This window comes from Mesorhizobium sp. M0239 (genome assembly GCF_040321815.1).
Lineage (GTDB): Bacteria > Pseudomonadota > Alphaproteobacteria > Rhizobiales > Rhizobiaceae > Mesorhizobium.
Genome location: NZ_JAMYSG010000019.1, coordinates 1 through 53,805, shown reverse-complemented (window position 1 = coordinate 53,805; position 53,805 = coordinate 1). Strand labels below are relative to the sequence as shown.

Here is a 53,805-nt window from a genome sequence, read left to right as displayed (position 1 = left end):
ATAGGGCTCGAAGCGCGGTGCTTCGCGGAATTCGACGCCCTTCTCCAGCATCGCCGCGTGGTCGCGGGCGAAGTCGTCGGTTTCCAGGAACAGGAAGACACGCCCGCCGGTCTGGTTGCCGATGCTTTTGCTCTGTGCCTCGTCGGAAGCCTCGGCCAGAAGCAGCCTGGCGCCCTGCCCGTTGGCCGGCGCCACTGTGACCCAGCGCTTGCCGCCGCCGAGATCGACATTTTCGACGAGCAGGAACCCCAGCCTCTCGACATACCAGGCGATCGCCTCGTCATAGTTGGCGACGACCAGGGCGACCGTGGCGACGCGACGATGCTCGGCGAACCCGCTCATCCCTGAGGCTTGCTCATTGGCCTGCTGCCGTTCATCGTTGCGGCTCGGTCACTTGTTGCGGATCGCAAAGCGGCCGATCAGGCGTCGCTCGGTGATGTCGTAGACGAAGATCGTGCGGCTGCCGTCGGCAAGCTCGGCATCGATCGAGACACGATTGCCGGACAGCGACTGGCTGACCACCTTGGCCCCGACCGGCAGCACGATGTCGCCGCTGACCGGTTCGCCGGCGGGTGTCTGGATATCGCCGGCCAGCGGCGGGTTCGCCGGCGGTGCATTGCGCGCTTTGTAGACAAGGGCGCCGATCACCACCATAAGGGCGAGGAACAGCAGGCCGAGATTGATCCCGACGAAGCGGACGAGTTTCCTGCGCACCTTTTCGACCTCGGGGTCGAGCGGCTTATCCTGGTCTTCTTCGGCGATCGGGCTGGCCATGGCAAAACAGTTCCGGAACGGTTTTTCAATGAGCGCTCATAGCGAAGAGGCCCCCGAATTGATAGAGGCGGTACCGACCGTGCTGGTGGCGGGCGCGGATGCGGCCGGCCTGCGCCTCGACCAGTGGCTGGCCGCAAGCCTTGGACCGGACATGTCACGCAGCCGCGTGCAGATGCTGATCAGGCAGGGCGCGGTCTCGGTCGACGGCAAGCCTGTCGACGAGACCAAGCGCAAGATGGCGCCGGGCGAAAGCGTGTCGGTTACCATGCCGGAGCCGGAGCCGGCGGAGCCGCAGGGCGAGAACATCGCGCTAGACGTGCTCTATGAGGACGACGAGCTGATCGTCATCAACAAACCGGCCGGGCTTGTCGTGCACCCCGGCGCCGGCAACTGGACCGGTACGCTGGTCAACGCGCTGATCCATCATTGCGGCGACAGCCTTTCCGGCATCGGCGGCGTCCGGCGGCCAGGCATCGTCCACCGCCTCGACAAGGAGACCAGCGGCGTCATGGTGGTCGCCAAGACCGACCGCGCCCACAAGTCACTGTCCGAGGCTTTCGCCGATCACGGCCTGACCGGCGATCTCGAACGTGCCTATCTGGCGCTGGTCTGGGGGATACCGCAGAGGCCGGCCGGAAGGGTCGACGCGCCGCTCGGCCGCGCCGCCGACCGGGTGCGCCGTGCCGTGGTGCCGGAAGGACGCGACGACGCCCGCCATGCGGTCACCCACTTCGCCGTGCAGGAGCGCTTCGGCGAGAACCAACAGGAGTTCGCCACGGCCAGCCTGGTCGAATGCCGGCTGGAAACTGGCCGCACCCACCAGATCCGTGTCCACATGGCGCATATTGGTCATCCCGTGGTCGGCGACCCCGACTACGGCCAGGCCTTCCGCACCAAGGCCAACCGGCTGCCCGAACCGCTGAAAAGTCAGGTCAAGGCATTTCCCCGGCAGGCTTTGCATGCCTGGCTCCTTGCATTTCGCCACCCCACTACCCATCTAACGATGAGGTTCGAGGCGCCGTTACCGGGGGACATGGAGGAACTCGTCGGCGGCTTCCGCAAACTCTGAACCCTCACCAACAAGCCTTAAAAAACCTGACAGAGATTGTTCACTTCACCGTGACACACTGTTTCGTGTTGAACAAATGCCTGTCTTTTCTGGTTTTGTTCCTGTATAAGATCTGATGTCGCGGGCGAGCCTTTTGGTGCTCGCGTCACATGCCCGCCGCGTTTCGGGGGCATCACTCCAATAGAGAGGGGGCGCTATCATGGCCCAGTCACTACCCAGTATCGTTTCCGGCGAAGGCGGCCTCAGCCGCTACCTGGAAGAAATCCGCCGCTTTCCCATGCTGCAGCCGCAGGAAGAGTACATGCTCGCCAAGCGTTACGCCGAGCATGAAGACACCTCCGCTGCGCACAAGCTCGTCACCAGCCACCTCAGACTCGTCGCCAAGATCGCCATGGGCTATCGCGGCTATGGCCTGCCGATTGGTGAAGTGATCTCGGAAGGCAATGTCGGCCTGATGCAGGCCGTCAAGAAATTCGAACCCGAGCGTGGCTTCCGCCTCGCGACCTATGCCATGTGGTGGATCAAGGCCTCGATCCAGGAGTACATCCTGCGCTCGTGGAGCCTGGTCAAGATGGGCACGACCGCCAATCAGAAGCGCCTGTTCTTCAACCTGCGCAAGGTGAAGGGCAAGATCCAGGCGCTGGACGACGGCGACTTGAAGCCCGACCAGATCGCCGAGATCGCCACCAGGCTGAACGTTTCCGAAGCCGAGGTGGTGTCGATGAACCGCCGCCTGTCGGGCGACGCCTCGCTCAATGCCCCGATCCGGGCGAGCGAAGGTGAGTCCGGCGAGTGGCAGGACTGGCTGGTCGACGACCACGAAAGCCAGGAAGAGATGCTGATCGAGCAGGACGAGCTGGAAAACCGGCGCGGCATGCTGTCGGGCGCTCTTGCCGTGCTTAACGAGCGCGAGCGGCGCATCTTCGAGGCCCGTCGCCTCGCCGAGGAGCCGCTGACGCTGGAAGAGCTGTCGTCCGAGTTCGACATCAGCCGCGAGCGCGTGCGCCAGATCGAGGTGCGCGCCTTCGAGAAGGTGCAGGATGCGGTCAAGGCCGCCGCCAAGCGCCAGATCCAGGCGCTGCGCACGATTGAGGCGCAGCCCGCGGCGTAAGGTTAGCTTCGGTTACAAAAATCAAAGCGGCGTCAGGAAACTGGCGCCGCCTTTTTTGTAGCGGACTGCAATGGTGGTTGGCGAAAGCGAAGGCGACATCCGATCTCCCCCTTGCGGGGGAGATGTCCGGCAGGACAGAGGCGGGTGTGAAGGATCGCTACTTTTCGGCGTCAGTCACCCAACCGAAAGACTGAAGGCACAACCACAATTAGCTGACAGGTTGGCGGGACAGCACCCCCCTCTGCCCTGCCGGGCATCTCCCCCGCAAGGGGGAGATTGGCAACTTCGCCAACAGCCCCTCAAAGCCCATCCAGCGGAAACTTCAGGTACCGCCGGCCATTGGCTTCCGGTTCCGGCAGCCGTCCGCCATTCATGTTGACCTGCAGCGCATGCAGGATCAGCCTTGGCATCGGCAGCGTCCTGTCGCGCGCCTCGCGCAAGGCGACGAACTCGGCCTCGCTGCGCGCGGCGACGAGATGGATGTTGGTTGCCTTCTGTATGGCGACCGTGCTTTCCCACGAGGGCTCGCGGCCGCCGGCCTGATAGTCATGGCCGACGAAGACGCGCGTCTCGTTCGGCAACGCCAGAATGTCCTGGATCGAGCGCCAGAGCCGCGCGGCACTGCCGCCGGGAAAGTCCGTCCTCGCCGTGCCGCTGTCGGGCATGAACAGCGTATCGTGGACGAAGGCGGCATCACCGACCATATAGGTGATCGAGGCCAGCGTGTGCCCGGGCGAGAACAGCACCTTGACCGGAAGCGTGCCCACCTGGAAGGTTTCGCCTTCACCAAATAGCCTGTCCCACTGCGAGCCGTCCGCGGGGAAATCCGGCCAGTTGTAGATCGCCTTCCACAGTTTCTGGACCTCGACGACCCTGTCGCCGATTGCTGTCGGCGCGCCCGTCTTCTCTCTCAGGTAATGCGCCGCCGAAAAATGGTCGGCATGCGGATGGGTATCGAGGATCCATTCGACGCTCAGCCCCTGCTCGCTGACGAAGTCGAGCAAGGCGTCGGCATTCGTCGTTGCCGTGGCGCCGGATTTCTCATCGAAATCGAGGATCGGATCGATGATGGCGCAGCGTTTCGTCGCCCGGTCGGCGACGACATACTGAATGGCCCCGGTCGGCTTGTCATAGAAGCCGCTGACCTGCGGCCTGGCCAAAGCTACGTCCAATTCCGGCTTCCCCAACTCTCGGTCGTCAGGAATGATTTTCTCTGGCGACACCCGAGAGGAGCATGGTTGTCCGCTCGGGTGCGGCAGTCAAGTATCACTTGGCTCGCAAGGGCGAGAAGGCCAAAGATCGTTCCGAAGCGCCTGGGATCAGGCCGATGGCTGCTTGGTCTTCCGCAGATAGGGCAAAATGGTCTCGTAGGCGCCGAAGCGCTTGATCGCGTCTTCGTTGGAGACAGCAGCGGTGATGATAACGTCCTCGCCCTGCTTCCAATTCGCCGGTGTCGCCACCTGGTGCTTGGCGGTGAGCTGCATGGAATCGACCGCGCGCAGGATCTCATCGAAATTGCGCCCCGTGGTCATCGGGTAAGTCAGCACCAGCTTGATCTTCTTGTCAGGTCCGATGACGTAGACCGAGCGCACCGTGGCATTGTCGGCCGGCGTACGGCCCTCCGACGTCTCGCCGGCACCGCCCGGCAGCATGTCGTAGAGCTTGGCGACCTTGAGGTCCTTGTCGCCGATCAGCGGGTAGTTCACCGAATGACCGGTCGCCGTCTTGATGTCGTCCTGCCACTTGCCGTGACTTTCGACCGGATCGACCGAAATGCCGATGATCTTGACATTACGCTTCTTGAACTCGCCTTCGAGCCCCGCCATCGTGCCAAGCTCGGTCGTGCAGACCGGCGTGAAATTCTTCGGGTGACTGAACAGGATCGCCCAACCGTCACCGATCCAGTCATGGAATTTGATCGTCCCTTGCGTGGTCTCGGCGGTAAAATCCGGCGCAATGTCGTTGATACGAAGGCTCATGGTACATCTCCCCTGTAAACGGAACCGTCGGCAGCGAGGAACAGCACGCGGCAATCACGCCGACATCAAGCTGTCCCGCCCGGCATCGTTGCATCTTAGCGCAAAAATCGTGGCTGCAAGATAATATGAAACTCTTGTCGGCGGCAGGCGAGCATTTTTATGCTGCCGAATACGCTGCGCGCGTATGAGAGCCTGTTGGGCTGGACAGGAAAGGTTCCTGCCTCAGGTTTTGTTGACCGCCAGCGTCACAGCCAGGTCTTCCATGCGCTGTGCCAGCGCGCCGAGCGCGTTGGTCAGCACGCTATCGCTTTTGTCGGCCTTGGTCAGAGCCTCGTCGCGGGTCTTGCGCAGGGTCAGCACTTCGCTTTCCATGCCCTTGACGCGTTTCTGCAACTCCGAGAGTTCATCCATCACCATGATGCCGGCCATCACGGTCAGTCGCTGATCGCCGATCTCGCCGAACGAGTCCTTCAGGTGTGAAACATAGCGGTCGAAGCGTTCGGCAAGGTCGATCAGATGCTCTTCCTGGCCCTCGTCGCAGGCCATGCGATACTGCTTGCCGTCGATTGAAACCGTGACCTGTGCCATCGGGGCCAGCTCCTATCTGTCCAACACGGCGCGGATGGTTTCCATGGCGGTCACCAGCCGTCGCGACACTTCCTTGTTGGCGTCTTCCAGCCGTTCGGCGCGCACTTCGGAATTGTCGAGTTCCTGTGCCAGCCGGGAGCGGTCGGCATTCATCCGCTGCACTTCGGCCTCGGCTTCCGAGTAATCGCGTTCATGCTCGAGCTTGGCCGCGACAGCGTTTTCCAGCCCCTCGATGGCCTTGCCCAGCCTCGCGATGACTTCCTTGAGTGTGGCTTCCCCGGTCATGGCCTTCGTCCTGTGCCCTGCCCATCACCGAATCGTTCACGTTCAGAACGCGTTATCCCTGAAACATTAGGCACCGGGTGAAGGCAACGTCAACAAAGCTCTCGCGACTGTCCCCTGCTAACGCTAATGCAGACCCGCCGCCGGCATCACAAGGCCGGCAAATGTGCACCCGATTTGTTGACTAAAAGCGCGCGCCTGCTATGTGTCGCGCACCCTTTTCAAGGGCTCTCCCAAGCCCCCAAACCCCCACTTCTGGAGGAACCATGACGTCGCGTGAACAACATGACCGGATGGCCAATGCGATCCGCTTTCTCTCCATGGACGCCGTCGAGAAGGCAAATTCCGGCCATCCGGGCCTGCCCATGGGCTGCGCCGATATCGCCACGGTGCTGTTCACGCGCTTCCTGAAATATGACCCCAAGGCCCCGCACTGGGCCGACCGCGACCGTTTCATCCTGTCGGCCGGCCATGGCTCGATGCTGCTCTATTCACTGCTGCATCTGACCGGCTACGAAGACATGACAATCGACCAGATCAAGCACTTCCGCCAGTTGGGCTCGAAGACTGCCGGTCACCCTGAATATGGTCACGCCACCGGCATCGAGACGACAACCGGCCCGCTTGGCCAGGGTCTCGCCAATTCGGTCGGCTTCGCGCTCGGCGAGCGCATCATGAACGCCGCCTTCGGCAACGACCTCGTCGATCACTACACCTATGTGCTGGCCGGCGACGGCTGCCTGATGGAAGGTGTGTCCCAGGAAGCCATCGCGCTTGCCGGCCATCTCAAGCTCAACAAGCTGATCGTCTTCTGGGACAACAACGACATTTCGATCGACGGTCCGGTCTCGCTGTCCGACAACACCGATCAGGTCGCCCGCTTCCAGGCCTCCGGCTGGAATGCCAGCCACATCGACGGCACCGATCCGGAAGCCATCGCCTATGCCATCGAAGCCGCCCGCCATTCCGACAAGCCGACCATGATCGCCTGCAAGACGACCATCGGCTTCGGCGCGCCGACCAAAGCCGGCACCAACAAGGCGCACGGTTCGCCGCTCGGAGCCGACGAGATCGCCGGCGCCCGGAAGTTCTTCAACTGGGATTCGCCGCCCTTCGAGATTCCGGCCGACATCCTCGACGCCTGGCGCACCGCCGGCAAGGCCGGCGTCAAGGCACGCACCGACTGGGAAGGCCGCCTGGCCAAGGCCGATGCCAAACTGAAGGCTGAGTTCGAGCGCCGCCTCAGCGGCAAGCTGCCGTCCAATTTCGACGCCGTCATCGCCGATTACAAGAAGAAGCTCTCGGCCGACAAGCCGAAGGTCGCCACCCGCAAATCGTCCGAGATGGCGCTGGAAGTCATCAACGGCGCCGTGCCCGAGACCATCGGCGGCTCCGCCGACCTGACCGGCTCCAACAACACCAAGACCAGCCAGACCAAGAACATCACGTCGGACGACTATGGCCAGCGCTATGTCCACTACGGCATCCGCGAGCACGGCATGGCCGCCGCGATCAACGGCCTGACGCTGCATGGCGGCCTCATCGCCTATGGCGGCACCTTCATGTGCTTCTCCGACTATGCCCGTCCGTCGATGCGGCTCGCCTCGCTGATGGGCATCCGCTCGATCTTCGTCATGACCCATGATTCCATCGGTCTGGGCGAAGACGGCCCGACCCACCAGCCGGTCGAGCATCTGGCCGCATTGCGCGCCATTCCCAACCACAATGTCTTCCGCCCGGCCGACGCCGTGGAAACCGCTGAATGCTGGCAGATCGCCCTGGAGTCGGAAAAGACGCCGTCGACGTTGGCGCTTACCCGCCAGAACCTGCCGACGGTACGCAACGAATTCGTTGCCAACAACTTGAGCAGCCAGGGTGCCTATGAGCTGGCTGCCGCCAGCGGCGAGGCAACGGTGACGATCTTCGCCACCGGCTCCGAGGTCGAGATCGCACTCGGCGCCCGCGACCTGCTGGAAAAGCACGGCCATCCCACCCGCGTCGTCTCGGTGCCCTGCTTCGAACTGTTCGACCAGCAGAGCGACGACTACCGCAAGAAAACGATCGGCAACGCGCCAATCAAGATGGCGATCGAAGCCGGCATACGCCAGGGCTGGGATCATCTGATCGGCTCCGACGGCATCTTCGTCGGCATGACAGGCTTCGGCGCCTCGGGCACTATCGAGCAACTCTATCCGCATTTCGGCATCACCGCCGAAGCCGCGGCCAAGGCGGCGGAAGCCCGCCTGCATAACAAATAGGTTCAAGGTTCGGCGAAATCGCGTAAGGCGGTCTCGCCGGGCCGGCCCAACTTAATCGATTTAAATCCACGCCACTGCGGCTGGATTCTTTCTGCTTCCACAGCTATGAAACTGCGGACCCCTCATCCGCCCTCCAACTCCCAGGGAGAGAATAATGACCGTCAGAGTTGCCATCAACGGATTCGGCCGCATCGGCCGCAACATCCTTCGCGCCATCCATGAATCTGGCCGCAAGGACATCGACGTCGTCGCCGTCAACGACCTCGGCCCGGTCGAGACCAACGCGCACCTTTTGCGCTACGACAGCGTGCACGGCCGCTTCCCGCATGAAGTCTCGGTGTCCGGCGACCAGATCACCGTCGGCAAGGAGACGTTCAAGGTCACCGCGATCAAGGATCCGACGCAGCTTCCGTGGAAGGAACTCGGCATCGACATCGCGCTCGAATGCACCGGCATCTTCACCGCCCGCGACAAGGCAGCCTCCCACCTGACCGCCGGCGCCAAGCGCGTCATCGTCTCGGCTCCGGCCGAAGGCGCCGACCTTACCGTTGTCTACGGCATCAACCACGACCAGCTGACCAAGGACCACATCGTCATCTCGAATGCCTCCTGCACCACCAACTGCCTGGCCCCGCTGGCAGCCGTGCTGCACGAGACGGTCGGCATCGAAAAAGGCATGATGACGACGATCCATTCCTACACCGGCGACCAGCCGACGCTGGATACCATGCACAAGGATCTCTACCGCGCCCGCGCCGCTGCCCTGTCGCAAATCCCGACCTCGACCGGCGCGGCCAAGGCGATCGGGCTGGTGCTGCCCGACCTGAAGGGCAAGCTCGACGGCATCTCGATCCGCGTGCCGACCCCGAACGTCTCGGTCGTCGACTTCAAGTTCATCGCCAAGCGTTCGACCACGGTGCAGGAGATCAACGACGCGGTGATCGCCGCCTCCAACGGCAAGCTGAAGGGCATTCTCGGCGTCACCCATCACCCGAACGTGTCGATCGACTTCAATCACGATCCGCGCTCCTCGATCGTTGCGCTCGACCAGACCAAGGTGATGGACGGCAACTTCGTTTCGGTGCTGTCCTGGTACGACAATGAATGGGGGTTCTCCAACCGCATGGGCGACACCGCGGTCGCTTTCGGCAAGACCATCGCCTGATCGCAAAGCTTTCTTTTCGAGACCTGAAACGCCCGGCTTTGTCCGGGCGTTTTTCATGAGGGCGGCTTGCGCCTTTCCAAATTGTGTCCTGGACGCCAAAACATCCAAAAATCAGCGGCATAGGCCAAAAAGCCACCCTGCCGCCTTGCACTGGTCACGTCTTCGCCCCACTCTCTCGCAAAGCAGGAGACAGACGAATTTGAGGGGCTGATTTCAGGATGGAGCATGCGATCTATCTCGTCACGCTGGTCGGCACAGCGCTTGTCGTCGCCGCCGCGTTTTCGAGCCTGATCGCCTTCCGCTTCGGCGCCCCTCTTCTGCTCCTGTTTCTCTGCATTGGCCTCGCCACCGGCACCGACGGACTCGGTATCCAGTTCGACAACGCCCGCATCGCTTATTTTGCCGGCTCACTGGCGCTGGCCGTCATCCTGTTCGATTCCGGTTTCGGCACGCCGCTCAACGCCTTGCGGCAGGCTGCAGGCCCGGCTTTGTCGCTGGCGACCTTCGGCGTGCTTGTCACCACCGGCCTGTTCGGCGTCGCCGCCCATTATCTGCTCGATCTCACCTGGCTGGAATCCTTCCTGCTCGGGGCTGCCGTCGCCTCCACAGATGCGGCGGCCGTGTTCTTCCTGTTGCGAGCCGGCGAGATCAATCTGCGCGAACGCGTGCGCTCGACGCTGGAGGTGGAATCCGGCACCAACGACCCGATCGCCATCTTCCTGACCATCACGCTGGTAGAGATCATCGCCGCCCACGCCAACCCCGAGACCAATGTTCTGGTCACCAGCCTGTTCCTCGGCTTCCTCCTCAATATGGGCCTCGGTGCAATCGTAGGCGTGCTGGGCGGTCTCGCCATCGTGCGCCTCGTCGACCGACTCAATCTCGACCACGGCCTGCTGCCGATCTTCGTGCTGACCTTGTCGCTGATGGTGTTTGCAGCAGCCGGCGCCATTGGCGGCTCAGGCTTCCTGGCGGTGTATATTGCCGGCCTTATCGCCGGCAATTCCGACATCCGAGCCGTCACCATCCTCAAGCGTTTCCAGGACGGCATGTCGTGGCTGGCGCAGATCATCATGTTCCTCATCCTCGGCCTGTTCGCGACGCCGTCGCAGTTTCCGGCGATCATGGTGCCGGCGGTGCTGCTCGGCCTGTTCCTGATGTTCGTGGCGCGGCCAGTCGCCGTCTGGCTCTGCCTGATCCCGTTCCGTCTGCCGCGCCCCGAAGTCGCCTTCATCTCGTGGGTCGGCCTGCGCGGCGCGGTGTCGATCCTGCTCGCCATCACCCCGCTGCTCGGCGGCCTGGAAAACGGCCGTGTCATCTTCAACACCGCCTTCATCATCGTGCTCGTGTCGCTGGTCATCCAGGGCTGGACGGTCGGACCGCTGGCGCGCCGCCTCGGCCTGATCGTACCGGCACGGCTCGGACCGCTGGACAAGGTCGAGCTGGAACTGCCGGGCTCGGCCCATCACGAGCTTCTCGCCTATCGCGTCGCACACGGCAGCCCGGTGGCGCGCGGCGAGCGCATCCCGCGCTGGGCACGGCCCTCGCTGGTGCTGCGCGACGGCCGCTCGATGCGCTTCCAGGACATGGGCCGGCTCGCCGCCGGCGACCAGGTCTATATTTTCGTGCCGGACCGCTATCCGCGCCTGCTCGACAAGCTGTTCGCCAGCCGTGCCGTGGTCGATCCCCAGGATGCCGATTTCTTCGGTGCCTTCGCGGTCGACCCCGCGCGCTCCGCCGCTGAACTGGAAGCGGCCTATACGCCAGGCCTGACCGAAGCGGAGCAAAAGCTCACCGTTGGCGCGCTGGTCACGGCGCGGCTCGGCGGCCATGCCGAATATGCCGACCGCGTCCTGCTCGGCCCGATAGAACTGATCGTCCGCGACGTCGACGACAAGGGCAAGATCATAGGCCTCGGTCTGTCTTTCGAGCCGACCGCGCCGGTGGCGCGGGTGCCGGTCTTCCTCAGCGCCGGCGAAATCGGCGACCGTCTTTCCGCCTTCATCCGCAACTGGCGCAAGCCGACCGAGACGCAGGAGACCGAGGCGCGGGCGGACGAAAAGCCGGCCCCGGAGCCAGCGCCTGAAAAGGCAGCAACCGAAAGCTGACAAAACCGCTATTGAGCGCTGCCATTCATCCGCCCCGCCGGCGCAAGATCGTACCCACTTCAAAATTTCGGTTCGAGCGCGCCCTAAGCCTTGCATCGTCACCGATGCGGGGTATGGTCCCCCGGTTTTTCGCGAAAGGAACCCGCATGGCCGCCTTCAAGACACTCGACGATATCGGCAACATCAGCGGCAAGCGCGTGCTGGTGCGCGTCGACCTCAACGTGCCTGTCGCCGACGGCAAGGTCACCGATGCCACCCGCATCGAACGCATCGCACCGACTATCGCCGAGCTATCGGCCAAGGGCGCCAAGGTCATCCTGCTCGCCCATTTCGGCCGGCCCAAGGATGGCCCCTCGCCCGAATTCTCGCTGGAGCCTATCGCCAGGGCGACAGCCGACGTGCTCGGCCGTCCCGTCGGTTTCGCCTCGGATTGCGTCGGCGACACGGCCGGAAGCGCCGTCGCCGCCATGAACAAGGGCGATGTGCTGCTGCTTGAAAACACCCGCTTCTACAAGGCCGAGGAAAAGAACGATCCGGCCTTCACCGAAAAGCTTGCCGCCAATGGCGACATCTTCGTCAACGACGCCTTTTCCGCCGCGCACCGCGCCCATTCGTCGACCGAGGGGCTGGCGCATCTGTTGCCGGCTTTTGCCGGCCGCACCATGCAAGCCGAGCTTGAGGCGCTGGAGAAGGGCTTGGGAAAACCGGTTCGTCCGGTCGTCGCCATTGTCGGCGGCGCCAAGGTCTCGACCAAGATCGATCTGTTGATGAACCTGGTGAAGAAGGTTGATGCCCTCGTCATCGGTGGCGGGATGGCCAACACCTTTCTTGCCGCGCGTGGCACCAATGTCGGCAAATCGCTGTGCGAGCATGATCTCGCCGCGACCGCCAAGCAGATCATGATCGAGGCGGCCGAGGCCGGCTGCGCCATCATCCTGCCGGTCGACGGCGTCGTCGCCAGGGAGTTCAAGGCGGGCGCGGCCTGCGGGACCGTCGCTATATCGGATGTGCCGGCCGACGGCATGATCCTCGATGTCGGCGCCAAAACCGTGACGGCCATCGGCGAATGGATCGACCGCGCCGCGACACTGGTCTGGAACGGCCCGCTCGGCGCCTTCGAGATCGCGCCCTTCGATCATGCGACGGTGGCAGCTGCCAAGCACGCGGCGTCGCGCACCAAGGCCGGCAAGCTGGTCTCGGTCGCCGGCGGTGGCGATACGGTGGCGGCGCTCAACCATGCCGGCGTCGCCGACGACTTCACCTATGTCTCGACCGCCGGCGGCGCTTTCCTGGAATGGATGGAAGGCAAGCCGCTGCCCGGCGTCGACGTCTTGAAGCGCTGAGGCTCCGAGGCGATCAACACTCGGAGAGCGAACAAGGCCGCCCGAGGCTTTCAATCGATTCGAGCTTTCCGATGCCATTCCTTTGGCGGTAGACTTCCGTTAAGCGCGGAACAACCGTTTCAGGAGAAGCCACAATGAGCGAACGTCTCGAAGACATTGCCGCTGCGATCGTCGCCGATGGCAAGGGCCTGCTGGCCGCCGACGAAAGTTCGGGCACCATCAAGAAGCGCTTCGACGTCATTGGCGTCGAATCGACAGCCGACAGCCGCCGCGATTACCGCGAGATGATGTTCCGCACCAGGGAGGCAATGACCCGCTACATCTCCGGCGTCATCCTCTATGACGAGACGATCCGCCAGAAGGCCGCCGACGGCACGCCGCTGGTCGACATCATCAAGGCGGCCGGCGCCATCCCCGGCATCAAGGTCGATGCAGGCGCCAAGCCGCTGGCCAGGTTTCCCGGCGACACCATCACCGAAGGCCTCGATGGCCTGCGCGAGCGCCTTGCCGACTACTACAAGCTCGGCGCCCGCTTCGCCAAATGGCGCGCGGTGATCGACATCGATGTCGCCAAAGGCGTGCCTTCGGGGACCTCGATCGGCTCCAACGCCCATGCGCTCGCCCGCTATGCCGCTCTTTGCCAGGAAGCCGGCATCGTGCCGATCGTCGAACCGGAGGTGCTGATGGATGGCGCCCACGACATCGACACATGCTACGAGATCAGCAAGGTGATTTTGCTCAAGCTCTATAGCGAACTCTACGCGGCGCGCGTCGTGCTGGAAGGTACTATCCTGAAACCGAACATGGTGCTGGCCGGCAGGAAATCAGGCAAGGTGAGTGGCCCTGAAGAAGTCGCGGAAAAGACTATAAAGCTGTTCCGCGAAACCGTACCGGCAGCCGTGCCGGGCATCGCCTTCCTGTCCGGCGGCCAGGAGGACGAGGAAGCGACCGCCAACCTCAACGCCATCAACGCCATTGGGCCGCACCCGTGGAAGCTGACCTTCTCCTATGGTCGCGCGCTGCAGGCCGCGCCACAGAAAGCCTGGAGCGGCAAGGCCTCGAACGTCGCCGCCGGTCAGGCTGCCTTCACCCATCGCGCCCACATGAACCATCTGGCAGCGCTCGGAAAATGGAAGGCGAGCCTGGAACAGGCCGCCTGACCACAGTCCTTTCTTCCTCCTTCGAACCCGGGCCGATGCGCCCGGGTTTTTTGTTTGTGACTTGCCGGGCTTGGGGCGGAGCCTCTCCGTCCTTATTTCCTCTCGGGCGATGTCGGGTTGTGCTCATCCCGAACGTCCTTGGAATGACACTTCAGGGAGAGGTTCATGCATCGCAACAAGGTCGTTTCGCGCGAAGACCGGTTCCAGGCGCACAAGGCGCATCTGGCGCGCGAGAAGGAACTGACGCGGCTCCGCGAGCGGATCGCGGCTGAGCGGCGTGAATTGCCCTGGCTGAAGATCCGGAAGGACGATGTCTTCGAGACCGGGCAAGGGCCGAAGAGACTGGCCGACCTGCTTGCCGGCAACAGCCAGCTGATCGTCTATCACTTCATGTTCGGGCCGGGCTGCGTCAATCATTGCGAGGGCTGCTCATTCCTTGCCGACCATATCGACGGCGCCAATCAGCATCTGCGGCATCACGACGTGTCGCTGGTCGTGGTTTCGCGCGCCCCACTGGCGGAACTTCTGCCTTACAAGCAGCGCATGGGCTGGAAGTTCGACTGGGTGTCGTCCTATGCCTCGGATTTCAACTTCGACATGCAGGTCTCCTTCACCGACAAGCAGATCGCCGCCGGCGACACCACCTACAATTTCGAGACCCGTCCACGGACATCGAAGGAGCTTCCCGGCACCAGCGTTTTCTACCGGGACGAGACCGGCGACATCTTGCTCACCTTCATGTCGCGCGCCCGCGGCGGCGAGGCGCAGATCGGCGCCTACGACTATCTCGACATGACGCCGAAGGGCCGCAACGAGAACGGCCCCTATCACGGACTGATGGATTGGGTGCGGCTGCACGATGAATATCATCAGGGCAAGCAAGCGGGGCAGGCGAGTTGCTGCGATTGAAGAGCGTTCCCGTCGACCAAAACATGCGCTAAGGCTGCCGCTGATCGTTTAACGGTACTGCTATGCGCTTCACGGCCCTACTCACCTGGCTCGCCTTCCCGGTCTATATCTGGCAAGGCCTCGGCGTGCGACGCCGCACCACGCGCATGCTGCCAGCGCAAGGGCCGGTCATGCACGAAATATCAGGCACAGCACCGCCAATCTCGCTTCTGGTGCTGGGCGATTCCTCCGCCGCTTCGGTCGGCATCGGTAATTCGGAAGATGGGCTGGCCGCGCAACTCGCCGTGCTGATTTCACAGAGTACAGGCCGCGCCGTGCGCTGGCGCGCTGCCGGCTTCAATTCGGCAACGTCTGGCCAGATCCGTGACCATGTCCTGCCCAATCTGTCGGCCGATCCATGGACGCATATCGTGCTGGCCATCGGCACCAACGACACCAAGAATTTTCACTCCGTGCCGCGCTTCAAGAAGGAGTTCGGCGGCCTGCTCTACGCGATGCGTGCCAAGTGGCCGGAAGCACGCGTGGTGTGGTCGCCGGTGCTGGAGTTCACGCGGGCGCCGGCCATGCCGCCGCTGCTCGGAAAAATTCTTGAGATTCGCGCCACCGACATGAACCGGATGGGCGAACGCCTTTGCCTGGAGCGCGGCGCGGTGCCGGCGCCGCGCCTGCCGATCACCAATCCGGAAGCCGGCTTTGCCTCGGACGGCTTTCACGCCTCGGAAGCAGGCTACCGGGCTTGGGCCGAGCATCTGGTTGGCCCGGTGCTTGGCAATTGGGCACCGACGACAAGTGCCGTCCTACGTCAAATGCCCGAGCACGGCCGCCAGTGAAATCGCGGCCATGGCGAGCAGTGCCAGCTTCCAGAAATCGCCGCGTCGCTTGAGGCCTGGCCAGCCGAGCGGCTTGATCAGTTGAATGACCATGAAACCGACGATGACAAGGGCGAGGAATTTCGTCATGCCGCCTTTGACCAGCAACGCGCCCGGCTGTCAAAGCACGTCGTTCATTGCCTGAGAAAGAACGACGCCGCGATCCTAGGTCGGAACGCGGCGCCCGTCTGCGACTGGGAAACGATCTACTTCAGCGGCTTGAGGCCAGCCTCGATCGAAGCCCGCTTCGGTTCGAGGAATGGCGGCAAGGCGAGGCTTTCCCCCAGTGTTTCCAGCGGCTCGTCGGCGGTGAACCCCGGCCCGTCGGTTGCGATCTCGAACAGGATGCCATTCGGCTCGCGGAAGTAGAGCGAACGGAAATAATAGCGCTCGACCTCGCCGCTCGACGGCAGCCGGAACTCGGCCAGCCGCGCCGTCCATTGATGCAGCGTCTCCTGGTCCGGCGCCCTGAAGGCGACATGGTGAACCGCACCCGCGCCTTGCCGCGCCGGCGCCAGTCCCGGCTGCACCAGGACATGCAACTCCGCCGCCGGCCCGCCCTCTCCCATTTCGAAGACGTGAACCTGCCCCTCCGGCGAGACATAGTCGCGCGCCTTGCGCATGTTCATCACTTTGGTCACCACCGCTTCGGTGTTGGTGATGTCGGGAACGCTGATGACGATCGGCCCGAGCCCGCGTATCTGGTGCTCGACCGGTACCGGGCTTTGCGCCCAGGGATGGCTGCCGCCCTTGCCGCCATCGCGGACCAGGCGCAGACGCTGGCCCTCGGGATCTTCGAAGTCCAACGACGCATAACCGCCGATGTCGGCGACCTCTCCTGTTGCCAGGCCTTCATCGGTCAAGTGTTGCTTCCACCAGGCAAGGCTCTCCCGGCTGCCGACCCTGAGGCTGGTCCGCACGATGCTGTGCGTGCCGCGCCGCTCGCGGCCGACCGGCCAGTCGAAGAAGGTAAGGTCGGTGCCCGGCGTCGCTTCGCCGTCGGCATAGAAGAGGTGGTAGGCCGAGGTGTCGTCCTGGTTTACGGTCTTCTTGACCAGCCGCAGACCCAGCACCTTGGTGTAGAAATGAAGATTGCCAGGCGCATTGGCGGTGATGGCGGTCAGATGGTGGATACCTGTCAGTTGCAAGCTCATCGTCGTCTCCCTGCTGTTGGGGAAGAATTTTCTCCCTTCATATCAGACCTGCGGTCACCTCGCTGAAGGCCTCGTATTCCGACAGTCCGTCGCCGGACGCTGAACAGCGGCGCCGAAAACAACGTCGTCGCCATGAACAATCGGACGTCGCAAACCTGCCTTGAGGCACCGCTCGATGCGGCGAGAAGCGATGCCTTGCCTGCGGCGCGCGCACCGGCCGCAACTATTGTCTCGCGCCCTGACATCCTCCTGACAGACTGCTGTCAGGAGGGGTATGCGATAGTGCCTCTACACAGAGAGAGGAGACTTAGCCATGAACGGTTACACCATTCTGCGCGGCATGCAGCACTATGTCGGCAAGATCCGGACGATGCGCAACGAGATCCGCACCCAGCGGTTCATGAACTCGCTGCCGGCGGACATTCGCAAGGATATCGGCTGGCCCGACATGTACGCCGACCGTGGCTCTCGCGGCAATTGAAGCCAATTTTTCGACCCGGCGATTGGATGTGGGCGCGTCAACGCCCAGATAACAAGCAGGGTAACAGGTCGACACTCGGAGCGCGCTTATGCCCGAACAAAAGACAATCGGTTTCCTTTTCATCGAAGGCTTCGCTGACTGGGAGTATGGGCTGCTGGCGGCCTCGGCGGTCGAATGGTTCGGCGCCCGTGCCGTGTCGCTGACGCCTGATGGCAAGCAGGTGACGGGCATTAGCGGCTTTCGGCTGATCCCCGATCGCGCAACAGGCGCCGGCGAGAATGCCGATCTCTATGCCATTGCCGTCATTGGTTCCGACCGGTGGACGGGCAAGGCACCGCCTGATGTAGGCGACCTGCTTGCCGCCATTGCATCGCGCGGCGGCGTGGTCGGCGGCATCTGCGCCGGCACGCTGGCGCTGGCCCGAGCCGGCCTTTTCGAGAAGGCCAGGCATACCAGCAATGGCCGCGAGTGGATCAAGGGTCATGAAGCCGGTTATGCCGGTGCCGAGAACTACGAGGATGTGCCGCATGCCGTAGCCGACGGCAACATCGTTTCCGCACCGGGCTCGGCACCAGGCACCTTCGCACTCGCCTTTCTGAAGGCGCTCTACCCCGAAAGAGGCAGCGATCTCGCACAGATGCGGACGCTGTTCGCCAAGGAGTACGCTGAAGCCTCCTGACAGTATGCTGTCAGGAGGGGCGTGCAATGGTGCCAGCTTCGGACACTGCGCATTGGCGTTAAAGGACGATCGATGAAGAGTTGGAACGACAGACTGAGCACACCAGGCATCAACGGCGTGAGGCCGACGCCGCGCACGATGGCCGATGTCGTCGAAGGCCAGCCTATGCTGGTGCCGACGGCGCGCCAGGTCGATGATTTCATCCGCTCGATTCCCGAAGGCGTCGAGATGGATATGCGTGCGCTGCGTACAGCACTTGCCATAGAGCATGGCGCCGAAGTGACATGCCCGGTCACCATAGGCTATCATCTGCGCACTGTTGCCGAAGCCGCCAACGAGGACCTCCAGCGCGGTATGACGCTGAGTGGCGTGGCACCATTCTGGCGCGTGCTCGATGCGAAAACACCGACGACGAAGAAACTGTCCTTCGGCGCGGAGTTCGTCGCCGCGCAGCGCAAGCGCGAAGGGCTGAAGCCATGATACATGCCGCCCAAAAGTGTTCTGCGGTTTTGGGATAGCGGCATGCGCGAAAACACGATGCATGCCACCCAGAGGTGGACCGGTTTCGGGCGACATGCATAGAGACAACGCCGAGGGACCATACGATGCGCCGCGCCGACAGGCTCTTCCAGATCGTGCAGCATCTGCGCGGTGGCCGACTGGTCACTGCCCAGAAGCTCGGCACGTGGCTCGAAGTTTCCGAGCGAACCATCTATCGCGACATTGCCGATTTGCAGTCGACCGGAGTGCCGATCGACGGCGAGGCCGGCGTTGGCTATATGATGAGGGAGGGTTTCGACCTTCCGCCGCTGATGTTCACGCGTGACGAGATCGTCGCGCTGGTCGCCGGCGCCCGCATGGTGCGCGCCTTTGGCGGTGCCGCCATGGCGAGGGCCGCCGACGAGGCGCTGGTCAAGATCGGCGCCGTATTGCCCGATGCCGAGAAAGACCGCATCGCCCGCACTGAGATCCACACACCGATGTGGGTGGTCAGCGACGCTGCTCGCGAGGCGATTGACCTGATCGAGCGCGCGGTCGAAAAACGGCAGGTGCTGACCATCGACTATTCCGACGAGGCCGGCCGCGGCACCGCCCGCGATATCCGCCCGCTCGGCCTGTGGTTTTGGGGCAAGGTGTGGACGCTGGTCGCCTGGTGCGAGATGCGCGACGATTTTCGCGCCTTCCGCATCGATCGCATCGCCTCCGTGGTCATCGCTGGCCGCATCTTCAAGCCCGAGCGCGGCAAGCAGCTTGCCGACTTCTACCGCGCGGTGGAGCGCAGCGAAGATTATGGCATGGCGCCGGATCGCGCGGCGCGCAGCTGAGTTGTTGACCCAATAAAAAGCCCGCTCGAAGCGGGCTTTTATTAGAATGTCAGACAACCTCACTCGTCGTCGTCATTGTCCGTGTTCTTCGACTTCAAGGCCGAAAGCTTGGCGAACACGGCGTTGGCGTCGAGTTCGGCATCCTCGTCCTTGGGCTTCTCGGGAGCCGGCACCAGCCGCTCGGTCAAGGCCGCCGGCAGCAGCGTGTCGCCGACCGGCTGCGCCTGTTCGCGGCCGCGCGAGGCGCGATTGACTTCCATGTCGAGGTCGATCTGCGAGGCGAGGCCCAACGTGACAGGATCCATCGGCTGCAGATTGGCCGAATTCCAGTGCTTGCGCTCACGGATCTGTTCGATCGTCGACTTGGTGGTGCCGACGAGGCGCGAGATCTGCGCGTCCTTGAGCTCGGGATGGTTGCGCACCAGCCACAGAATCGCGTTCGGCCGGTCCTGGCGCTTCGACAGCGGCGTGTAGCGCGGCCCCTTGCGCTTGGATTCGGGCACCCGGACCTTGGGGTCCGAAAGCTTCAGGCGCTGGTTCGGGTCCTTCTCGGCACGGGCGATCTCGTCGCGGGTCAGCTGTCCGGTCATGATCGGGTCCATGCCCTTGATGCCTTGCGCCGATTCACCGTCGGCGATTGCCTTGACCTCGAGCGGGTGCAGCCCGCAGAACTGCGCGATCTGCTCGAAGGAAAGTGCGGTATTGTCGACCAGCCAGACAGCGGTCGCCTTGGGCATCAGCAGCGTATTGGCCATTTTACAAATCCTTCTCGTTCGCCCGCGTTCCCGCGCGGGCGGTGGTTTAGAGCCACCAAAATGGGAAATTCGCGGTCTGTATAACCGCTCTCGGGTCGTTTCGCAACGTTTTTGGAGCCAAGACCGCACCGCGTGCGCTGCGCGCTCCCAAGACCGTCAGATCGCCCGGAGCGCGGCCGTCCCTTGTTCGACGGATGGCGCAAAAAATCGCGCGTCGGCTTTCCGGCCTGTCGGTATCGGCCCGACAGCTCCACCTTACCCGAGGTCGAATGCCTCGAAACGGTAGCGGCCCAGTTGTCATCCAGGTTCAGTAGAACGGCGAATATGGCTCCAGCCCCGCTCGCGTGAAGATGGAAATGGGGTGATCAATTCGCGCGACAACGCCGGCCCCCAAGTTGATGCCCGTTCCGTCGCAAACACTAAAGATTTTCGACCGCGTTCCGATCAGCACATGGACCGGTTTTCCTGCCTGGACGGGGTATGTACTGTTGTGAATGAAAAGGACCCCGCTCGCTTGTAGCGTGTCGTGCGCATTGCCGTTGCTGCTCGAAATTTCGACGTAGTCGCGACCTGCGAATGAATTGTTCGTCCAGATGCCGACAACCCCTTCCACCGAGAGCCAACCATTCGCCCAGCCGTCCGCATCGCGCGGATGGTATTGTCTGAACAGGCGATAGGTTACGCGGTCCGATAGCCAGAAAACCGTTACGTAGCCGTCCATGTCCGGCACATAGGTGAACCAGATGCCGGTCTCGCTCGTGGCGCGCAGGCCATCAGAATCGTATGGGTCCAGATTGTTGGCACTGACGAAATCCATTGAGAGCGGTACCGGATCGGTCACGGCATGATCGTAGAGTTGGGTGAGCGTCCACCGTCCATTGTAGTTGAACCACTTGTCGAAGTAGGTTTCTCGATCGACCCCGCAGAGGCGCGGCTGGCGGCCTCCCTTGCGCAAGGGCGGCCGTTGAAGGTCAACCTCAGATTGCTGTCGAGCGCATGCGGTTGATGGCCCCAAAAAGACAAAACCCGCCGGACGGGGTCCAGCGGGCTCGGAACCGGCGACGGCAAAACCGTCAGCTCCGGCTCTTGCTTCTACGGCAAGGTCCGCTCCTTAGAGCAATTCCGGGAAAAGCGTGAAACGGTTTTCCGTCCGGAGTCGCATCGGCAGGAGCTAGAGCGGTTCATCGTTTCCGTGAAACGGTGAGCCACCCTACAGCGAACCATGCTCGAAGTCAGATGGCCCTGCGGGCGATCTTTTCGATGTCGGCGCGGTTGATGCCGAGATCGCTGAGTTGACGTGCGTTGAGACGGTTCAGTTCGCGGACGGTCTCGGTGTACATACGCCAGTTACGGAAAGCGCGGATCGGGTTCATGGTAGTCCTCCAAAATGATGTTCGTTTCGATGGTGCTCAAATAGGCGTCATCGATGAGGACTTGAATGGCTGATTTTGCATAGCAATGATGCAAATGCTGCATTGCAGCATTAAGCTTCTGTTCATCTTGTAGGCAGCCACGGGCGCGGACCTCGCTCGGCCGGCCTGCAGGCCGGCCGAGTATCGATACGGCCTAGCCGACGTCGAGCACGATCTTGCCGATATGTTCGCCGTCTTCCATCCGCTCATGCGCCCGCCATGCTTCGCTGAGCGGGAAGATCATGTCCATGACAGGAGCAACCTTGCGCGTGCCGAGCAACGGCCACACCTGCGCTTCCAGCGCCGCCGCGATCGCCGCCTTGAACTCGACGGTGCGTGGCCTCAGCGTCGACCCGGTGTGGGTAAGCCGCTTGACCATGATCTTCGAAAAATCCGCGCTTGCGACAGCACCGGCCTGCACGGCGATCTGGACGATCCGGCCCTCAACCGCAGCAGCCTCGTAGTTGCGCCCCACATAGTCGCCGCCGACCATGTCGAGGATGACATTGGCGCCCTTGCCCCCCGTCGCCTCCTTGACTGCGGCGACGAAATCCTCCTCGCGATAGTTGATCGCCCGGTCTGCGCCGAGCTTCAGGCAGGCGTCGCATTTCTCCTTGCTGCCCGCGGTGGTGATGACATAGGCGCCAAAGGCCGAGGCAAGCTGGATTGCTGTTGTGCCGATGCCGGACGAGCCGCCATGGACGAGCAGCGTCTCGCCTTTCTTGAGGGCGCCACGCTCGAACACATTGTGCCAGACGGTGAAGTAATTCTCCGGCACTGCCGCGGCTTCGGTATGGGTGAAGCCGGCGGGCAACGGCAGCACGCTCCCGGCATGGACCTTGACATATTCGGCATAGCCGCCGCCGGGCGTCAGTGCACAGACGCGGTCGCCAATGCGCCAGCGTGATATGTCGTCGCCAAGGGCCGCCACTTCACCCGACGCCTCGAGGCCCGGCAGGTCGGATGCGCCGGGTGGTGGCGGATAGGCGCCTTTGCGCTGCTGGACGTCGGGCCGGTTGACGCCGGCCGCATGCACCTTGATCAGGATCTCGCCGGGCCCGGGCTGCGGCACGTCGCGTGTTTCCGGCTTCAGCACCCGAGGGCCACCCGGCTCCGAGATCGCGATGGCCGTCATCCTTGCCGGAATTTTCTGTCCGCTCGCCATGAGATTTCCCGTCTTTCCTCGCCGTTATCCGACCGGCTGTTTGCATCGACGCCCCTGCCCTATGTATGCTGATTGCCAAATCAGGCAAATGGCCAATCTGGTCTTGGCGGAGGAGGAGCGACGATGGCGATCTTCGACGACGAACCCAAGAAGAAGGCGCGCCCGCACGAGATCGGGCAGGACCTGTCACTGCTTTCCGTCAGCGACTTGACCGAGCGGATCGGCATCCTGCGCGCCGAGATCGCCAGGCTGGAGGCCGAGCTCAAGGCCAAGGACAACACCAAATCCGCCGCCGAGGCGCTGTTCCGTCGCGGATAGGTGCGCGGGCGCTAAAGCCCGCCGCCGAAAAGCCCGAATGCGACTGTCTTCAGACCCAGCGTCCCCGCCAAACTCGAGCCGGATCAAACAATGTTCGCAACCTACCGTCCGATCCTCTCGCTGCTTCGCGGCACCGCCTTCCTGCTGGCGGCGTCTGGATTGCACGGGCTGCTGCTGCCCCTGCGCGGTCAGCTGGAAGGCTTCTCGACCGCATCGCTCGGCCTGATGGGCACGGCCTGGGCCGGCGGCTTCGTCACCGGCTGCTTCTTTGCGCCGCGCATCGTGCGCCGCGCGGGCCACGTGCGCGCCTTCGGCGCCTTTGCCGCGTCGGGCGCCATCGTGGCGCTGCTCACCGGCCTGATCATCGACGAATATGTTTGGATCCTGCTGCGCGCCTTCACCGGCTTCACCATGGCCGGCGCCTTCATGGTCATCGAAAGCTGGCTGAACGAGAAGGCCACCAACGAGAATCGCGGCACCGTCTTCGGCCTCTACATGATGGTCACCTATGCCTCGATCATGGGCGGGCAGATGATCGTCGCCGGCGGCGACGTGAAATCGGCGTCGCTGTTCATGATCACCGGCATCCTGTTTTGCCTGTCGCTCATTCCGACCGCGGTCTCGACCGCCTCCCACCCCAAGCCGCTGCAGGATGTCTCGCTCGACGTCAAAGGCCTTTATGCCAATTCGCCGGTTTCGGCGGTCGCCTGCGTGTTGATCGGCATCGCCAACGGGGCCTGGGGCACGCTTGGCGCGGTCTACGGCGCCCGTATCGGCATCTCCACGGCCGAGATCGCCCTGATGATGAGCCTTGTGGTCGTTGCCGGTGCCGCCATGCAGCTTCCCGCCGGGCGCATGTCCGACAAGACCGACCGGCGTTTCGTGCTGGCGGGCGCTGCTTTCGGCGCGGCCTTGTTCGCGCTCATGATCTTCCTGTTCGAGCCACGCTCCGGCATCTTCGTCATCGTCTTCACCGCAGCCTATGGCGCCTTCGCCTACACGCTCTATTCGATCGCCGTGGCGCATGCCAACGACCACGCGCGCTCGGAGGATTTCGTCAAGGTGTCGGGCGGACTGCTGCTGCTCTACGGCTTCGGCACGATGATTGGACCCTTGCTCGCCGCCGCCCTGATGGGCTGGATGCGCCCGGAAGGCCTGTTCCTGGCGACCGCCTTCGCGCATCTTTGCCTGGCGGGCTACACGCTGCTGCGCATCAGCCGCCGCGCGCCGGTGCCGATCGGGGATCGTGACGCCTTCAAGACGCAGCCGGCCGACCGTTCGGTGACGCCGGAAGCATTGCGGCTTGATCCCAGAAGAAAAGCAGAAGCAGACGGTTGAGATTCGAAAGGCTTTGCCGCACTAATACAGGCATGATGTTTTCCGACGCCTTCATGGCGATTGCCGATCCCAACCGGCGCCATCTTCTGGAAGAACTTCGCCGCGGCCCGAAAACCGTCACCGAACTGGCCGCCGGCTTGCCGGTGTCGCGCCCAGCCGTTTCGCAGCATCTGAAAGTGCTGCTGATGCCGGCCTGGTCCACGCCAAGCCGGAAGGAACAAGGCGCGTCTATACGGTGAGCGGCACCGGCTTCCTCAAACTCAACATCTGGCTCGATCAGTTCTGGGAAGCCTGAGCTTCTCAGTGTCATTGCCAGCGGCTCGGTCAGTTGACCGACCGTATCGGCGAGCGTCTGGGGCGAGATCGTGCAGCATCCCGATCAGCCATTATTGTAGGGGAAGAACTTGAAGTAGGGCTGCGCCTCCTCGATCACCCGGGCGAAAGCCGGCCGGTGCACCAGCCGGTCGTGATAGCGCTTCACGGCCGGGTATTTGTCGCCGAACGGCTCGACCTTGTTGGCATAGAACAGCGCCGGGGACGCCGCGCAATCGGCCATGGTGAAGGTGTCGCCCATCGCCCAGATCTTCGACTGCATGTCTTGTTCGATGATGGCGTAGGAATTGCGCAACTGGTCGCGGGCCTGCTCGACGCCGAACGGGTCGGTCTTGTCCTGTGGCCGCAACCGGTCGCCGACGATCTTCTGCATCGGCTCCTGCACATAAAAATCATAGAAGCGATCGGCCTGGCGGACGGCCAGCGCCAGGTCGATGTCGGCGGGAACGAGGTCGACCGGCCCCGGATAATGCGCGGCCAGATATTCGACAACGATGGTCGATTCCAGCACCGTGCGGTCGCGCGCATCGTCGCGCAGCGCCGGCATCTTGCCGGCCGGCGAAATCTTCAGGAAGGCCTCGCGCGATTCCGCATTGCCGAGATCGACGATATCAGGGGTAAACGGCGTGGCGTTCTCATACAGCGCGATCAACGGCTTCCAGCAGAAGGAGGCCAGCGGATGGAAATGAAGCGTCAGGGACATTTTTTGCTCGCCTGTTTCGTGGTTTATCGATCGCCGGCGCCGGGCGCGCTCGTCATGGGTTAAACACTGCGGCAAGCATTGCCCTTCAAGACCTGCTTTTGCCGCTTCAGGCGGCGTGGGCAACGATGCCCGCAACAATCATATCCCAGTCGTCCGGGTGCAGCTCGTGGCCACCACCTTCGATCCCGATGATTTTCGCGCCGGTGACCGCCTCGGCCAGCGCCTCGCCATGTTCGACTGGAAAGATCGGATCGGCCGTGCCGTGGATGACCAGCAGCGGCGCCGTCATTTCATGCAGGCGGCCCTTCCAGGCGTCGCCGCCCTTGAGCATGAAATGGTTGGTCGCACTCAGGAAGCCGCCGGAGCGGTCGTGATCCTGCTCGACAAAGGCACGCATCCGGGCCTCGTCGAATGGATGTGCGATGCTGGCGATCGCCCGCGCATCCCTGACGATGAAATCGATCACCTGGCCACGGTCCGACCAATCGACTTTGGCGCCCTCGGCCGAATGCTCGATATAGGCATCGCTCGTCTGCGGAAGGTGCGAAATGTCGGTTCCCACGGGCGAGCTGCTGATGACGGTCAGCGATGCGACACGGGACGGGTGTTTCAACGCCACAAGCTGCGCGATCATGCCGCCCATCGACATGCCGACGACATTCGCCTTGCCGATGCCGTGGTCGTCGAGAACGCGCATTGCATCGTCGGCCATATCATCGAACGTGTAGGGCGGCTCTCCCGGCTTGTATTTGGTCGAACGGCCGGTGTCGCGATTGTCATAGCGGATCACGAACAGGTCGGCACCGGCCAGTTTCCGGCAGAACGCCTCCGGCCACCACAGCATCGAAGCCATCGCTCCCATGATCAGCAACAGCGGCGGGTTCGCCGGATCGCCAAAAGTTTCGGATATGATTTCGGGGCGTTCGGTCGTCGTCACGGTGCGACCTCCTCTCCTGCAATACCGATTGCATTTTGCAATCGGTTGCACGATAATAAAACCGATACGATAATGCAACCGGTTTTGGAGAAAAATCTCATGAGCATGGATCGCCGGTCCGGGTGTCCGATCAACCTGTCGCTGGAAGTCTTCGGCGATCGCTGGAGCTTGATCATCCTTCGCGACATGATCTTCGGCGGCAGGCGTCATTTTCGCGAGCTGCTCAACGGATCGATGGAAGGCATCGCCTCCAACATCCTCGCCGACCGGCTGAAGCGGCTGATGGAGCTGGGCATGCTGACCAAAGCCGACGACCCCTCGCACAAGCAGAAGGCGATCTACAGCCTGACCGAAATGGCGATCACGCTGGTGCCGATCCTGGCCCATCTCGGCGCCTGGGGCCGCATCTGGCTGCCGGTCAGCGAAGAACTGTCGATCCGCGCCGAACTTCTGGAAAAGGGCGGACAGCCGATGTGGGACAAATTCATGGACGAGTTGCGCCATGAACATCTCGGCATGCCGCTCGATACTGCAGCGGGTCCTTCTGTCCGCGCGACCTTGCAGGCCGCCTATGAGGCCGTGGTTGCCAGCAAGGCCCCCGCCGCCAGCACAGCCGCGTAATTAACTTATTTTCCCGTTTTGGGGCCGACTCTGCTAGAAGAGGCGGAAAATCACAATTTACGGGATTGGATAAGGTCTTGGTTGAAAACTCTCGGGATGCTGCCCGCGCGCGCGCCGACCTGCGTTTCAAGAAGCAGGAAGAGGCGGCAACCGTCCGCCAGAAGGCGATGGCCGAATACGTCGCCGAGAGCGACGCCCGCCAGGCCAAGACCAACAAGCTGCGGGCGCTGCGTCTCGCCAAGGAAGCCGAAGACCTAGCCAATGCGCCGGCGGCACCCGCCAAGAAGCCGACCCGCGCCAAGAAAAAATAGCAGCCACCCCTTGAGCCATAAACGCTAATGCCTGTCCTGATGGTATCGGTGAAAGCTGCTTCCATCCCGCCCCTTCACGCGAAGCAATTTCAACCGAAACGGGGATGTTATCTCGCCCGTCGACGGTCGATGATCGACGCGTTTTCAAACAGGAGACTGCCATGACCGCACTGCCGCTCGAAAAAGCCAGGCAAATCATCGATGCCGCCTTTGCTAAGGGCGCCGATCTCAAGCTCAAGCCGCTCGGCGTTTCGGTGCTTGATGCCGGCGGGCATCTGGTCGCCTTCCAGCGCCAGGACGGCGCCTCGTTCCTGCGCCCGCAAATGTCGGCCGGCAAGGCCTACGGTGCGCTCGCCATCGGCATGGGCTCACGCAAAGTCGAGGCCTTCGCCAAGGAGCGCCCGCACTTGGTGGCCGGCATCTCGGACGTCTCGGGCGGACGCGTGCTGCCGGTGGTCGGCGGCGTGCTGATCCGCGACAAGGCCGGAGCCATCATCGGCGCCGTCGGCATCTCAGGCGACACGTCGGACAATGACGAAGCCGCGGCCATCGCCGGCATCGAGGCCGCCGGCTTCACCGCCGATCCGGGCTGAATCCTCTCCACTTTGGTCATCGCTGGGCGAAGCAGGAGCGAAGCTCCGTCGCGGAGGCCCTGGGATGACGAAGCGATGCGCGTTTCCTGCCAATCGCTTCGCTGAGGAACTAATTCAGATTGATGTCTCGGCTGGCCGATCGCATCGACACCGCGAATCCGGCCAGCACATCGAACAGCGCGATGACCATCAGCGTGAAGAAGACGGAATGGGCCGCGCCCTTCACCAACAGGAACTCGACCAGGAAGGCCACGAACACCAGCGTCGACAGAAGATGGTCCATGATCGAGGCGTTGGTCGTGCGCACCGACTTCGCCATTTCGAGGAACAGGAAGATCAGCCCGATCAGTATCATCAGGTCGCCCAGCGTCATCGAGAACACGCCGCCCGACATCATGCTGAAGGAGAAGACCTCGCTCGCCCACGGATCGTCACCGCTACCGAAAATTCCCAGCAGTCCGAGGTTGTAGAGCACGAAAGGCACGATCAGCAGCGGAATGGCACCGAACATCTGGCGTCTCCATGTGGGGGCGATCCTTTGTAGAATGCGCCATAGCCACGTCGTCAAGATGTTTCGCCATCGGCGCTGAACACGGTCGAAGACCGCACGCAACAACCATGTCAGCCGGTTGCCGGCCGAAGGATTTGCAACGCCGGCGGTGCACGCCTGCGCTGCCGGCCCGCCCAAACGCAAAAGGACCAGCCACCGGCCGGTCCTTTTGGAAATTCAAACCTTTGAAAAAGCTGGTCTCAGCTTTCCTTGGGGGTCAACACCTGGCGACCGCGATACATGCCGGTCTTCAGGTCGATATGGTGCGGACGGCGCATTTCGCCGGAATTCTTGTCCTCGACATAGGTCGGGGCCTTGAGGGCGTCGGCCGAGCGGCGCATGCCGCGCTTGGACGGAGAGGTTTTTCGTTTCGGAACGGCCATGGATATGCTCCACTACATGGTCAAAAGCCCCGCCCGCCCTCGTGAAAGGGCCATGTCGGGCCTAAATCTGAGAAAGTCGGGTGCCTATACACGCCCTGTGCCGTTTTGGCCAGCACTGGCGCGAATTTTTTTGGATCGGCTAGCGGAGACAACCGACATAGGCGCCGGAGCGGCCGGCGCGCCGCTCGATCAGATTGGCGAGCCGCCTCAAGCCAGGCCCGGGTTTGGCCGGATTGCGGGCAATCGGATTTGGCAAGGAGACCGCAAGCAAGGCGGCCTGCCGTCGCGACAGCTGTTTTGCCGAAACGCCGAAATGGTGCTGTGCCGCAGCCTCGATGCCGTAGATGCCCGGCCCCCACTCGGCGATGTTGAGGTAGATTTCCATGATGCGCCGTTTCGACATCACCGCATCGAAATAGACGGCCAGCGGCAATTCGACCACCTTGCGCACCGAACCCAGCGGCCGCGACCAGAGAAACAGGTTCTTGACCGTCTGCATGGTGATGGTCGAGGCGCCGCGCGTCGCTTCGCCGGCCAGCGCGTCGTCGACGACGCCCCTCAGCTCGCCGAGATCGACGCCGCGGTGGAAGCAGAACTGCCCGTCCTCCGACATGATGACGGAATTGGCCAGCACCGGCGACACGTCGTCGATCGACACCCAGCGGCGATCGTAACCGGAGAACGTCGCCAGGTCCTTCAGCATCAGCGTCGAGACAGGATGCACGAAGAATGGCAGATACAGAAACGTCAGCACGACCGGAATCAAAGCCAGCACCGCGGCCACGACGATGCCGCGCCGGACCCAGCGCTTGAGACCACGGCGGTTTACGCCCCGCGATCTCGTCGCCATGTCCAGTCTTTCGGTTTCATGATCGACGATCGGTTCCGCCAAGCCGCCCAACCCGTGCTTCTCCCTGCCCCGGCATAATGGCGCTTGGCTTCTTGCGCAACGTCTGAGTGTCGGCTACCGGTCCGGGCCATGACGAATGACGACCAAATGGCGTTCGAAATGGCGCTGATCAGACGGGCAGCCGCCGTCGAGGTGCTGCTGCGGCGGCTGCTCGACGACCGTGCGCTTTCGGGCGAGATCGCGCGGCCTGAGCGTTTGATGGCGGCGATGCGGCACGGCGTGCTGAACGGCGGCAAGCGCCTGCGCCCTTTCCTGGTCATGGAAAGTGCCGCCCTTTTTTCCGCCGATGGCGAGGCGGCATTGCGCGTCGCCGCAGCCCTTGAATGCGTGCATTGCTATTCGCTGATACACGACGATCTGCCCGCCATGGACGACGACGATCTGCGCCGTGGCCAGCCGACCGTGCACAGAGCCTTCGACGAGGCGACCGCTATCCTGGCCGGCGACGCCTTGCTGACGCTGGCCTTCGACATCATTGCTGGCGAGGCGACCGCCCTGCCGGCGGAGCGGCGGGCGGCCCTAGTATTGGCGCTGGCCCGCGCCGCCGGGGCAGGCGGCATGGTCGGCGGCCAGAAGCTCGACCTCGAGGCCGAACAGACGCCGCCGGACGAGGCCGGCATCATCCGGCTGCAGGCGATGAAGACCGGCGCGCTGATCCGTTTCGCCTGCGAGGCAGGCGCACTCATTGCCGGTGCACCAGCCGATGACCGCGAGCGGCTGGCCGAATTCGGCTCGGCGATCGGTCTTGCCTTCCAGCTTGCCGACGACCTGCTCGATTTGACCGCCGATGCCAGCCAGATGGGCAAGGCGACCGGCAAGGACGCCGCCGCCGGCAAGGGGACGCTGGTGGCCTTGCATGGTGCGAATTGGGCACGCGGCCAGCTTCACGGCCTCGTCGAACAGGCCCATGCACTGCTTGAGCCCTATGGCGACGATGCCCAATTGCTGAAGGAAGCGGCGACGTTCGTGGCGGCGCGTAACAGCTGAGGTTGTGCCAGCCGGAACATCGAGCTGATCGACGCACGCACGTCCCCGCCGGCCGGTTCTGAAATAGAGCTTGAGCGGAAGCCTGCCGAGGCAGAGGATCGACATCGCTTTGCCACCGCACGGCAAGCACGCGGTGCGGATAGAGTTGGAGGGATGCCATGTCGACCACCGACAAGCTGTTCACCGGTTCCATTCCCGAAGTCTACGACCGGGCGATGGTGCCGCTGATCTTCGAGCCCTATGCGCAGGATCTGGCGGAGAGAGTGTCGAAGCTCGGGCCGCAATCGGTGCTCGAAGTGGCGGCGGGCACCGGTGTGGTGACGCGTGCGCTGGCAGCAAGATTGCCGGCGCAAACACGCATCGTGGCCACCGACCTTAACCAGCCGATGCTCGACCACGCGCGCACGCGGATGTCGGACGATCCTCGTATCATCTGGCAGCAGGCCGACGCCCAGGCACTGCCCTTCGAGGACGCCCGGTTCGACGCCGTGGTCTGCCAATTTGGCGCGATGTTCTTCCCCGATCGGGTGGGCGCCTACGGGCAAGCGCGGCGGATGATGCGGCCGGGCGGGCATTTCCTGTTCAACGTCTGGGGTGCCATCGAAGACAACGAGTTCGCCGAGGAAGTGACGCGGGCACTCGGCCATTTCTTTCCGGCCGATCCGCCTCGCTTCATGGCAAGGACGCCGCATGGCTATCACGATGCGGACGTCATCCGCGCCGACCTTCATGCCGCCGGCTTCCGTGACATCACCATAGAGCCGCTGGATGCCGTCAGCGCCGCTTCCTCGCCATATGAGGCGGCCGCGGCCTATTGCCAGGGCACGCCCCTGCGGGCCGAGATCGAGGCGCGCGGTGGCTCGCTGGAGGAGGCGACGCGATACGTGGCGAATGCCCTTGGGAAACGGTTCGGGGAAGGTCCGGTGAGTGGCCGCATCCGCGCCCTCGTCGTGGAAGCGGCCTAGGCGTGCTGTCCATCCGGCGGCTCGCACGGCCTGCCTACCCGCACGAACGAAATTTTAATGTAAATGAAGCGTAATCCCGGCCATTAAAATGGTGCGTATGTGTTGGGGTTGCGCATGCCTGAATATTCGTCCTTCATCCGGTCGGTCCGGATCCGCTATATTTCAGGGTTGCTGATCTTCGCGCTGGCTTCCGCCGGCATCGTGATTGCGCTTGACCGCGTCAATTCCTTTCGCCGCGACATCGATGCGCTGAGCAGCAATCTCGTCATCTTCACCCGCGACCTGCGCAACGCGACCAGCTTTGCCGAGACGACCGGCACAGCCTGGCGGGCGGAGACACGCGATGCCCTGACCACATCGGCGCGCGGCCATTCGGAGCGTCTGACCGGCGAGATCGAGACGCTGACCGCCCAGCTTGCGGCGATCAAGCCGCGGCTGTCGATCAAGACCGTCAACGAACTCCAGTCCGCTTCCGTCAACGGCGATCTGTTCTGGTCGCCGCGCGACATGGTGCGCAATTTTAACCTGATGTCGGTGGCGCAGAAGGTCGACGAGTGGAGCTATCGCGAAATCCGCAACCAGAACGACCTGTTTGCCCAGCCTATGCTGGTTCGCGTCCGCACCGCCATGGATGATGAGCGCCACCTGGCCGATGCCTCAAGCGACAGACTGCTGCTGTGGGCGAGCGGCATCCTGTTCGCGGCACTTGCCATCGTCGCCTTCTGGATCTTCCGCCCGATGGAAGTGGCAATCCGCCGCGCCTTTGCCGAATCCGCCGAATCCCTGTTCAAGGCCGAGGCCGCCGACCGCGCCAAATCGGAATTCCTGGCCAATATGAGCCACGAAATCCGCACGCCGATGAACGGCGTGCTCGGCATGGCCGAACTGCTGGCGAAGACCGATCTGACCCCGCGCCAAAAGACCTTCACGGACGTCATCGTCAAATCCGGCAACGCGTTGCTCACCATCATCAACGACATCCTCGATTTCTCCAAGATCAATGCCGGCCAGCTCACCCTCGACCCTGCTCCCTTTCGCCTTTCCGAGGCGGTCGAGGATGTGGCGACGCTGGTCTCGGCGCGCGTCGCCGAAAAGAACCTCGAACTGATCGTGCGTGTCGACCCGCGCCTGCCGGCCCATGTCGTCGGCGACGCCGGCCGGTTCCGGCAGATCATCACCAACCTGCTTGGCAATGCCGTGAAGTTCACCGAAAAGGGTCATGTGCTGATCGATGTCGGCGGCGAAATCGTCAACGACGTGGTCCAGCTCAAGGTCCGCGTCGAAGACACCGGCATCGGCATACCGGCCGAGAAACTGCAGAATGTATTCGAGAAATTCGCGCAGGTGGACGGCTCGTCCACCCGCCGTCATGAGGGCACGGGGCTGGGCCTCGCCATCGCCGCCCGCCTCGTCGACCTGATGGCAGGCAAGATCGGTGTCGAGAGCGAGATCGGCCGCGGCTCGGTGTTCTGGTTCGCGGTGCCGCTGGCCGCGCATCAGGCGGCGGCGCGCGACGAGATCGTGCCGGTCGACGTCACCGGCGCGCGCGTGCTGGTCATCGACGACAATCCGGTCAACCGCGAAATCCTGCTCGAGCAGCTCAGAAGCTGGAGCTTCGATTGCGCCGCCGCCGAAAGCGGCGCGGTTGGGCTTGCTTTCCTCGACCGCGCCTTTCAATTGGGCGCCGCCGTCGACTGCATCATCCTCGACTACCAAATGCCGGGCATGAACGGCGCCGACGTCGCCAGAGCCATTGCTTCCGACAGCCGGCTGTCCTCCATCCCGGTGGTGTTGCTGACCTCGGTCGACCAGGTCGATTTCGGCAAGATGATCATCGACTACGGCATTGCAGCACACCTGACCAAGCCGGCGCGCTCCGCGGTGCTGCTCGGCACGGTCATCTCGGTGATCCAGAAGGCCCGCTCGCAGGTCGGCAAGGCGCGGTTCGTCCGCGAACCGATCGTGCAGGCTCCCCCGGCGGCGCCGCCCGCCTTCACCGTCATCCGCGGCCCGGCAATGCCGGTCGCGGCAGCGCCGGAATCGACAACCGCGCCGAACGGACCGATCGACATCCTCATTGCCGAGGACAATGACGTGAACCAGCTGGTGTTCGGCCAAATCCTCAACGGGTTGGGCTTGAGCTACCGCATCGCCGGCAATGGCCGCACGGCGGTCGAGATGTACCGGGCGCTGCGCCCCAAGCTGATCCTGATGGATGTCTCGATGCCCGAAATGAACGGCTATGAGGCGACCCGCGCCATCCGGGCGATGGAGGTCTCGACGGGCGCCCACATCCCGATCATCGGCGTCACCGCGCACGCGCTGAAGGGTGATCGCGACAAGTGCATCGAATCAGGCATGGACGACTATCTGCCGAAGCCAGTTTCGCCCGACCGCCTGGGCACCAAGATCGGCACCTGGCTCAGCGAAACGGTGGTGGCGAAGACCGCCTAGGCTGCATCCATGGGATGCGTCAGACGGCTGCTGCCTCCAGACGATAGCGGCGCATCCAGTCGAGGCTTGTCGCGTCAGCAAGCTTGCAACGCCGGGGCTTACATCCTCCTCGTCAGGCGCTCGGACCCTCAGGGCTTCGCAGATGCCTAGCAATGTCGCGGCCGGATTGCCTGAAAGGCGCTCATAGCCGACACGCAGCGGGGATATGCCTTGCTCTGCGAACCAAATGTTCCAGGCCGCGTCATAGGTCTCGAGTTCCGTGACCTCTCGTTTGATCCGCTCGAAATCATATTGAGGCTCTTTCGGCGGCGCGACCCTTTCGATCTCGGTGCCGTCGGGAGCGATATGCCAAAGACCGGTCTGCTCTGCCTAGATCAGGGAGACAGCCTGCGCGAGCTTGTCCTCCCGCGAGAGGTGTATGTAGAGAACATTGCCGAATGCTCTTTCGAACCGCGCTCTGTCCGACGGCAGTTTCGGGAAAATCCGGTCGAGGATCGTCGAAAGCTCATCCAGATTTTCGCGCATCAAGCGAAGGCCGAAGAGGCCGGTTCCACCCTTGCCCGCAGCGATCGCCGCGTTGAGATAGGCGACATTGAAGTCGAGCTCACTCATCGTGTCGCGATCGGGCAGCTTCCACTCTTCAGCCCACTCCAGCACATCCTGCCGCCGACAGAATGAGTGCGGATCGCCAGTCGTCTTCGTGGATGCCAGAAGCTTGCACAGCAGCGTGCTTCCGGTCCTCGGCGTGCCGCAGATAATGTATCCATCGAACATGTTGAGACCCATGCTGCTCGTCAAAGACAGGGCCGCCGCCCAGTAAAGATGGCGGCCGCTATAGCTGAAATCTTTGCTGGATGCGACGTTCCGGCTGTCGCTTATAAATGCCTTTCTCAGACAGAACATCGCGCCGGCAGCGGCCAAATTACCGGTTGCGCACCACCACGCACGCCCCACCGACACTTTGCAATTTCTGGCAAATAACGTTGGCATCGGCGCGGCGGTCGACACCGATCCTGACCGCGTAGATGCCGCGCCGGCCGATCGGCGTGCGCACCCGGCTGACCACCGGATCATGCCCGTTGAGCAGGGCCGGGAACCGGCTCCTTACCCTGAGCCACTGGTTGATCGCGGCACTGCGGCGAAAATTGCCGGCCACCTGGATGCCCCATGGCTTTATGTTGATCGAAGCCATGGCCACCGTCCGCGACATGATCACCGGCAGTTTTCGGCAAGCGACGGCAAAATCCGTCTTTGCGTCGAGCGGCTCGACTTTTCCAGCATAGGCCCGGTCCGTGAACTTGTCGGCTGGTTCGCCCATGATGTCTAAGACATAGCTTTCGGTCTCCATTGGCAGGAACCCCCCGGAGCTGAGCCAGCGCGACACCCGGCTCTCGCCGGCATTGTAGGCGGCGGCGGCCAGGCCGAGATTGCCGTAGCCGGTTTTCATTTCGGCGAGATATCTAGCCGAAGCCGGAATCGCCTGGTTGATGTCGAAGGAATTGGCAAGCCCGCGCATCTTGGCGGTGCCCGGCATGAACTGGGCAATGCCTTCGGCGCCGACCGGACTGACGGCGTTGGGATCGAAACGGCTTTCCTTCCAGATCAGCCGGGCGAAGAAATCCCTGGACAGGCCGTTCTGGTCGGCATGCGCCTGGATCAGATTGCAGACTTTGTCGATCAGCCGCTGCTTAGCGGATTGCGGCGGATCGGCCTGCACAAGGGCCGACCAGGTCAGCCCGTACAGCAGGATCAGCGTCGCCCATAGGAAACGCTGCATTTGACTTACTCTGCCGCGGCCTTGCCGCCGCGACCGAACCGCTGTTCGATATAGTCGGCGACCATTTTCTCGAAATCCGCGGCGATCGACGGCCCGCGCAGCGTCGCCGCCTTCTTGCCGTCGACGAAGACAGGCGCGGTCGGCGTCTCGCCGGTGCCGGGCAGCGAAATGCCGATGTCGGCATGCTTGGACTCGCCCGGGCCGTTGACGATGCAACCCATCACCGCGACCTTGAGGTTCTCGACGCCGGGATATTTGTCGCGCCACACCGGCATATTCTTCCTGAGATCCGCCTGGATGTTCTGGGCAAGTTCCTGGAACACGGTCGAGGTCGTGCGGCCGCAGCCGGGGCAAGCGGCGACGATCGGCACGAACTGCCTGAACCCCATGGTCTGCAGCAATTCCTGCGACACCTGCACCTCGCGCGTGCGGTCACCATTCGGCTCCGGTGTCAGCGAGATGCGGATGGTGTCGCCGATGCCTTGCTGGAGCAGGATGCCCATGGCGGCCGACGAAGCGACGATGCCCTTCGAGCCCATGCCGGCTTCGGTCAGGCCGAGATGCAGCGCGTGGTTGGAGCGGGTGGCGAGCTCGGTATAGACGGCGATCAGGTCCTGCACGCCGCTGACCTTGGCCGACAGGATGATTTTCTCGCGGCCAAGGCCGATCTCTTCCGCCATCTCGGCCGACAGGATCGCCGACTGCACGATCGCCTCGCGCATCACCTCCTGGGCCGTCAGCGGGAAACCCTTGTCCTGGTTGTCGTCCATCAGCCGGGTCAAAAGCTCCTGGTCGAGCGAGCCCCAGTTGACACCGATGCGTACCGGCTTGTCATGCTTGATCGCCATCTCGACGATATCGGCGAACTGGCGGTCCTTCTTGTCCTTGAAGCCGACATTGCCCGGATTGATGCGGTATTTGGCCAGCGCCTCGGCGCAGGCCGGATGATCGGCCAAAAGCTTGTGGCCGATATAGTGGAAATCGCCGACCAGCGGCACGTGGATACCCAGCCGCTGAAGCCGCTCATGAATGCGCGGCACGGCGGCGGCGCTCTCGTCGCGATCGACGGTGATGCGCACGATCTCCGACCCGGCCCGGTGCAGGGCTGCGACCTGCGCAACGGTCTGGTCGATATCGGCCGTGTCGGTGTTGGTCATCGATTGGACGACGACAGGCGCGCCGCCGCCGACGATCACGCCGCCGACATCGACGCCGACCGACGTACGGCGGGGAAAAGGAGAGGAAAAATATCCGGTCATGCCGGCAGCCTTTTGTCTCTGGAGCATCTTGTGTCCTGCATGGACGCACAACGACGCCCCGGGCCGATGCGCTGAGGTCCGGGCATGAGGTGGAGGAGCAAAGATGGCTTGTCAATGGCGACAGGTCGCCACTGGCCGGAATCGGTCCGCCACCAGAGGCCAGGAAACAATCGATGATCTGGCGAAACGGGCGACGGCCGAAGCGGAAATTGAGCCTGTGCAAGTCCAGCTTCGGCTGACAGACCGGTGCTGGAAATCAAAACCCTCCACACCGGCGGCGTGGTGCCGCCGGGAAAAGAGGCCGCGGATATTGGGCGGCTATGTCAGGAGGGTATCAATGCGTGGTCGGTTTGCCTCTTAGTTTTTCAATCTCGTCCTTGAGTGCCAGCTTGCGTCGCTTGAGATTCACGATTTCGAGGTCGTCGACCGATGGATGATTCATCGCGTCATCGATTTCACGTTCGATGTCGCCGTGTTTCCGCTGCAACTCATCAAGATGGGATGCAAGAGACATGATTGGTTCTCCCTTTCATGGTTTTCCTCGATTGCAACCGTCACGGCGCGTCCACCGCAGGTTCGCTTCTGTGACGGCACGGTGACAGTGTGTCACCTTCCGCGGGCGATGTCGAATGATCCGTGGTAGCATTCCACGACACTGTGAAATGTGATATGGGCTGCACGCCGGTGACAAAACACCCGGCCCCGCCCAATCAGGCCCAGCTTTGGGCGCCGCAGACGTGCAGACGGTAGAGAATGTCCGATCAGGAACAGGCCGATATTCGCCTCGAATTTTCCCGCCTGAAGCAGGAACACGCCGATTTCGATGCCGCCATCAACGCGATGATCGCCATGGCCTGCGATCCGCTGCAGATCCAGCGCATGAAGAAGAAGAAGCTGTTCCTCAAGGATCGGCTGATGGCACTGGAAGACAAGATCATTCCCGACATCATTGCGTGAGTTGGCATTCGCTCGCCCGCGCGCTACCCGGCGATCGAAAGCTTTGCGGCACGATCACGCAGCAGGCCGATGAGTTCGCCGGTCCGCTCCTCGGACGTATCGATGGGGACCACCAGGCACATCGTCGCCTCGACCTTGCCCGGCGCTGAAAACACCGGTGCGGCAAGGCACTTCGTATAGGCATCGACAAGGCCCGAAGTGACGCAATGGCCGGTGACCTGCGCTTTTGCGATGTCGGCGACGAAATCGTCAAGCCGCAGTTTGCGCCCGTCGGGCAGCACGAGATCGTCGTTTGACACCATGTCTTCGATCTCAGCCTTCTCCAGCCCCGCCAGAAGCAGCCGCCCCGAGGCTGTCCAGGGCAGCGGTATCTGCAAGCCGGTGGCGGAACTGATGCGGAACGGTCTGGTGCCGGGACTCGCATGGACGATCGTATAGCGGCCGCTCTGCAGCATGCACAGTTCGGAAGTCTCGCCGGTCTCGCGCGACAGATTGTCGACCTCCTGGCGCCCCCGCCTCAACAGGTCGTTGCCCCGCACATAGTCCATTCCGTAGAAATAGAGCTTCTTGCCGAAATAGACGCGATTGCCGTCGCCTTCCATTTCCAGCAGTCCCGCATCGACCAGCGACCGCACCAGCGTATAGGTCGTCGAGCGGGGCGCGTTCACGCCCTTGGCAAGGTCGCCAATGCCGATCGCGCGCTGGGTCGTGTGAAGAAACTCCAGAATCTCGAGCACCCGGTTGAGCCCCTTTTCACGGGAGCCCGAAATCTTCTCGCCGGCTGAAAGTGCCGAGGTATTGCCATCTTGCATTGTTGATTCCCGGTGTTAGTATCTGTCCTGTACAGGATACATGCGTCTCTTGTAAGAGACAATCGCTTCGACGTCACTGACGCGTGTATTGCCTGTGCAAGGGGAACACAAACGAAAGGAGGTCGCCGTGAACGACACATCCGGAAGACGTGATTTTCTGAAATTGGGAATGGCGGGACTGGCCGCGGCCGGCGTCGTGGGTGCGGCGGTAACCGTCGATGCCCAAAAGGCCGCTGCCCAGGCAGCACCCGACAGCCTGCTGCGCACCGTGCTCGATCGCGGCAAGCTGATCGTCGGCACCGGCAGCACCAATGCGCCGTGGCACTTCGAGAACGATGCCGGCGAACTCGTCGGCATGGACATCACCATGGGGCGCATTCTTGCCAAGGGCCTTTTCGACGATCCGACCAAGGTCGAGTTCGTGATGCAGGATCCGGCACAGCGCATCCCCAACGTCACCACCAACAAGGTCGACATCACCATTCAGTTCATGACGATGAGCGCCCAGCGCTCGCAGCTGGTCAATTTTTCCCGGCCTTACTACGTCGAGGGCGTCGCCCTGCTGAGCCTTCCGACCGCCGAGAACAAGACCTTCGACAAGCTGCTTGCCGGCGGCTCGGCGACACGCGTCTCCATCCTGCAGAATGTCGATGCCGAGGCGCAGGTGCATTCGGTGCTGCCCGAGTGCCAGGTTATGCAGATCGATACCCAGGCCAACGTGCTGCAGGCACTGGAATCGAAACGCGTCGACGCCGCTGCCGTCGATCTGTCCACGGTGCGCTGGCTCGCCTCGCGCAATCCGGACAGATATTTCGACGCCGGCAAGAGCTGGCTGAGCATGCTTTATGGCGCGGCACTCCGGCAAGGCGACCTTGACTGGCTGACCTTCGTCAACTCGACCTTCACCATCGCCATGTTCGGCCACGAAAACGCACTCTACGATGCCGCCTTCAAGGACTTTTTCGGACAGGAGCCGCCGGCGCGCCATCCCGGCTTCCCAGCCATCTGACCTGCCGGTCGGAAGGGCGTATACACCGCCCTTCCCCCTCCCTAGAGCAATTCCAGGAAAAGTGTGAAACGGTTTTCCGCCCGGAATTGCGTCAAAACAAAGAATTAGAGCGGGTCGCCGTTTCCGTGAAACGGTGAACTGCTCTAAGCCTGCGGCACTGAGGCGGACGCATGGGCTATGCCCTTAATTTCAACCTGATCTGGCGGCACTTCGACAAGCTGTGGGGAGGACTGCTGCTCAGTCTCGAGCTCGCCGTCATATCGATCGCCATCGGCACCGTCATCGGCCTGGTTCTGGCGGTCTGGTACGTGTCTGCCGGACGCATCGTGCGCACCATCATCGCCGCCTACGTCGAATTCATCCGCAACGTGCCGCTGATCCTGCTCGTCTACCTCGTCTTCTACGGCCTGCCGACAGTGGTCGACATCGCCTACAGCGCGCCGACCTCGTTCGTCGTCACGCTGTCGCTCTATAGCGGCGCCTATCTGGTCGAGGTGTTTCGCTCCGGGCTCGAAGCCGTTCCGCGCGGACAGCTGGACGCCGGCAAGGCAATCGGCCTGACGCCCTGGCAAAGGCTGCTCAACGTGCGCCTGCCGACCATGCTGCGCATCACCTTGCCGGCATTGTCCAACACCTTCATATCGCTGTTCAAGGACACCTCCGTCGCCTCGGTCATTTCGGTGCCGGAGCTGACCTATGGCGCCCAGTGGATCAACTTCAACACCTTCCGCATCGTCGAGGTCTATCTCGTGGTCACGGCGATGTATCTGGTGACCGGCTACATCTTGCTTTTTGCGCTTCGGCTTGTCGAGCGCCGGTTCAGGGCGGCGCGCTGACATGCTGACCCAGATCGCCTATGCCTTGCCTTTCCTCGCCCAGGGCTTTGCGCTGACACTGTGGGTATCCCTGCTGGTCGTGGTGTTTTCGCTGATTGCCGGCGTGATCATGGGCGTCGGTCTGGTCTATGGCCCGGTGCCGTTGCAATGGGCCGTGCGCATCTTCAGCGACACCATCCGCGGCATCCCGATCCTGGTGCTCATCTTCTTTGTCTATTACGGACTGCCGGCCGTCGGGCTTCATCTGCCGTCGTTCTGGGCCGCCGTGCTGGCGCTGACCCTGTTCAAGACAGCCCAGGTCGTCGAATATTTCAGAGGTGCTGTCGGCTCCATTCCGAAAGGGCAGTCCGAGGCGGCGATGGCGATCGGACTCACCTTTCGCCAGCGGCTCGCCTACGTCATTTTCCCACAGGCGTTCAGGCGCTTCCTGCCGCCCTGGATCAACGGCGTCACCGATGCGGTCAAGGGCAGCGCGCTGGTATCGCTGCTCGGCATCACCGACCTGATGCAGGCCATCAACCAGGTCATCGGCCGCACCTACGAGGCCATGCCGCTCTATATTCTCGGCGCGCTCATCTACTTCGCGGTCAACTATGCCCTTTCGCTCGCCAGCCGGCGGCTCGAGCGGCGTTTCTCCTTCATCCGGGAATAGCAATGTCCACAAGTCCGAAAAACACCCCGGCCCTTCTCGACGTCCTGGACGTTTCCAAAGCCTTTGGGACCGTCCAGGTCCTGCGTTCGGTCAGCCTGCAGGTGGCGAAGGGGGAGGTGGTGACGGTCATCGGCCCCTCCGGCAGCGGCAAAACCACGCTGCTGCGTTGCGTCAACTTTCTCGAAAGCTATGACAGCGGTTCGATTCGCATCGACGACAAGGAGGTCGGCTTTCGCGAAGCCGGAACCCGCCAGCGTCGCAGCGAACGCGATCTCGCCGCGATGCGCGCCGAGACCGGCATGGTGTTCCAGAGCTTCAACCTCTTTCCGCACCTGACAGCCGCCGGCAACATCATGCTTGGCCTCACCAAGGTGCGCGGCAAGAGCAACGCCGAAGCGCGCACCATCGCCGAACACTGGCTCGGCCGGGTCGGTCTAGCCCACAAGGCCGACAGCCTGCCCGCCGAACTGTCCGGCGGCCAGCAGCAGCGCGTCGGCATTGCCCGCGCCGTGGCCATGGGGCCGAAGATCCTGCTTCTCGACGAGATAACATCCGCGCTCGACCCGGAACTGGTCGGCGAGGTGCTTGAGGTCGTGCGCAGCCTGGCCGAGGACGGCATGACGATGGTGATGGTCACGCACGAAATGGCCTTTGCCCGAGATGCCTCGAGCCGCATCATCTTCATGGCCGATGGCGGCGTCAGCGCGGCGGGTCCACCCGCCGAAATCCTGGCAGCCGACACCGACAATGAGCGCCTGCGCACCTTCCTGGCACGCTTCCGCGCCTCGCATTTCTAGAACGGGACAGCGAACGCTGTCGTAAGGAGCCTTCTTTCATGACGCCTTATATCCGGCTCGCCGCGTTGGGCCTGACGCTGCCCGAGCCGCCGACCCCGATCGCCAACTTCGTCACCCATGCCGAAAGCGGCCGGCTGATCTTCCTGTCCGGCCAGGGACCGCTGCGCACCGATGGCAAACTGTTCACCGGCAAGGTAGGAGACGATGTCACCGTCGAGCAGGCTTATGGCCATGCCCGCCTCACCGGCCTCAATCTGCTTGCCGTCATGCACGCAGCCACCGGCGACCTTGGCCGGATCGTGCGCGTCGTCAAGCTGCTCGGCTTCGTCAACGCCATACCGACCTTCAGCGACCACCCGAAAGTGGTCAATGGCTGTTCCGACCTGTTTGCCGATGTGTTCGACAATATCGGCGGCCATGCCCGCTCGGCGATCGGCGTCGGCTCCTTGCCTGGAAACATCACCGTTGAAATCGAGGCGGTTGTCGAGATCGCCGCCTGACCTTTAGAAGAATGGAATCCGAGAGATGAAAACCACTTCCACCGACGGCTCCAACACCACCATCCGCGAACGGCTCGGCCTTCGCCCGATCATCAATGTCTCCGGCACGATGACCGCGCTCGGCGCGTCGATCATTGTCCCCGAAGCGATCAGCGCCATGGCGGAAATGGCCTCGCAATGGGTGGAAATGGATGACCTGCAACGCGCCGCAAGCACGATCGTCGCGCGCCTGACCGGCGGCGAAACCGGTTTCATCACTGCCTGCTGCGCCAGCGGCATCACCATGGCGATCGCCGGTGCGATGACGGGGACCAATCTGCTCGCCATCGAGCGGCTGCCTGATAACACGGAAGGTCTCAAGTCGGAGGTCATCGTCCAGCTCGGCCACATCGTCAACTATGGTGCGCCGATCGACCAGTCGGTCCGGCTGGCGGGCGCCAGGGTCGTGCCGGCCGGCACGGTCAGCGTGACGCAGGACTATCATGTGCGCGACGCGATCAACGACCGCACGGCGGCGGGCCTCTATGTCGTTGCGCACCACACCGTGCAGTATGGCATGCTGTCGCTGGAGGAATTCTGCGAGATCTGCCACGCCAGGGGTGTCCCGGTGATCGTGGATGCGGCTTCAGAGTATGATCTGCGCGACTTCCTCGCGCGCGGCGCCGACATTGTCATCTACAGCGGCCACAAATTCCTGAGCGGGCCGACCAGCGGCATCGTCACCGGCCGCAAGGATCTGGTTCGCGCCGCTTATCTGCAGAACCGCGGCGTCGCCCGCGCCATGAAGGTCGGCAAGGAAAGCATCGCCGGCACCATGGCCGCACTGGAAGCCTGGGAAAAGCGCGACCATGCCGGCATCCGCCGCCGCGAAGACGCCGCGCTCAACCTGTGGAAGGACACGTTGCACGGGCTGCCGGGCGTCATCGCGCAGATCATCCCGGATCCGACCGCCAACCCTCTGGATCGGCTTCAGATTTTTGTACTGCCCGAAAGCCGGTTCACGGCGGCCGGTCTCACCTCGGCATTGGCGACGGGCTCGCCGCCGATTATCGTGCGCAACCACGAGGTGGAGCGCGGCCATTTCTTCCTCGACCCCTGCAATCTTCATCCCGGCGAGGCCGAGATCGTCGCCGAACGGCTGCGCGCCATATTGACCGCCAAGGACCGCCCGGCCGATGCGATGAAAGTCGCCCGCAAGGATTCGTCCGGCGTCTTACGCTGGCCAGATTGAACACCCGGCGAATCGCTACCTGAAATGCGCCGGCCGTAACCAGCACGCGCCATCCATGCGCCTACTGCCCTGACGGGCTCTCCACGGCACCGGCCAGGAAACTGCCGGCTCCCTCTGCGCGCGGCTCCCTCTGCGCGCCTTGGCGGTTCCAGCTTGGCGGCTGCTTCACAACTTTTCAACAATAACTTTACAAATATCTATATTTATGTGAAATTATGACGATGAAGGATCGCTCATGACAGCCAACCGTTTCGCCACGCGCCTGAATTCCTTTGCCTCGCGACCGCAGGCCGAGTGGCCCGATCTTACCGGCAAGCCGTCGCTGCTGCAGATGGCGGCGCGCGCCGCCAAGGTCGAGGGGCTTACCGATCTCGACCTCAACTTTCCTGACCACGTCGGTGAAAAGCCCACGGAAATCACCCTGAAACTGGGCGATCTCGGGCTTTCCATCAATGGCTTTGCCATGCGCTACTACTCCAACCCCGCCTTCAAGCTCGGCGCCTTCACCAATCCGGATCCGGCGGTGCGCCGCGAGGCCATCGACCTGACCAAGGCCGGCATCGATGCCGTGCGTGAGGCCGGCGCCAGCCTGATGACGCTGTGGCTCGGCCAAGATGGCTTCGACTACGCCTTCCAGGCCGACTATTCAACGCTTTGGCAACACGAAATTGATGGGATTCGTGAAGTTGCGACACATGATCCCGACTGTCAGATCAGCCTTGAATACAAACCGAACGAACCACGCTCTTACAGCCTGATGCCGGATGCGGCGACGACCTTGCTGGCGATCCGCGATGTGGGCCTGCCCAATCTCGGCGTCACGCTCGATTTCGCTCATGTGCTCTACGCCGACGAACAGCCGGCCTTTGCCGCGGCCCTGGTGGCGCGTCACAGCAAGCTGCTCGGCGTGCACCTGAACGACGGCTACGCCAAGCGCGACGACGGCCTGATGGTCGGCGCGGTGCACACGCTGCAGACCATCGAGCTGCTCAGGCAGATTCGCCGCGACGGTTACGCCGGCGCCATCTATTTCGACACGTTCCCCGATATGACCGGGCTCGATCCGGTGCGCGAGTGCGAAGTCAACATCGCCACCGTCAAGCGCATGCTGCGCGTCGTCGACCGGCTGGAGCAGGACAATCGCCTGTCCGCCGCCATGGACAGCCAGGACGCGGTGACGTCGCAGGCCATCATCCAGGAAATCATGCTCGGGCCGGATAGCTGAGGCATCCGCGCCATCACCGTTTTCAACCAGGGACGAATACAATGAAACTTCTGCTTGCCACCGCTACCGCCGCACTGATGGCGCTCTCGATCGGCTCTGCCTTTGCCGCCGACCTCGCGCCGCTCAATTCCGACACGGAAAAGGACCGCATCGACTGGTCGCAGGTCGAGGCTAAATTCGGCGCGTTCCCCAAGCTGCCCGAAGGCACCAAGGCAGGCGCGGTCTCCAAGACGCTGACCAATGAATACTGGCGCTCGCTGGGCGAGGGCTACACGGCATTCGGCGCCAAGGTCGGCGTTCCCGTCGTCTATCAGGCAGCGCAGAGCGAGGGCGACCAGCTCGGCCAGCTCACCATCGCCGAAGGCCTGGTGACGCAGGGCTACAACGTGCTGCTCGTCTCGCCGCAGACGGATGCCAATCTGCAGCCGATCATGGAGCAGGCCAAGGCCGCCAACGTGCCGGTGGTCAACGTCAATGACGCCGTCATCCCGCAGGCCGAGCATTATGTCGGCAATGTCCAACGCGACAATGGCGTGCGCGTCGCCAAATGGTTCATCAAGAATCGTCCGAATGGCGGCAAGGTCGCCATCGTCGAAGGTCAGGCTGGCGTCTATGCCGCCGTGCAGCGCACCGACGGCTTCAAGTCGACCATCACCGAGGGGGGCAATTTCGAGGTTGTCGCCAGCGTTCCCGGCAACTGGGATCGCCAGACCTCCTATGACGCGGCCACCAACATCCTGCAGCAGCACCCCGACCTGGTCGGCTTCTATGCCAACAATGACGGCATGGCGCTGGGCATCGTCGAGGCGGTCAAGGCCGCCGGCCTGCAGGACAAGGTTGCGGTCTTCGGCACCGACGGCATTTCCGACGCCTATGCCTCGATCCGCGCCGGCGAACTGACCGGCACGGTCGACAGCTTCCCGGTGCTGACCGGCGAAGTGGCGTTGGAAACAGCTCTGCGTCTCGTCGCGGGACAGAAGCTGCCGCGCGTCGTCGCCACGCCGCAGGCGCTGATCACCAAGGACAATGCCGATCGCTATTCCGGCGCTGGCGCGCGCAAGGCACTGCTCGAGGACGCGGCTGCGGGCCAGTAAGCCAATCAGCGGATGCCGGTCAGAGCGATTCGCTTCTGTCCGGCACCGTTGCCCGGAGATAGAACCCAATGTCACCCCGGCTGCAATTAAAGGGCATTTCCAAGCTGTTTCCGGCCGTACGGGCGCTCCACGAGGTGTCACTCTCGGTCGGGGCCGGTGAAATCCACGGCCTGCTCGGCGAAAACGGCGCCGGCAAGTCGACGCTGCTGCGCGTCCTGTCTGGCGTCTACAGGCCGACAGCGGGAAGCATCCTCATCGACGGCAAGCCGGTTACACTCGCCAACCCGGTCGCCGCGCGCGCTGCGGGCGTCGCCATGATCCATCAGGAATTGCAGCAGGTGCCGCGCCTCAGCGTCGCCCAGAACATGTTCCTCGGCCATCCGCTCACGCGCGGCGGCATCTTCGTCGCCAGCAGAGAGCAGGAGCGCCGCGCCGCGGAGGCTCTTGCAGCCATCGACCCCTCCATCGATCCAGCCGCCCCGCTCGGCACTCTGAAGGTGGCGCAGCGGCAGATTGTCGAGATTGCCAGGGCATTGCTCGATCGCGCCCGCATCGTCGCCATGGACGAGCCGACATCGAGCCTGACGCCGAGCGAATTCGAACGGCTGGCGCAAGTCATCACCGGCCTCGCCCGCGACGGCGTCGCGGTCGTCTATGTCTCGCACAAGCTGGACGAGGTGTTCGGTATCTGCCGGCGCGCCACCATCATGCGCGATGGCGTCGTCGTCGATTCCGTCGATCTGAAAGACCTGTCGGAGAAAGCGGTCGTAGCGATGATGGTCGGCCGCGAACTGGCGCGGGAACACCATAATTCCCATGCCACGAACAAGGTCATGCTGAGCGCGCGTGGCCTCTCTTCGGCGACAAAGGTGCGCAACGTGTCGTTCAATCTGCATCGCGGCGAGGTGCTGGGCATTGCCGGCCTGGTCGGTTCCGGCCGCACTGAACTTTTGCGGCTCTTGGCCGGCGCCGATCGCGCCACGGCCGGGACGATTGCAATCGACGGCAAGGCGGCGCGCTTCGCCAGCCCGCGCGATGCGATTGCCGCCGGCGTCGGACTGGTGCCGGAGGAGCGCAAACGCGAAGGCATCGTGCCGCTGCGCTCGATCACCTGCAATATGGCGCTGGCCTCGATGGCCGTGTTCGCGCCGCGCGGTCTCATCGATCACGCCAGGTTGAAACACGTGGCCGTCGAGAAGATGAGCCGTGTCAACCTGCGGCCGTTTCTGCTCGACCGGCCGATTCGCCTGTTCAGCGGCGGCAACCAGCAGAAGGCGATCATCAGCCGCTGGCTGGCGGCGGGAACCCGCATCCTCTTGTTCGACGAACCGACGCGCGGCATCGATGTCGGCGCCAAGGCGGAGATCTATCATCTGATCGAGGAACTCGCCGCCGAGGGCCATGCCGTGATCGTCGTCTCCTCCGAGCTCCCCGAAGTGATCCGGCTTGCCGACCGCGTGCTGGTCATGCGCGACGGCACGATCGCGGCCGAACTCCACAGAGACGATATCAGCGAACAGGCGATCGCGGCGCACGCCATCCCGCAAACGCAAACGCCGGCCGCGTAACAGGCAAGGCAGAGGTGACGGATATGTCGGATACCACTCTGGTGCGGCCACGCGCCGAATTCCTGCGCGGCGTTTCCATGCGCGACGCCGGCACGCTGATCGGCCTTGTCGTGATCCTGGCAGTATTCGGCGCGCTGGTGCCTGGCTTCTTCGCCGAGCGCAACCTGATCAACATCCTGCAGCAGTCGAGCATCAATGCCTGTCTGGCGCTGGGCATGACGCTGGTCATCATCTCCGGTGGCATCGACCTGTCGGTCGGGCCGACGGCGGCACTCTCGGCCGTCATCTCGGCCTCTATGATGGTCGCCGGCGTGCCGTTTCCGCTGGCCATCGCCGCCGGCTTCGCCATTGGCCTTGCCTGCGGCCTCGTCAACGGCGTGCTCGTCGCCTATGTCGGGCTGCAGCCCTTCATCGTCACATTGGGGACGCTCAGCACCTACCGGGCGCTGGCACTGATCTACACCGGCGGCAATCCGGTTCTGGGCCTGCCCGCGGGGTTCCGCGCCATCTTCAACGGATCGCTGTTTGGACTGCCTCTGGCGGTCGTCATCGTCGCCTGCGTGGCTGTCGTCGCCTGGGTCGTTTTGAAGAAGACGCCCTTCGGCGAATATCTGCTTGCCGTCGGCGGCAACGAGGAGGCGGCCTACATCGCCGGCGTGCCGATTGCCCGCACCAAGATCGCCGCCTACATGATCTCGGGCCTGCTGGCGGCGCTTGCCGCGCAGATCCTGATCGGCCGGCTCGGCGCCGCCGAGCCCATCCTCGGCAATCTCTGGGAACTCGACGCCATCGCGGCTGCCGCCATCGGCGGCGCCTCGCTGATGGGCGGCAAGGGCAGCATCGTCGGCACCATCCTGGGCGCTATCATCCTCGGCGCCATGCGCAACGGTTTGACGCTGATGAACGTCCAGTCCTTCTATCAGCTTCTGGCAACTGGTCTTATAATCCTCGCCGCGATGCTTATCGATCGCGTGACGAGGGGGCGTGGATGACCTTGAGCGGGCTGGACCTGAAAGCGGTAGGACCGCGCATCCGCATGATGATGCCGCATCTCACCCCGTTGGAGGCGAAGGTGGTGGAAACCGTCTTCGGCCGGCGCGGCTTCGATGAGAGCATTCCGCTGAAGCAGATCGCCGAAGAGTCCGGCGTGTCCGAGGCGATGGTGGTCAAGATCGCCAAGAAGCTCGGCTTTTCCGGCTATCGCGACTTCCGCACCGCCGTCTATGAATACAGTCGCCTGCCGACCGCCGAGATGCACCAGGAACTGTCGTCCGACGACAGTTCGGCCGAGATCGTGCAAAAGGTGTTCCGCACCTCCATCCAGGCACTGGAGGAGACGCTGGCGATCCTCGATATCGAGGATTTCGACCGCGCCGCCGATCTTATCTACCGTGCGAAGAGCCGGGATTTTTATGGCGTCGGCGGCTCGGCGCAGATTGCGCGCGACGTTTCGCACAAATTCCTGCGCATCGGCATCCGCGCATCGGTCTACGACGATTCGCACATGATGCTGATGTCGGCCTCGCTGCTTGGCGGCGACGACATTGCCGTCGGCTTCTCGCATTCGGGCAACACGTCGGCCGTCATCGACGCCATCCAGCTGGCCCGCAAGAACGGTGCCCGCACGCTGGCCATCACCAACTACGACAACTCGCCGCTGGCTGCGGTCGCCGACATCGTGCTTTGCTCGACCGCGCAAGGGTCGCCGCTGATGGGCGAGAACGCAGCGGCGCGCATTGCCCAGCTCAACATCCTCGACGCGCTGTTCGTGGCGGTGGCGCAGCGCGACTATCAGGCGGCTGAGCGCAATCTCGGCCGCACCATGTCGGCGGTGACATCGAAACGAAAAGACCGGGGCTCATGACGACAACGCCGCTGGTCACCGTGTTCGGCAGCTTGCATTATGACATCATGGTCGACGCGCCCGATCGCCCGCGCAAGGGCGAGACGGTGACCGGCCATGCCTGGCATCCGAAATGCGGCGGCAAGGGCGGCAACCAGGCTGTCTCGGCGGCGCGGGCCGGTGTGCGCGCGGCGATGATCGGCGCCGTCGGCGGCGATGATTTCGGGCGGGCGTTGCTGGCCAATCTCGATCGCGCCAAGGTCGACCACCGCTTCGTGCGGGTGGCCGCTGGCGCCGGCTCCGGCATGAGCGTGGCGATCTTCGACGCGGGCGGCGACTATGGCGCGGTGATCGTCTCAGGCAGCAATCTGACACTGGGCCATGCCGACATTGCCTCAGCTTCCGATGTGATGGCCCAAACGGCAGTGCTTTTGTTACAGAACGAAGTGCCGGAAGCCGGCAACATTGCCGCCGCACGCGCCGTCAAAGCACAGGGCGGCCGCGTCGTGCTCAACGCGGCCCCCGCGCGCAAACTCTCCGACGAGTTGATCGCCCTGGTCGACATATTGGTGGTCAACGCAATCGAGGCGGAATTCCTGGCTGGCACAGCAGTGGTGGAGACGCAGGACGGGGCCGCGCAAGCCGCACGATTGCTGGCCGATCTTTATCCGGTGGCGATTGTCACGGCGGGCGGCGAGGGCGTCGCCTGCTGCGACCAGACCGGCGAGGCCTTTGCGCTGCTGGCCGTCCCGGTCAAGGTCGCCAGCACGCATGGCGCCGGCGATGAATTCGTTGGCGCGCTGGCCGCGGGACTTGCCCGAGGAGAGACCATGCACGCGGCGGTCACCGCTGCCAACGCGGCTTCGGCGTTGCTGGTCTCGACGCCAGAGGCCGAGCGCGACGGCATCTGACCGGCTGGTTTCCGTCTTGCCGGACCGAAGCGGCGGCCGCCTATCCTTGCGGCCTCGCGCGAATTCCGCTAAGGCGCGCCTTTGTCGCCGGGGAACACGGACTTGGACGATCAACGCGCCGACGTCGCCATCATCATGGGCAGCCAGTCCGACTGGGCGACGATGCGTCATGCCGCCGAAACGCTGGAAGCACTAGGCATCCCGCACAAGCGGCTGATCATTTCCGCGCATCGCACACCGGACCGGCTCTATGATTTCGCCAAAGGCGCCAAGGCGGCCGGTTACAAGGTGATCATCGCCGGCGCCGGCGGTGCGGCGCACCTGCCCGGCATGACGGCGGCGATGACGCCGCTGCCGGTGTTCGGTGTGCCGGTGGAATCGAAAGCGCTTTCCGGGCAGGATTCGCTGCTGTCCATTGTCCAGATGCCGGCCGGCATTCCCGTGGGCACGCTGGCCATCGGCAAGGCCGGCGCCGCCAACGCAGCCCTTCTGGCCGCTGCCGTGCTGGCCCTGAACGATGATAGCCTTGCCGTCCGTCTGGATGCCTGGCGCGCCGCGCAGACCGCCAAGGTCGCGGCAGAACCGACGGATACGCCGTGAGCCTGCCCGCCGGATCGACGATCGGCATCATTGGCGGCGGCCAACTCGGCCGCATGCTGGCTGTTGCCGCCGCCCGCCTCGGCTACCGCACCGTGGTGCTGGAGCCGCAAGCGGATTGCCCCGCGGCACAGGTCGCCAACCGGCAAATAACAGCTGCCTATGACGACCCGGCCGCCCTTGCCGAACTGACAGCGTCGAGTTCCGTCATCACCTACGAGTTCGAGAACGTCCCGGTCGCGGCGGCCAGCGCTCTGGCCGCCAAGGTTCCGGTCTATCCGCCGGCGCGCGCGCTGGAAGTGGCGCAGGACCGGGTGGGCGAAAAAACATTCCTCAACGGCATCGGCATTGCCACCGCCGATTTCCACGCCGTCGACAATGATGACGAGCTGACGGCGGCGCTGAAAGCGTTCGACGGCAGCGGCATCCTGAAGACGCGGCGCATGGGCTATGACGGCAAGGGCCAGCGCGTCTTCAGCAACATGGAAGCCGGGGGCTTCGCCGGCACCTGCGAGGCGATGGGCAATGTGCCGCTGATCCTGGAGTCCTTCGTGCCGTTCGAGCGCGAGATCTCGGTGATCGCGGCGCGCGGGCTGGACGGCGCGGTCGTCGCCTACGATCCGGCCGAGAATATCCATCGCAACGGCATTCTCCACACATCGACCTTGCCGGCCGCCATTATGCCGGAGACGGCGCAAGGAGCTCGAACGGCTGCATCGAAGATCCTGTCGGCGCTGAACTATGTCGGCGTCATCGGCGTCGAGTTCTTCGTGCTTGCCAACGGCTCGCTGCTGGCCAACGAGATCGCGCCGCGCGTGCACAATTCCGGCCATTGGACGGAAGCCGCCTGTATCGTTTCGCAGTTCGAGCAGCATATCCGCGCCATCGCCGGCCTGCCGCTCGGCAGCCCGGACCGCCACTCCGACTGCGTGATGGAGAACCTGATCGGCGACGATGTGCTGCGCGTCCCTGAGCTTCTCGCCGAGCCCGATCTGATGCTGCATCTCTACGGCAAGGCCGAAGCGCGGCCCGGCCGCAAGATGGGCCATTTCACTCGGATCAGCCGTCGCGCCTCATAAGGTTGCCTACTGAACGTCGTCGCTCTCGTCCTCGCCTGGAGTGGCGCAACTCACATCGCCTTCCTCGCAATTGGCCGCGGCAGCGAGTTGCTTGACGCGATCATTGGTCAATCTGGTCAGGCATTGCGAGACTTCCATCGCATGGATCGATCCGCCGTCGCTGGCGGCAGTGGAATGCGCGCACTCGGCATCGCGAAAAGTGATCCAGGCGCGTTGCGCTACCTGCAGCAATCTCTTGCCGCCGGCATCATCCGAGCTGGTGAGATCCTGATAGGTCTTGTTAAGCCTGGCGTCGGCCGCCTGATAGTCTTCGCCGGCACAGATGTTCATCATCTGCTGGCTGTCGTCGCTGTGGTCGCATTCCTGCGCGCGCGCAACCGAAGCTGCCGCCAGCAGGACAAGGCAGGCGGACAGGAACATTCGGCGCATGGTTCTCTCCAAATCACTTCAAGGCGACCGCATCATCCCAGCCGGCCCAGGGCCGCGCAATGCCGCCAGACCGACATGGCGGATAATTGATGACAGGGGCGATTCACAGCCGCTATGGAGCACGCTTGCGGTTGACAGGGACAAGGCTCCTCGTTTATGAGCCTCCCACAGTTCAAAGGCGCGTCTTCTGGCGCGCCTTAAAATTTCGACCCGGACCGGGTCCACACCGACAGGCAAGACCATGAAGATCAAGAATTCGCTCAAGGCGCTGAAGGCGCGTCACCGCGACAACCAGCTGGTTCGCCGCAAGGGCCGCGTCTACATCATCAACAAGACCGCCCCGCGCTACAAGGCACGCCAGGGCTGAGTTTTCGGGCAGGAGGCTGTTGCCTCCGCCCATTTGATGCTTGTTGCCGCCTGCCGGCCTTTCACGCCAAATTCAGTTTGACGTTCCGTCGCCTGGGACTAGAGTCCGGCGATGCGGATTCTTTTTGCATTTTTGACATCTCTGCTTGTTTCCGGCGTCATTTATGGCCCGGCATGGGCGGATGATGCTGTCGCGCCGCCGGCCACTCAGGACGCCCCGCCCGCCGCAACGACGAAACAAGCCCACCTCGACCAGCTGTTCAGCGATCTGAAACGCGAGCGCAACGAAAAGGCGGCGGAGCGCATCGCCGGCAACATCTGGAGCGAGTGGTCGCAATCCGGCAGCGCCTCGATCGACCTGATGATGCAATGGTCGCAAAAAGCCGTCGAAAGCCAGAAATTCGACGTCGCGCTCGATTTCCTCGACCAGGTGGTGACCTTGCAGCCGACCTATGCCGAAGGCTGGAACCGGCGTGCCACCGTGCATTTCATGATGAAGAACTACGGCAAGTCGATGTCCGACATCGACCATACGCTGCAGCTCGAGCCGCGCCATTTCGGTGCGCTGTCCGGCCTGGCGCAGATCATGGCGTTGACCGGCCACAAGCAATCGGCGCTCGAGGCCTGGCAAAAGGTGCTGGCCATCTATCCGATGATGCGCAGCGCCCAGGACCAGGTCGGCACGATTTCGGAGGAACTTGCCGGTGAAGGCATTTGATTGCTCTAGGGGAGTAGGGGAATAAGGCAGTAGGGGCAGATTGTACCTGCGGAACACACACCCTACTCCCCTACTCCCCTACTCCCCTACTCCCCTACTCCCCTACTCCCCTACTCCCCTACTCCCCTACTCCCCTACTCCCCTACAACTTATCCC

General features: G+C 63.2%; 60 protein-coding genes and 2 pseudogenes (1 of these 62 only partly in view). 39 read left to right on the top strand and 23 right to left on the bottom strand.

Annotated elements, in window-relative coordinates; translation table 11 throughout:
• Positions 1 to 342, bottom strand: partial view of a VOC family protein gene (locus NKI99_RS20535; protein WP_023810974.1) — the 5' portion only. 66 nt of this gene lie to the left of the window's left edge; the window shows 342 of its 408 coding nt (coding positions 1–342); the start codon lies at positions 340 to 342; the stop codon falls past the left edge of the window.
• A 48-nt stretch (positions 343 to 390) separates the two neighbouring features.
• Entirely contained in the window at positions 391 to 774 is a 384-nt protein-coding gene (locus tag NKI99_RS20530) for a fimbrial protein (protein WP_013529257.1), read from the bottom strand.
• A 28-nt stretch (positions 775 to 802) separates the two neighbouring features.
• Between NKI99_RS20530 and NKI99_RS20525 the strand changes: the two genes are divergently transcribed.
• Together NKI99_RS20525 and rpoH are read left to right on the top strand one after the other, a co-directional pair.
• Positions 803 to 1,843 carry an RluA family pseudouridine synthase gene (locus NKI99_RS20525; RefSeq protein WP_352611782.1) on the top strand — a complete coding sequence of 347 codons (1,041 nt, stop codon included), beginning with the start codon at positions 803 to 805 and terminating at the stop codon, positions 1,841 to 1,843.
• A 199-nt stretch (positions 1,844 to 2,042) separates the two neighbouring features.
• The gene (gene rpoH / locus NKI99_RS20520; protein ID WP_352611781.1) at positions 2,043 to 2,954 is read left to right on the top strand and encodes an RNA polymerase sigma factor RpoH; all 912 of its coding nucleotides are present in this window, start codon (positions 2,043 to 2,045) and stop codon (positions 2,952 to 2,954) included.
• Positions 2,955 to 3,253: 299 nt separating this feature from the next.
• Here rpoH and NKI99_RS20515 read toward each other — a convergent pair whose 3' ends face one another.
• From NKI99_RS20515 to NKI99_RS20500, 4 genes are all read right to left on the bottom strand, one after another.
• The gene (locus NKI99_RS20515; protein ID WP_352611780.1) at positions 3,254 to 4,126 is read right to left on the bottom strand and encodes an MBL fold metallo-hydrolase; all 873 of its coding nucleotides are present in this window, start codon (positions 4,124 to 4,126) and stop codon (positions 3,254 to 3,256) included.
• A gap of 147 nt (positions 4,127 to 4,273) precedes the next feature.
• Positions 4,274 to 4,933, bottom strand: coding sequence for a peroxiredoxin (locus NKI99_RS20510; RefSeq protein WP_127260439.1), 660 nt, complete (start codon positions 4,931 to 4,933; stop codon positions 4,274 to 4,276).
• A gap of 222 nt (positions 4,934 to 5,155) precedes the next feature.
• A complete protein-coding gene (locus NKI99_RS20505) occupies positions 5,156 to 5,521 on the bottom strand; it encodes a cell division protein ZapA (RefSeq protein ID WP_128305871.1) in 366 nt (121 codons plus the stop codon).
• Between the two features lie 12 nt (positions 5,522 to 5,533).
• Complete coding sequence (locus tag NKI99_RS20500) at positions 5,534 to 5,806, bottom strand: DUF4164 domain-containing protein (protein ID WP_352611779.1); 273 nt, start codon at positions 5,804 to 5,806, stop codon at positions 5,534 to 5,536.
• Between the two features lie 263 nt (positions 5,807 to 6,069).
• Here NKI99_RS20500 and tkt point away from each other — a divergent pair, with 263 nt between their 5' ends.
• The 7 genes from tkt (at position 6,070) to NKI99_RS20465 (ending at position 15,576) form a co-directional block, all read left to right on the top strand.
• A complete protein-coding gene (tkt, locus tag NKI99_RS20495) occupies positions 6,070 to 8,061 on the top strand; it encodes a transketolase (protein ID WP_352611778.1) in 1,992 nt (663 codons plus the stop codon).
• Positions 8,062 to 8,215: 154 nt separating this feature from the next.
• The gene (gene gap, locus NKI99_RS20490) at positions 8,216 to 9,226 is read left to right on the top strand and encodes a type I glyceraldehyde-3-phosphate dehydrogenase (RefSeq protein WP_352611777.1); all 1,011 of its coding nucleotides are present in this window, start codon (positions 8,216 to 8,218) and stop codon (positions 9,224 to 9,226) included.
• A 218-nt stretch (positions 9,227 to 9,444) separates the two neighbouring features.
• Positions 9,445 to 11,334 carry a potassium/proton antiporter gene (locus NKI99_RS20485; protein ID WP_352611776.1) on the top strand — a complete coding sequence of 630 codons (1,890 nt, stop codon included), beginning with the start codon at positions 9,445 to 9,447 and terminating at the stop codon, positions 11,332 to 11,334.
• A gap of 146 nt (positions 11,335 to 11,480) precedes the next feature.
• Positions 11,481 to 12,677 carry a phosphoglycerate kinase gene (locus tag NKI99_RS20480; RefSeq protein ID WP_352611775.1) on the top strand — a complete coding sequence of 399 codons (1,197 nt, stop codon included), beginning with the start codon at positions 11,481 to 11,483 and terminating at the stop codon, positions 12,675 to 12,677.
• 134 nt (positions 12,678 to 12,811) lie between these two features.
• Positions 12,812 to 13,837, top strand: a complete 1,026-nt coding sequence (locus NKI99_RS20475) for a class I fructose-bisphosphate aldolase (RefSeq protein WP_023810964.1) — start codon at positions 12,812 to 12,814, stop codon at positions 13,835 to 13,837.
• 165 nt (positions 13,838 to 14,002) lie between these two features.
• Positions 14,003 to 14,746, top strand: coding sequence for a DUF899 domain-containing protein (locus tag NKI99_RS20470; protein ID WP_023810963.1), 744 nt, complete (start codon positions 14,003 to 14,005; stop codon positions 14,744 to 14,746).
• A gap of 62 nt (positions 14,747 to 14,808) precedes the next feature.
• Positions 14,809 to 15,576 carry an SGNH/GDSL hydrolase family protein gene (locus NKI99_RS20465; protein WP_352611774.1) on the top strand — a complete coding sequence of 256 codons (768 nt, stop codon included), beginning with the start codon at positions 14,809 to 14,811 and terminating at the stop codon, positions 15,574 to 15,576.
• Here NKI99_RS20465 and NKI99_RS20460 read toward each other — a convergent pair.
• Both NKI99_RS20460 and NKI99_RS20455 read right to left on the bottom strand, forming a co-directional pair.
• Positions 15,544 to 15,705: a hypothetical protein gene (locus NKI99_RS20460; RefSeq protein WP_023810961.1), complete on the bottom strand. Its 162-nt coding sequence runs from the start codon at positions 15,703 to 15,705 to the stop codon at positions 15,544 to 15,546. The two genes, NKI99_RS20465 and NKI99_RS20460, sit on opposite strands and share 33 nt — an antisense overlap.
• Positions 15,706 to 15,821: 116 nt before the next feature.
• The gene (locus NKI99_RS20455) at positions 15,822 to 16,769 is read right to left on the bottom strand and encodes a ring-cleaving dioxygenase (RefSeq protein WP_352442021.1); all 948 of its coding nucleotides are present in this window, start codon (positions 16,767 to 16,769) and stop codon (positions 15,822 to 15,824) included.
• Positions 16,770 to 17,082: 313 nt separating this feature from the next.
• Between NKI99_RS20455 and NKI99_RS20450 the strand changes: the two genes are divergently transcribed.
• The 4 genes from NKI99_RS20450 to NKI99_RS20435 all read left to right on the top strand — a co-directional run bounded on the left by NKI99_RS20450 (position 17,083) and on the right by NKI99_RS20435 (position 19,254).
• A complete protein-coding gene (locus NKI99_RS20450) occupies positions 17,083 to 17,250 on the top strand; it encodes a hypothetical protein (protein WP_023810960.1) in 168 nt (55 codons plus the stop codon).
• 88 nt (positions 17,251 to 17,338) lie between these two features.
• On the top strand, positions 17,339 to 17,929 hold the full coding sequence (locus NKI99_RS20445; RefSeq protein WP_023810959.1) for a DJ-1/PfpI family protein: 591 nt from the start codon (positions 17,339 to 17,341) through the stop codon (positions 17,927 to 17,929).
• Between the two features lie 72 nt (positions 17,930 to 18,001).
• A complete protein-coding gene (locus tag NKI99_RS20440) occupies positions 18,002 to 18,409 on the top strand; it encodes a hypothetical protein (protein WP_023810958.1) in 408 nt (135 codons plus the stop codon).
• A gap of 125 nt (positions 18,410 to 18,534) precedes the next feature.
• On the top strand, positions 18,535 to 19,254 hold the full coding sequence (locus NKI99_RS20435; RefSeq protein WP_013529238.1) for a helix-turn-helix transcriptional regulator: 720 nt from the start codon (positions 18,535 to 18,537) through the stop codon (positions 19,252 to 19,254).
• 59 nt (positions 19,255 to 19,313) lie between these two features.
• On the opposite strand, the gene NKI99_RS20430 is transcribed toward NKI99_RS20435, so the two are convergent.
• The 4 genes from NKI99_RS20430 to NKI99_RS20415 all read right to left on the bottom strand — a co-directional run bounded on the left by NKI99_RS20430 (position 19,314) and on the right by NKI99_RS20415 (position 22,586).
• Positions 19,314 to 20,009: a DUF1013 domain-containing protein gene (locus tag NKI99_RS20430; protein WP_023810957.1), complete on the bottom strand. Its 696-nt coding sequence runs from the start codon at positions 20,007 to 20,009 to the stop codon at positions 19,314 to 19,316.
• Positions 20,010 to 20,316: 307 nt separating this feature from the next.
• Positions 20,317 to 20,964, bottom strand: coding sequence for a hypothetical protein (locus tag NKI99_RS20425; RefSeq protein WP_023810956.1), 648 nt, complete (start codon positions 20,962 to 20,964; stop codon positions 20,317 to 20,319).
• A 277-nt stretch (positions 20,965 to 21,241) separates the two neighbouring features.
• On the bottom strand, positions 21,242 to 21,382 hold the full coding sequence (locus NKI99_RS20420; protein ID WP_013529236.1) for a DUF1127 domain-containing protein: 141 nt from the start codon (positions 21,380 to 21,382) through the stop codon (positions 21,242 to 21,244).
• Positions 21,383 to 21,575: 193 nt separating this feature from the next.
• Positions 21,576 to 22,586 carry an NAD(P)H-quinone oxidoreductase gene (locus NKI99_RS20415; RefSeq protein ID WP_032909131.1) on the bottom strand — a complete coding sequence of 337 codons (1,011 nt, stop codon included), beginning with the start codon at positions 22,584 to 22,586 and terminating at the stop codon, positions 21,576 to 21,578.
• Between the two features lie 123 nt (positions 22,587 to 22,709).
• Between NKI99_RS20415 and NKI99_RS20410 the strand changes: the two genes are divergently transcribed.
• From NKI99_RS20410 to NKI99_RS20400, 3 genes and pseudogenes are all read left to right on the top strand, one after another.
• Positions 22,710 to 22,904, top strand: coding sequence for a DUF1192 domain-containing protein (locus NKI99_RS20410; protein ID WP_352554508.1), 195 nt, complete (start codon positions 22,710 to 22,712; stop codon positions 22,902 to 22,904).
• Positions 22,905 to 22,994: 90 nt separating this feature from the next.
• Entirely contained in the window at positions 22,995 to 24,242 is a 1,248-nt protein-coding gene (locus NKI99_RS20405) for an MFS transporter (protein ID WP_352611773.1), read from the top strand.
• Positions 24,243 to 24,274: 32 nt separating this feature from the next.
• A pseudogene (locus NKI99_RS20400) lies at positions 24,275 to 24,537 on the top strand (ArsR/SmtB family transcription factor).
• An 84-nt stretch (positions 24,538 to 24,621) separates the two neighbouring features.
• Here the strand turns inward: NKI99_RS20400 and NKI99_RS20395 are convergent.
• Both NKI99_RS20395 and NKI99_RS20390 read right to left on the bottom strand, forming a co-directional pair.
• Positions 24,622 to 25,278, bottom strand: coding sequence for a glutathione S-transferase family protein (locus tag NKI99_RS20395; protein WP_128305883.1), 657 nt, complete (start codon positions 25,276 to 25,278; stop codon positions 24,622 to 24,624).
• Positions 25,279 to 25,384: 106 nt separating this feature from the next.
• The gene (locus NKI99_RS20390) at positions 25,385 to 26,215 is read right to left on the bottom strand and encodes an alpha/beta fold hydrolase (protein WP_352611772.1); all 831 of its coding nucleotides are present in this window, start codon (positions 26,213 to 26,215) and stop codon (positions 25,385 to 25,387) included.
• Between the two features lie 99 nt (positions 26,216 to 26,314).
• On the opposite strand from NKI99_RS20390, the gene NKI99_RS20385 reads away from it, so the two are divergent.
• The 3 genes from NKI99_RS20385 (at position 26,315) to NKI99_RS20375 (ending at position 27,740) form a co-directional block, all read left to right on the top strand.
• Complete coding sequence (locus tag NKI99_RS20385) at positions 26,315 to 26,836, top strand: winged helix-turn-helix transcriptional regulator (protein ID WP_128305885.1); 522 nt, start codon at positions 26,315 to 26,317, stop codon at positions 26,834 to 26,836.
• A 77-nt stretch (positions 26,837 to 26,913) separates the two neighbouring features.
• The gene (locus NKI99_RS20380) at positions 26,914 to 27,147 is read left to right on the top strand and encodes a hypothetical protein (RefSeq protein WP_127296851.1); all 234 of its coding nucleotides are present in this window, start codon (positions 26,914 to 26,916) and stop codon (positions 27,145 to 27,147) included.
• A 161-nt stretch (positions 27,148 to 27,308) separates the two neighbouring features.
• On the top strand, positions 27,309 to 27,740 hold the full coding sequence (locus NKI99_RS20375) for a GlcG/HbpS family heme-binding protein (RefSeq protein WP_023810947.1): 432 nt from the start codon (positions 27,309 to 27,311) through the stop codon (positions 27,738 to 27,740).
• Positions 27,741 to 27,849: 109 nt separating this feature from the next.
• Here NKI99_RS20375 and NKI99_RS20370 read toward each other — a convergent pair whose 3' ends face one another.
• The 3 genes from NKI99_RS20370 to NKI99_RS20360 all read right to left on the bottom strand — a co-directional run bounded on the left by NKI99_RS20370 (position 27,850) and on the right by NKI99_RS20360 (position 29,574).
• Positions 27,850 to 28,251: a hypothetical protein gene (locus NKI99_RS20370; protein ID WP_127296853.1), complete on the bottom strand. Its 402-nt coding sequence runs from the start codon at positions 28,249 to 28,251 to the stop codon at positions 27,850 to 27,852.
• Between the two features lie 239 nt (positions 28,252 to 28,490).
• Positions 28,491 to 28,673: a 50S ribosomal protein L32 gene (gene rpmF, locus NKI99_RS20365; protein ID WP_008834724.1), complete on the bottom strand. Its 183-nt coding sequence runs from the start codon at positions 28,671 to 28,673 to the stop codon at positions 28,491 to 28,493.
• Between the two features lie 139 nt (positions 28,674 to 28,812).
• Positions 28,813 to 29,574: a transglycosylase domain-containing protein gene (locus tag NKI99_RS20360; protein WP_031213164.1), complete on the bottom strand. Its 762-nt coding sequence runs from the start codon at positions 29,572 to 29,574 to the stop codon at positions 28,813 to 28,815.
• A 78-nt stretch (positions 29,575 to 29,652) separates the two neighbouring features.
• On the opposite strand from NKI99_RS20360, the gene NKI99_RS20355 reads away from it, so the two are divergent.
• The 3 genes from NKI99_RS20355 (at position 29,653) to NKI99_RS20345 (ending at position 33,989) form a co-directional block, all read left to right on the top strand.
• Positions 29,653 to 30,570, top strand: a complete 918-nt coding sequence (locus NKI99_RS20355; protein WP_352611771.1) for a polyprenyl synthetase family protein — start codon at positions 29,653 to 29,655, stop codon at positions 30,568 to 30,570.
• Between the two features lie 158 nt (positions 30,571 to 30,728).
• Positions 30,729 to 31,535 (top strand): class I SAM-dependent methyltransferase, encoded by an 807-nt coding sequence (locus tag NKI99_RS20350; RefSeq protein WP_023810943.1) that lies wholly within the window; start codon positions 30,729 to 30,731, stop codon positions 31,533 to 31,535.
• A gap of 114 nt (positions 31,536 to 31,649) precedes the next feature.
• Positions 31,650 to 33,989, top strand: a complete 2,340-nt coding sequence (locus NKI99_RS20345) for a response regulator (RefSeq protein WP_352442019.1) — start codon at positions 31,650 to 31,652, stop codon at positions 33,987 to 33,989.
• Here the strand turns inward: NKI99_RS20345 and NKI99_RS20340 are convergent.
• From NKI99_RS20340 to NKI99_RS20325, 4 genes and pseudogenes are all read right to left on the bottom strand, one after another.
• A pseudogene (locus tag NKI99_RS20340) lies at positions 33,888 to 34,763 on the bottom strand (Stf0 family sulfotransferase). The gene NKI99_RS20345 and the pseudogene NKI99_RS20340 sit on opposite strands and share 102 nt — an antisense overlap.
• Positions 34,764 to 34,911: 148 nt before the next feature.
• Positions 34,912 to 35,766: a lytic transglycosylase domain-containing protein gene (locus tag NKI99_RS20335; protein WP_023810941.1), complete on the bottom strand. Its 855-nt coding sequence runs from the start codon at positions 35,764 to 35,766 to the stop codon at positions 34,912 to 34,914.
• Positions 35,767 to 35,771: 5 nt separating this feature from the next.
• On the bottom strand, positions 35,772 to 37,025 hold the full coding sequence (gene ispG / locus NKI99_RS20330; RefSeq protein WP_023810940.1) for a flavodoxin-dependent (E)-4-hydroxy-3-methylbut-2-enyl-diphosphate synthase: 1,254 nt from the start codon (positions 37,023 to 37,025) through the stop codon (positions 35,772 to 35,774).
• Positions 37,026 to 37,359: 334 nt separating this feature from the next.
• Positions 37,360 to 37,539: a YdcH family protein gene (locus NKI99_RS20325; RefSeq protein WP_013529217.1), complete on the bottom strand. Its 180-nt coding sequence runs from the start codon at positions 37,537 to 37,539 to the stop codon at positions 37,360 to 37,362.
• 239 nt (positions 37,540 to 37,778) lie between these two features.
• On the opposite strand from NKI99_RS20325, the gene NKI99_RS20320 reads away from it, so the two are divergent.
• Positions 37,779 to 37,982 (top strand): YdcH family protein, encoded by a 204-nt coding sequence (locus NKI99_RS20320; RefSeq protein ID WP_013529216.1) that lies wholly within the window; start codon positions 37,779 to 37,781, stop codon positions 37,980 to 37,982.
• A gap of 23 nt (positions 37,983 to 38,005) precedes the next feature.
• On the opposite strand, the gene NKI99_RS20315 is transcribed toward NKI99_RS20320, so the two are convergent.
• Positions 38,006 to 38,794 (bottom strand): IclR family transcriptional regulator, encoded by a 789-nt coding sequence (locus NKI99_RS20315; protein ID WP_352611770.1) that lies wholly within the window; start codon positions 38,792 to 38,794, stop codon positions 38,006 to 38,008.
• 127 nt (positions 38,795 to 38,921) lie between these two features.
• Between NKI99_RS20315 and NKI99_RS20310 the strand changes: the two genes are divergently transcribed.
• From NKI99_RS20310 to NKI99_RS20245, 14 genes are all read left to right on the top strand, one after another.
• Entirely contained in the window at positions 38,922 to 39,803 is an 882-nt protein-coding gene (locus NKI99_RS20310) for a transporter substrate-binding protein (protein WP_128305966.1), read from the top strand.
• Between the two features lie 170 nt (positions 39,804 to 39,973).
• A complete protein-coding gene (locus NKI99_RS20305) occupies positions 39,974 to 40,639 on the top strand; it encodes an amino acid ABC transporter permease (protein WP_023810937.1) in 666 nt (221 codons plus the stop codon).
• Position 40,640: 1 nt separating this feature from the next.
• Positions 40,641 to 41,291, top strand: coding sequence for an amino acid ABC transporter permease (locus NKI99_RS20300; protein ID WP_023810936.1), 651 nt, complete (start codon positions 40,641 to 40,643; stop codon positions 41,289 to 41,291).
• Positions 41,292 to 41,293: 2 nt separating this feature from the next.
• Complete coding sequence (locus NKI99_RS20295; RefSeq protein WP_128305968.1) at positions 41,294 to 42,088, top strand: amino acid ABC transporter ATP-binding protein; 795 nt, start codon at positions 41,294 to 41,296, stop codon at positions 42,086 to 42,088.
• Positions 42,089 to 42,126: 38 nt separating this feature from the next.
• Positions 42,127 to 42,588 (top strand): RidA family protein, encoded by a 462-nt coding sequence (locus NKI99_RS20290; RefSeq protein WP_128305969.1) that lies wholly within the window; start codon positions 42,127 to 42,129, stop codon positions 42,586 to 42,588.
• A 25-nt stretch (positions 42,589 to 42,613) separates the two neighbouring features.
• Complete coding sequence (locus tag NKI99_RS20285; RefSeq protein ID WP_128305970.1) at positions 42,614 to 43,819, top strand: aminotransferase class V-fold PLP-dependent enzyme; 1,206 nt, start codon at positions 42,614 to 42,616, stop codon at positions 43,817 to 43,819.
• A gap of 235 nt (positions 43,820 to 44,054) precedes the next feature.
• Complete coding sequence (locus NKI99_RS20280) at positions 44,055 to 45,044, top strand: TIM barrel protein (RefSeq protein WP_352442014.1); 990 nt, start codon at positions 44,055 to 44,057, stop codon at positions 45,042 to 45,044.
• A 41-nt stretch (positions 45,045 to 45,085) separates the two neighbouring features.
• Positions 45,086 to 46,138 (top strand): sugar ABC transporter substrate-binding protein, encoded by a 1,053-nt coding sequence (locus NKI99_RS20275; protein WP_352611769.1) that lies wholly within the window; start codon positions 45,086 to 45,088, stop codon positions 46,136 to 46,138.
• A gap of 68 nt (positions 46,139 to 46,206) precedes the next feature.
• Positions 46,207 to 47,706: a sugar ABC transporter ATP-binding protein gene (locus NKI99_RS20270; RefSeq protein ID WP_352611768.1), complete on the top strand. Its 1,500-nt coding sequence runs from the start codon at positions 46,207 to 46,209 to the stop codon at positions 47,704 to 47,706.
• 23 nt (positions 47,707 to 47,729) lie between these two features.
• Positions 47,730 to 48,698 (top strand): ABC transporter permease, encoded by a 969-nt coding sequence (locus NKI99_RS20265; RefSeq protein ID WP_128305974.1) that lies wholly within the window; start codon positions 47,730 to 47,732, stop codon positions 48,696 to 48,698.
• Entirely contained in the window at positions 48,695 to 49,570 is an 876-nt protein-coding gene (locus NKI99_RS20260) for a MurR/RpiR family transcriptional regulator (protein WP_352611767.1), read from the top strand. The genes NKI99_RS20265 and NKI99_RS20260 overlap by 4 nt, the downstream gene beginning before the upstream one ends.
• Entirely contained in the window at positions 49,567 to 50,460 is an 894-nt protein-coding gene (locus NKI99_RS20255; protein ID WP_352611766.1) for a ribokinase, read from the top strand. Before NKI99_RS20260 ends, NKI99_RS20255 begins: the two co-directional genes overlap by 4 nt.
• A 102-nt stretch (positions 50,461 to 50,562) precedes the next feature.
• Positions 50,563 to 51,060: a 5-(carboxyamino)imidazole ribonucleotide mutase gene (gene purE, locus NKI99_RS20250; RefSeq protein WP_023810926.1), complete on the top strand. Its 498-nt coding sequence runs from the start codon at positions 50,563 to 50,565 to the stop codon at positions 51,058 to 51,060.
• Complete coding sequence (locus NKI99_RS20245; protein ID WP_352611765.1) at positions 51,057 to 52,136, top strand: 5-(carboxyamino)imidazole ribonucleotide synthase; 1,080 nt, start codon at positions 51,057 to 51,059, stop codon at positions 52,134 to 52,136. Before purE ends, NKI99_RS20245 begins: the two co-directional genes overlap by 4 nt.
• 6 nt (positions 52,137 to 52,142) lie before the next feature.
• Here the strand turns inward: NKI99_RS20245 and NKI99_RS20240 are convergent, their stop codons facing one another.
• The gene (locus NKI99_RS20240; protein WP_352611764.1) at positions 52,143 to 52,565 is read right to left on the bottom strand and encodes a lysozyme inhibitor LprI family protein; all 423 of its coding nucleotides are present in this window, start codon (positions 52,563 to 52,565) and stop codon (positions 52,143 to 52,145) included.
• 241 nt (positions 52,566 to 52,806) lie between these two features.
• Between NKI99_RS20240 and ykgO the strand changes: the two genes are divergently transcribed.
• Together ykgO and NKI99_RS20230 are read left to right on the top strand one after the other, a co-directional pair.
• Positions 52,807 to 52,932, top strand: coding sequence for a type B 50S ribosomal protein L36 (gene ykgO / locus NKI99_RS20235; protein WP_006327841.1), 126 nt, complete (start codon positions 52,807 to 52,809; stop codon positions 52,930 to 52,932).
• Positions 52,933 to 53,043: 111 nt separating this feature from the next.
• Positions 53,044 to 53,649, top strand: a complete 606-nt coding sequence (locus NKI99_RS20230; protein WP_352611763.1) for a tetratricopeptide repeat protein — start codon at positions 53,044 to 53,046, stop codon at positions 53,647 to 53,649.
• Positions 53,650 to 53,805 lie beyond the last annotated feature (156 nt).

What these genes read in the sequence shown, in the direction of transcription:
- NKI99_RS20530 (WP_013529257.1), bottom strand. Translation starts at nt 774, where the DNA reads ATGGCCAGCCCGATCGCCGAAGAAGACCAGGATAAGCCGCTCGACCCC.
- NKI99_RS20525 (WP_352611782.1), top strand. Translation starts at nt 803, where the DNA reads ATGAGCGCTCATAGCGAAGAGGCCCCCGAATTGATAGAGGCGGTACCG.
- rpoH (WP_352611781.1), top strand. Translation starts at nt 2,043, where the DNA reads ATGGCCCAGTCACTACCCAGTATCGTTTCCGGCGAAGGCGGCCTCAGC.
- NKI99_RS20510 (WP_127260439.1), bottom strand. Translation starts at nt 4,933, where the DNA reads ATGAGCCTTCGTATCAACGACATTGCGCCGGATTTTACCGCCGAGACC.
- NKI99_RS20505 (WP_128305871.1), bottom strand. Translation starts at nt 5,521, where the DNA reads ATGGCACAGGTCACGGTTTCAATCGACGGCAAGCAGTATCGCATGGCC.
- NKI99_RS20500 (WP_352611779.1), bottom strand. Translation starts at nt 5,806, where the DNA reads ATGACCGGGGAAGCCACACTCAAGGAAGTCATCGCGAGGCTGGGCAAG.
- tkt (WP_352611778.1), top strand. Translation starts at nt 6,070, where the DNA reads ATGACGTCGCGTGAACAACATGACCGGATGGCCAATGCGATCCGCTTT.
- gap (WP_352611777.1), top strand. Translation starts at nt 8,216, where the DNA reads ATGACCGTCAGAGTTGCCATCAACGGATTCGGCCGCATCGGCCGCAAC.
- NKI99_RS20485 (WP_352611776.1), top strand. Translation starts at nt 9,445, where the DNA reads ATGGAGCATGCGATCTATCTCGTCACGCTGGTCGGCACAGCGCTTGTC.
- NKI99_RS20480 (WP_352611775.1), top strand. Translation starts at nt 11,481, where the DNA reads ATGGCCGCCTTCAAGACACTCGACGATATCGGCAACATCAGCGGCAAG.
- NKI99_RS20475 (WP_023810964.1), top strand. Translation starts at nt 12,812, where the DNA reads ATGAGCGAACGTCTCGAAGACATTGCCGCTGCGATCGTCGCCGATGGC.
- NKI99_RS20470 (WP_023810963.1), top strand. Translation starts at nt 14,003, where the DNA reads ATGCATCGCAACAAGGTCGTTTCGCGCGAAGACCGGTTCCAGGCGCAC.
- NKI99_RS20465 (WP_352611774.1), top strand. Translation starts at nt 14,809, where the DNA reads ATGCGCTTCACGGCCCTACTCACCTGGCTCGCCTTCCCGGTCTATATC.
- NKI99_RS20460 (WP_023810961.1), bottom strand. Translation starts at nt 15,705, where the DNA reads ATGACGAAATTCCTCGCCCTTGTCATCGTCGGTTTCATGGTCATTCAA.
- NKI99_RS20455 (WP_352442021.1), bottom strand. Translation starts at nt 16,769, where the DNA reads ATGAGCTTGCAACTGACAGGTATCCACCATCTGACCGCCATCACCGCC.
- NKI99_RS20450 (WP_023810960.1), top strand. Translation starts at nt 17,083, where the DNA reads ATGAACGGTTACACCATTCTGCGCGGCATGCAGCACTATGTCGGCAAG.
- NKI99_RS20445 (WP_023810959.1), top strand. Translation starts at nt 17,339, where the DNA reads ATGCCCGAACAAAAGACAATCGGTTTCCTTTTCATCGAAGGCTTCGCT.
- NKI99_RS20440 (WP_023810958.1), top strand. Translation starts at nt 18,002, where the DNA reads ATGAAGAGTTGGAACGACAGACTGAGCACACCAGGCATCAACGGCGTG.
- NKI99_RS20435 (WP_013529238.1), top strand. Translation starts at nt 18,535, where the DNA reads ATGCGCCGCGCCGACAGGCTCTTCCAGATCGTGCAGCATCTGCGCGGT.
- NKI99_RS20430 (WP_023810957.1), bottom strand. Translation starts at nt 20,009, where the DNA reads ATGGCCAATACGCTGCTGATGCCCAAGGCGACCGCTGTCTGGCTGGTC.
- NKI99_RS20420 (WP_013529236.1), bottom strand. Translation starts at nt 21,382, where the DNA reads ATGAACCCGATCCGCGCTTTCCGTAACTGGCGTATGTACACCGAGACC.
- NKI99_RS20415 (WP_032909131.1), bottom strand. Translation starts at nt 22,586, where the DNA reads ATGGCGAGCGGACAGAAAATTCCGGCAAGGATGACGGCCATCGCGATC.
- NKI99_RS20410 (WP_352554508.1), top strand. Translation starts at nt 22,710, where the DNA reads ATGGCGATCTTCGACGACGAACCCAAGAAGAAGGCGCGCCCGCACGAG.
- NKI99_RS20405 (WP_352611773.1), top strand. Translation starts at nt 22,995, where the DNA reads ATGTTCGCAACCTACCGTCCGATCCTCTCGCTGCTTCGCGGCACCGCC.
- NKI99_RS20395 (WP_128305883.1), bottom strand. Translation starts at nt 25,278, where the DNA reads ATGTCCCTGACGCTTCATTTCCATCCGCTGGCCTCCTTCTGCTGGAAG.
- NKI99_RS20385 (WP_128305885.1), top strand. Translation starts at nt 26,315, where the DNA reads ATGAGCATGGATCGCCGGTCCGGGTGTCCGATCAACCTGTCGCTGGAA.
- NKI99_RS20375 (WP_023810947.1), top strand. Translation starts at nt 27,309, where the DNA reads ATGACCGCACTGCCGCTCGAAAAAGCCAGGCAAATCATCGATGCCGCC.
- NKI99_RS20370 (WP_127296853.1), bottom strand. Translation starts at nt 28,251, where the DNA reads ATGTTCGGTGCCATTCCGCTGCTGATCGTGCCTTTCGTGCTCTACAAC.
- rpmF (WP_008834724.1), bottom strand. Translation starts at nt 28,673, where the DNA reads ATGGCCGTTCCGAAACGAAAAACCTCTCCGTCCAAGCGCGGCATGCGC.
- NKI99_RS20355 (WP_352611771.1), top strand. Translation starts at nt 29,653, where the DNA reads ATGACGAATGACGACCAAATGGCGTTCGAAATGGCGCTGATCAGACGG.
- NKI99_RS20350 (WP_023810943.1), top strand. Translation starts at nt 30,729, where the DNA reads ATGTCGACCACCGACAAGCTGTTCACCGGTTCCATTCCCGAAGTCTAC.
- NKI99_RS20345 (WP_352442019.1), top strand. Translation starts at nt 31,650, where the DNA reads ATGCCTGAATATTCGTCCTTCATCCGGTCGGTCCGGATCCGCTATATT.
- NKI99_RS20335 (WP_023810941.1), bottom strand. Translation starts at nt 35,766, where the DNA reads ATGCAGCGTTTCCTATGGGCGACGCTGATCCTGCTGTACGGGCTGACC.
- ispG (WP_023810940.1), bottom strand. Translation starts at nt 37,025, where the DNA reads ATGACCGGATATTTTTCCTCTCCTTTTCCCCGCCGTACGTCGGTCGGC.
- NKI99_RS20325 (WP_013529217.1), bottom strand. Translation starts at nt 37,539, where the DNA reads ATGTCTCTTGCATCCCATCTTGATGAGTTGCAGCGGAAACACGGCGAC.
- NKI99_RS20320 (WP_013529216.1), top strand. Translation starts at nt 37,779, where the DNA reads ATGTCCGATCAGGAACAGGCCGATATTCGCCTCGAATTTTCCCGCCTG.
- NKI99_RS20315 (WP_352611770.1), bottom strand. Translation starts at nt 38,794, where the DNA reads ATGCAAGATGGCAATACCTCGGCACTTTCAGCCGGCGAGAAGATTTCG.
- NKI99_RS20305 (WP_023810937.1), top strand. Translation starts at nt 39,974, where the DNA reads ATGGGCTATGCCCTTAATTTCAACCTGATCTGGCGGCACTTCGACAAG.
- NKI99_RS20300 (WP_023810936.1), top strand. Translation starts at nt 40,641, where the DNA reads ATGCTGACCCAGATCGCCTATGCCTTGCCTTTCCTCGCCCAGGGCTTT.
- NKI99_RS20295 (WP_128305968.1), top strand. Translation starts at nt 41,294, where the DNA reads ATGTCCACAAGTCCGAAAAACACCCCGGCCCTTCTCGACGTCCTGGAC.
- NKI99_RS20290 (WP_128305969.1), top strand. Translation starts at nt 42,127, where the DNA reads ATGACGCCTTATATCCGGCTCGCCGCGTTGGGCCTGACGCTGCCCGAG.
- NKI99_RS20285 (WP_128305970.1), top strand. Translation starts at nt 42,614, where the DNA reads ATGAAAACCACTTCCACCGACGGCTCCAACACCACCATCCGCGAACGG.
- NKI99_RS20280 (WP_352442014.1), top strand. Translation starts at nt 44,055, where the DNA reads ATGACAGCCAACCGTTTCGCCACGCGCCTGAATTCCTTTGCCTCGCGA.
- NKI99_RS20275 (WP_352611769.1), top strand. Translation starts at nt 45,086, where the DNA reads ATGAAACTTCTGCTTGCCACCGCTACCGCCGCACTGATGGCGCTCTCG.
- NKI99_RS20270 (WP_352611768.1), top strand. Translation starts at nt 46,207, where the DNA reads ATGTCACCCCGGCTGCAATTAAAGGGCATTTCCAAGCTGTTTCCGGCC.
- NKI99_RS20265 (WP_128305974.1), top strand. Translation starts at nt 47,730, where the DNA reads ATGTCGGATACCACTCTGGTGCGGCCACGCGCCGAATTCCTGCGCGGC.
- NKI99_RS20260 (WP_352611767.1), top strand. Translation starts at nt 48,695, where the DNA reads ATGACCTTGAGCGGGCTGGACCTGAAAGCGGTAGGACCGCGCATCCGC.
- NKI99_RS20255 (WP_352611766.1), top strand. Translation starts at nt 49,567, where the DNA reads ATGACGACAACGCCGCTGGTCACCGTGTTCGGCAGCTTGCATTATGAC.
- NKI99_RS20240 (WP_352611764.1), bottom strand. Translation starts at nt 52,565, where the DNA reads ATGCGCCGAATGTTCCTGTCCGCCTGCCTTGTCCTGCTGGCGGCAGCT.
- ykgO (WP_006327841.1), top strand. Translation starts at nt 52,807, where the DNA reads ATGAAGATCAAGAATTCGCTCAAGGCGCTGAAGGCGCGTCACCGCGAC.
- NKI99_RS20230 (WP_352611763.1), top strand. Translation starts at nt 53,044, where the DNA reads ATGCGGATTCTTTTTGCATTTTTGACATCTCTGCTTGTTTCCGGCGTC.